Origin of the sequence: Nocardia sp. SYP-A9097, assembly GCF_009649815.1 — a bacterium.
Classification (GTDB): Bacteria; Actinomycetota; Actinomycetes; order Mycobacteriales; family Mycobacteriaceae; genus Nocardia.
The window spans coordinates 1-56511 of record NZ_WJIC01000029.1 but is presented as its reverse complement, the minus strand read 5'-3'; the positions used below and the strand labels follow the sequence as shown (position 1 = coordinate 56511).

Sequence of the window (56511 nt, the reverse complement as noted above, 5' to 3'; positions counted from 1 at the left end):
CCAGCGTTCGAGCAGCCCTCTCGAGGGCAAGCGCTTGCCAATCGCTTGCTGCGGTGAGGAATTGGACCTGCGATGTGGCGTGTCGACACGCCGATGGGTGCGCTAGTGCGGGCCGTGGTGGCGTCCTCCGGCTGGTCGTATGGGTGTGCCGCGTTCGCGGAGGGCGTCGCGGATGGTGCTGGCGGGGAAGCCGGTGAGGCGGCTGCAGCTGGCGAGTGAGTGGCCGGCGAGGTAGAGCAGTTCGGTGTGGTCGATGTCGGTGGTGGTCATCGACTGGTAGCGGCGGGGGACCGCGTGGTTGGTCAATAGCGCGGGGACGGCGGTTTTGGAGATCCCCTAGCGCGTCGCGAGTTGCGCGGTCGACGCTCCGTCGCGGTAGGCGCGGAGGAGCTCGTCGACCGTCGTGGCGGTGAGTCTCCGCTCGATCTTGCGCGGTACACGCGGCTGGGTGGCAGGTGGCTTTTTGCGTCGGCGGGGAAGTGCCGGGGGTGGTCCGGCGTCGATTCTTGCCCGAGTGTTGTCGAGTTTCTGCAGGTCAGCCCTGTTGGAATAACGTCCAGCTAGGTCCACTATAAGGGGCTTATTCCAACCAGCGTTCGCTCGCTGTCCGGGATAAGCCCTTTCGGCTTTCCTCAGCCTCGGTGGTTGTTGCGGGCCTGCTAAGGGGCCGAAATGGCGGCTGCCGCAAGGTCTTTGATGAGGTCGGTTTCCCCGGATCGGCGCCAGATCAGGGCCCACCGGGCGGGCGGGACGTCGGGCATGGGGATGTAGGTGACATCGGGCCTGGAGTAGTAGCGGGCGGCGTGCGCGTGTACCGGAGTGATGGCCTTGCCTGCGGCCACGAGCAATATCAGGTCTTGGAAGTTGGCTGCCTGGGCGATGCGGGAGATGCGACGGCCACTGGGGGTGAAGAACGGAACGGCGGCGGCGGTCCAGTAGTCAGGGGGTAGGTTGACCGGGTCGTCCGATGGCACTCCGAAGACGCCGTAGTCGCCGAGATCCTCGTAGGAGGCCGATTCCCGTTGTGCCAGTGGGTGATCCGCACCGACGAGCAGCATGAACGGTTCCTCGTACAGCGTCGGGCCGACCACCAGGTCGGGCTCTTCGATAGGAAGCCAGCTCACCAGCGCGTCGATATCGTCGCCGCGCAACGCACCGAAGGGGTTGCCGAAGTGGACGTGTTCGATGTGCACGGTGCAGTCGGGATGCCGGGATTGGAAGGCGTTCAGTAGTGGGCGGACGTTGTCGAGGTTGCTGCTGGTGATTCCCAGCCGCAGTATGCCGGCATCGCCGTAGCGGGCTGCGCGGGTCGCCCGGCCCAGGCTGGCCCGGAGGTCATGGTAGTTGGCTTGTAGGTCGTCCCGCAGCCGTCGCCCGATCGGTGTCAAAGTCACTGTGCGACTGGTTCGTTCGAAGAGTTTGCCGCCGATGCGCCGTTCCAGTTTCCCGATCACCTGACTGACCCGGGCTGGTGAGAGGTGCAATCGTTCGGCGGTCCGGCCGAAGTGCAACTCCGCGGACAACATCAGAAAGATCTCGATGTCGCGCAAGTCCAGGTCGCGCAGGTCCATGCGGTCGTCCTATCAATCACGGCGGCTTAACGCATCATACGCAGTTCGCCGTTGATCAATTCCCGCCGCGAACCGACGCTGAGAACATGCCAACGCTTCCGTGGATGACAGTCCGCACCCCCACCACCTCCGAGGTGCAATGCATGGCCTCACGCCTCGAGGTCAAGTCGTTGCGCCGAGCGCCCGGTTTCCTGATCGCTTCCCTTGCGCTGTGGTGGCAGGCTCGCCGCTCGCCGGGAGTGCTCGGGCTGGCCTTGAAGGCAGAGATGTTGAAAGGCGTTTTCTGGACCTACTCGGCATGGGACGACAAGGCGGCAATCTACGCCTACGCGGGCTCCGAGCCGCACAGGTCGACTGTTGCCCGCAAGCGAAAGGTCATGCGGGACGCGACCTTCGTGTTCTTCACCGCACCGGCGGATGAATTGCGCCTGTCCTGGGACGAGATCAGCCGCCGAATCGCCGAGCAACGCGACTCGGCAGCACCCGAAGCCCAAATTCGTTGAGCACTGAATTCGGGGTTGTTGATGGTGTGGGTAGATGAGGAGGGGCTGGCGGTACGAAGCACAGCCCTACCCCGGCGCCGGAAAGCAGCAGCGGCCCGGCCAGATTCGCCAGGTAGATGGCATCGGCGTCGAGGTACGACAGCCAGAACAATCCGGCCGCGACCGAGAGCGCGCCGATACCCAGTAGCGGACGCGGTCCCGTTCGCTCGATCAGCCGCCCGCCGGCGCCGGCGGTGATTCCGGCGCCGATCGCGAAGGCCAGGAATCCGAAACCCGTTCGGAGCGCGCTGTATCCGAGCACCAACTGCATGAACAGGGTCAGCAAGTAGAACACCGCGATGGTCGCCGCGCCGATCACCAGCATGACCGCGTACGCGCCGGCTCGGTTGCGGTCGGCCCAGACCCGCAACGGCATGAGGGGAGACCGCCGCCGAGCCTCGACTATTACGAAGGCCAGTAGGGCGAGCGCGCCGCCGAGCAGTGGACCGTACGTGCTCGCGGCACTCCACGAATCGGAGGCAGCGTGCATCAGGCCGTAGACGAGCGGGGATACACCCGCCGTGGCGGTGAGCGCACCGGCCAGATCTATGCGCCCGCCCGGTGCGCCTACCTTGCCGAATGCTCTGAGCGCGAGCAGTGCCGCGACCATGCCGATCGGGACGTTGACGAAAAGCACCCAGCGCCAACTCAATCCGCCGCCGAGCACATAGCCCAGCGCACCGCCCGCCCCGGACATCGCCGCGTACACACCCATCGCCCGATTGCGTTCGGCGCCTTCGGAAAAGGTCGAGGCGATGAGTGTCAGCGCGGATGGTGCGATCAGCGCTCCGGCGATCCCCTGTGCCACCCGCGCGCCGATCAACCAGCCCGCGCCCGGAGCCACTCCGCCCGCGATCGATGCGATCACCAGCAGCACCAGTCCGGTGATCAAGGTGCCGCGGCTGCCGCGGACGTCGGCGATTCGCCCGCCCAGCAGGAGCAGACCGCCGAAAGCCAATGCGTAGGCGTTGACCACCCATTCCAGGCCGGTCGCGGAGAAGCCCAGATTCTCCTGGATGGCCGGTAATGCGACATTCACGATTGATACGTCGAGCACCACGGTCAATTGGGCGGCGGCGATGACGGCCAGCGCCAAGGCTTTTCGGTGCGCTTGCCCGGGTGGTGTGGCGGAAATCGTCACTTCAGTGGTCATCGCCTGGCCCCCAGGGCTTTGCGATCCATCCTTTATTTTCGGAACAGATTGTTCTAAAGATATGGAGCAGTATGTACCACAAAAGTTTATGGTGCAAGATGTTCCAGAACGGTCCGAGATGGCGAAGGAGTCGCAGGTGGACGATGTCCGGCAGTCGGCCGGGGCGCCGGCTCGGGGTCCCGACCCGCGAGTGGTGCGCAGTCGGCAGGCGGCGCTGACCGCGGCGCAAGATCTGCTCGTCGAGCAGGGCTGGCCCGGCGTGACCCATGTGGCGGTGGCGGCACGCAGCGGCGTCGGGCGGACCACGCTGTACCGGCACTGGCCGGACGTGGCGGCGTTGATCCACGACGCGATCGTGCAGCGGATCGACCGGATCCGGCCCGTGCCGACCGGCGATCTGCGCACCGATCTCCGCAATGAGCTGAACGGTTTGCGGCAGTTGCTGCACGACCCGGTGGGCGAGCGCGGTATGCGCGCGGTATTGGACCGTTCCCCATTCGATCCAGCGTTCGGAACGCTCAAGAAAATGCTCTACCAGACCGGATCGGCAGGCTTTCGAAGAATTCTGAAAGCCGCCGAGGCCCGCGGGGAGCTGTCGCCGGGCGCCGACATCTCACTGATCATCGACCAGCTCGCGGGACCGCTGATCTTCCGCCGACTGCTCGCCGACCGCGACATTTCCGCAGCGTATGTGGAGTCCGTCGTCGACAGCGTCCTGACGCTGAATCGCCGCTGATCGGTATCGTCCGCAGGCCGCACAATCCCGGATATAGCGTCCTCGCCCCTTTCCGGATGCCGGACAATAGTGAGATCGCGATCGGTGAGGTCACCGATCCGGAGATGCTGAGGAAGGTCCTCAACTCGCTGGAGAGGCGGATTCCATGCCAACCTCGGCGACATCGCAACCGCGGCGAGTTTCGCCGGTGGGCTCGCATGTCGCGGTGGCGGGCGGACTGATCAAGACGGGGCTCGGTGAAGCCACCGAGATCGGGGCCGAAGTCATCCAGGTCTTCGCGGGCAACCCGCGGGGATGGCGGCCTACCCCATTCGATCGAGGTGAGGACGACGAATTCCGAACGGCCTGTGCTGAATTGGGTATCGCGGTATTCGTCCACGCACCGTATCTGCTCAACTTCGGGTCTCCGACGCCCGCGACCGTCGAGAACTCGGCTGCGGCATTGGCATACGTCATGGGGCGGGCCGAATCGTTGGGGGTATCCGGAGTGGTCGTGCATACCGGCTCGTCGGTGCAGCAGGGCGCCCGCGCCCGAGCCTTCGCACAGGTGCACGAGGTCATACCGCCGATTTTGGATGCGGCCCCGGACGGTGTGCGGCTGCTCGTCGAACCCACTGCCGGGGGTGGCGCCGCCTTGGCATCAACCATCGACAGCACCCTCGAGTATTTGGATGCCCTCGCGGATGAGCGGGTCGGGGTCTGCCTCGACACCTGCCATTTGCACGCGGCGGGGGAGGACGTCACCGGTCCGGACGAGCTGGCAGCTGTCCTGACCAGGCTGACAGGTGCGATCGGCGTCGACCGTCTCGGCTTGATTCATGTCAACGACAGCCGTGATGCCGCCGGGTCCCATCGCGATCGCCATGAATCACTCGGGGCAGGCCTGATCGGCGAACGCGCCTTCACCGCGCTGTTCTCGACGCCGGAGCTCCGGGGTGTTCCGCTGCTGGTCGAAACCGCAACGCCCGCAGCGGATGTGGCGCTGCTCGCGAAGATGCGCGCCACCGCACTCGGAGCGCTTCCGCTCAGCTGAGTACGAAGCCGCCGCTGGGGTTCGTGTAGTGGGTGTTTTCGACGCTGTGCAACATGGCCGCCATGGCTTGCAGCACGTGGCTGAGGGCGGTGATGGCGGCATTCTCCGCCGGATCGGTGGACCAGGTCTCGGTCATGACAGGCCTTTCGGAGTGGTGGGAGTGCGGAGGTGGTGGTCGGTCAGACGCTGATAGGCATCACCGGCGCGCAGCACGGTGGATTCGTCGAAAGGCTTGCCGCTGAGGGATATCGAGAGCGGGGTGCCTTCGCTGGACAGGCCGATCGGGATGGCGAGTGTCGGATTGCCGAGCGGATTCCAGTACGGGGTGTGCAGGGAGGCAAGGACATTCAGCGGTTGCAGCTGATCGATGGCGGCCAGTGGCGGCGCGCCCAGGTGGCCGGTGGGGGTGAGGACGATGTGGACCTCGGTGAACAGTTCGGCCATCCGCTGCTGTGCGATACGCCGGACTCATTGTGCCTGAATGTAATCCGTGGCGTCGAGCGCGCCCCCGGCGGCGAGGATGATGCGGGTGCCGCGACCGTAGTCGGTCCACCGGGTGCGCAGATCGTGCCGATGGTAGGTGTGCGCCTCGGCGAGCATGACCATCACGTCGATCGCGGTCACCTCCGGGTACATCGGCACCTCGACCGGAACGATGGTGGCTCCGGCTTCGCGCAGTGCGGCCAGTGCGTCCGAAAACAGTTGCGGCTGGCCCGGATCGATGCCCGCGCTCGCGTAGCGGTCGAGATCGTCCACGCCGATGGTGATTCCGCGCAGATCCCCGGTGAGCGCGGCGGGATAGTCGTCGAGCGGGGCGGGTGAGCTGTACGGGTCGGCCGCATCGTGCCCGGCCATGACCGACAGCAGTAGTGCGCAGTCGGCGGCCGAACGAGCCATCGGCCCGACATGGTCGAGGGTGTAGCCCAGCGGTACGACACCGGATTTCGGCACCCGCCCGAAGGTCGGCTTCAAACCGGTGATTCCGTTGAACGCGGCCGGGATTCGAATACTGCCCGCGGTATCGGTGCCGACGGCGCCGAGGAACATGCCCGCCGCCACGCCGCTGCCGGATCCGGAGCTGGAACCTCCGGCCCAGCGCTGCGGGTCCCAGGCATTGCGCGGCACCGGGAACGGCTTGTCGGGATCGGGGACGCCGATGGCGAATTCCATGGTGGTGGTCTTGCCGGTGACGATGGCCCCGGCGTGCTCCAGCCGGGAGACCACGGTGCAGTCGCCCGTGGCGCTGCCCCATGCCGGATCCAGCACGAGAGATTGCGCGGTGGTGGGAGCGTGCGAGTGCGACAGAATGTCCTTGACGCCCACCGGAATTCCGTCCAGCGGCGCCAATTCCTCGCCCGCTGCGATCTTGGCGTCGACGCGGTCGGCCTGGGCTCGGGCGCGGTCGGTGAATCGGGCCAGGAAGACCCCGAGCGTGCCATCGGCGGCATCGGCATTGTCCAGGGCGTGGCCCACCAGCCCGGTCGCGCTCACCGCACCCGATCGCAGCGCGGCGGCCGCATCGGTGAGCGTCGAAAAGGCAACGGGCACTGCAGTTGTCATATGTTTCTCCTCGGTCAGCGGGGGAGCGCACCGGTCAGATCGATGCGGGGAATCGCACCGATGCGCAGTTGCATTTCGCTGCGGCAGGTACCCAGCGCGTAGTCGATCGCCTGCCCGTCGCGGTTGCGAATGGTCTGTTCCAGCAGCAGCACCGGTTCACCCGGCAGCACGTGCAGCAGTGCGGCCGCGTGATCGTCGGCCCGCGCCGCCTGCAGGCCGATATCGAAGGCGGTGAAATTGATGCCGCCGGCACGCAGCAGCGAATAGAAGTCGTCCCGGAACGTGGTCAGGTCGACGCGAGCGGCCTCGGGTGCGCGTAAGTAATTGGTGAACAGCGCGATCGGCCGCCGGTCGAGCAGCAGCACGTACTCGATGCACAGACAGTCGTCGCCGAGGCTGATGCCGTCGAGATGTTCGGCGATCACCTCTGGCGCGGGAACCCACGCCCAGTGCAGTAGTCGCGGCGATATGCGCCCGAGCGCGAGGTGCTCCTCGAGCGAACGGCCTTCCGGCGGAAGCGCTCCCGAGACCAGGTATTCGGTGCGCACCGGCACCGTGCCCACGCCGCGGCGGCGCTCGATCAGCCCATCGTGGCGCAGCAGGTCCAGCGCCTCACGCACCACATCGCGTGAGGCCTGGTACTGCGTCATCAGTTCGGCTTCGCTGGGCAGTTTGCCGGACCCGAACGCGCCGTCGCGCAGGGCAGTACGCAGTAGATCGTGCAATCGCCGAGCGAGCAGATGCGAGGACCCGGGCAGGCAGTCCTGCACCTGCGCGCGGAACCGGATGCGTTCCTGTGCGAGGTCATTCGCACCGGCGCTGCTGAGGGACTGCTCGCTGGGTGGCATATCTGCACTGTGCCCACGGGCAGGTTACGCGGCAAGGAGTTGGCGTAAAGGTCCAGTTACGCGGCCGACACGGCGAGCTCAGCCGCTCTGACCTGCGAAATTATCGGTCGCCGTGAGGGTTTCGCGGCGCCGATCGGTCAGTGACGGGGGAGTGGCGGGTGCGGGCCCAGATGTTCGCGGAGGGTCGTGCCCGTACGGCCGACCAGCTGAACGCCTCCCCGATTGCCCCGCGGACCTGCTCACCGCGTCGAATCCGGCCACCTACCTCAGCGCCGACGCACAGCTGTACCTGGTCGGGGGCAACTCCCACGATCCCCGCTACCTGCGCGGTACCCCGACCGGCCCGACCATCAAGCAGACCACCAAGAGCTGCATGACAACCGAAACCACGCCGCACACCCCACCGACCTTCGACGACCTCACCACCTTCTTCCAGGCGCACCTGCAGAATCACTGACCTGCCTCCAGGAGTCACCGAATCACGCGACGAAGTCGAAATTCAGCTTCCCCAGCAGCCGTGGCGGCGGCCTCCAAACAAGCAACGCCCGGCTGGACCACCAAATCCGGCAGGGTCACTGAGGTATTCCCGCTACGGTCGCCTCGTCCCAGTAGGCCGGGTTGCGGCCGTAGTTTGGGGTGGTGAAGGCGCGATCCCATTGCGCGCCTTCGGGAATGAGTTCACGCCAGGGCGCGACCTCCACGTACAGCACGCGCATCGAATTGAGGGCACCGTGGTGCAGGTCCGGCCCGTCGGTGGAGACGGCGTCCTCGGCGACGGCCACCTCATAGTTGCGTTCCAAGGCCGCACGGACCGTGGCTTCCACGCACACGTTGGTTTGCAGCCCGGCGACGAGAAGGCGTTGAACGCCAAGGCTTCTCAGGATCGGATCGAGTTCGGTATAGGCGAAGAAACTGTGCCGGGTCTTCTCGAGCACCAGATCCCCGGATGCCGGCGCGACCGCGTCGATGATCTGACTACGCCATTCTCGCTGCACGGCGGACACCCCCGGCAGGCGGGACGCGCGTGATCGCTGATGTCGCGCAGCGCGGGGATTGGCCGCCAGAACACCGGCCGGGCTGGTCACCTGCCGCGAGTACACAACCGGAATGCCGTCCGACCGCGCCGCGGCCAACAAGTCCGCGCACTCGCCGACAACTTCGCTCAACCGCCAAATAGGCGGCCAACCCAAACTGTCCCGCACCCCATCGTCCGCCACGTAACCGTTCTGCACATCGATCATCAACACTGCCAGATCCGCCACCGCGCACCCTCTCCTCACCCAGAAGTCCCCACCGTCAGGGCCGATGTACCGATCATCCGCCGCGCGAAGAGCCCGCGTGCCGAATCCGCACTCTCCCAACCGATATCGCCAACACATTGGATATTCGAGGAAGGCGACAGGTTGAGTGGTTGTTCGCCTGATGCCCTGAGCATGGGCCGGGTTATGCCTCAAGAAGTCTGGCAGAATGGACAGAGGCCGGGATCATGCTCCCCGCGAGGCTTCGCCCGCGGTGGACTCGGACCCCGCATCGGGGCCGGATGCGCGAGCGCCGACGTCAGGCTTTGCCGACGTTGGAAACGGGGATCGGTTCTGCCGCTTCCCGCCCTGTCGATATCCGAGCGCACCCTGTTGACGGTGCGTCAGCTGGGTGCGCGTCAATCATGAAGGAGCACATCATGAGTAAGAGCACTCCGATGGATCGCGAGTCGGCCGATCGGATCGATGCAGCCGCCGAACGAGATCCGCAATCGGACACTGCGACAAGCGGGTTCGCTGATCGCGCGGATGCGGCGGCCAGCCGCTGAGCAGGACGACGGCGAGTAGCCGACCCCGGGGTGGGTGGGGGATCCTCCACCCCGCACCTGGTCGACCCTGTCGCTGTAACGCTCGGATGCTGGATCCGCGGTGGAGAGACCACACAGGATTTCGTTCACTGCCTGGAACTGCTCAGCCAGAGCCCGGTAACTCGCGGTCCTCTGGTCACGTTGCCAGCGTCCGGATTCCGTCTGCTATCCCAGAAACGTCCGATCACCACGCCCAGGAGAGCGGCAAGTGCAGCCGATGTCGCGTCCCCACGAACCCTATTCTGCAGGGCCGCAACGTGATCCACACCTTGAATGGCCAGTCTCGAACGGATACAGGCGGCCTTCGAAGCGTCCGAAGTTGCGATTGGCCGAACTTCGCCAACCCAGCGGCTGCCACCGATACCATCGCCTGGAAATCGGCAAGACCGAATTCTTCACGGTGTCAACATCATTCGACAGGAGGGTCTGATTCAGATGTATTTGGGTGGTTGCCTGTGCGGGAAGATCCGATTCCAGGCAGACGCGGACGCGGACTGGCCGCATCTGTGCTCCTGCCCGCACTGCCAGAAGCTGGCCGGTGGCCCGGTCGCGGCGTGGGTTGGGTTCCCGGCCTCGAAGTTCGAGTGGACTTCCGGAGAACCACGCTGGTACAACACTTTCCCGACCACGCAACGCGGTTTCTGCCCCGACTGCGGAAGTCTGCTGGCCGCCCGCGACAGTGTGGGCGAGTTCAAGGATCAGATGGGGGTGACGATGATGGCACTCGACGACCACGCCGGCCTGGTGCCTGTACATCAGTCCTGTAAGGAGAACGCGGTGTCGTGGCTTGCGGTGATCGACACCGTCACCCCGCAAACAACCTGACAATTCGAACCGCACCGGGCGGCTTCCCGAGAGTACGGCGACGGCCCGACTCCATATTGGCAGTCGGGCCGTATTGGCAGACAGTACGTTTGGGTGACTACCGGGCGTTCGGTGTGCAACCTGACCGTACGACCTGACCGCTCTCCATCATGCCGCCGAGCGACCCGATCGGGTCATCGGGGCCGAGCGAGCTGAATGCGTTCTTTTCGGCTGTGACCTGGTCCGGCCCGATTGCCCAGCCGGCCGGGGTGCCTTGGCGCTTGACCAGGGCCGCGCAGGTGTTCTGGAATGTCAGGACTACAACGCATTTGGACTGGCCGCACGCGTCCAACGCGGCGGCTTCCGCAGCCGCCGCGTCAGGGTAGTTCGACGCCCAGCCGTGTTTGTCGAGCTGACCGACCGCGTTCTTGGATATTGCGATTGCGCCGTAGACATCCCCCTCGGCGTTCGCGGTGCCCGCGCCAACCATTGTGAGCGCGGCAATCACCGACAACGCACCCGCAAAGGCAGTTTGGCGTGACAATGACATCTGATTACTCCCCATTTTCGAGATCCTGAGCTTCGCGATCATCGCGGAGCCCATGCCTTTTGTGCAAATCGCCAATTCGTCTGTGCGGCAACCATATTTGTGGTATCGACGGCATGGTCGAGCGGTTTTCGCGACGGGCGCGGATCCGGTCGGCGAGGTCATAGTCATGCCATTTCGAAGCGCGCGTCGGGGCCGTGTTCAGGCGGTCAGCGTGCTCCGAGGACAGCGAGGATGCTGTTTGCCTGGTGGTTGGCGCCGAGTTGGTTCGGGTGGAATGGTGCGGCGGGGCCGACGGGGGTGCTGCTGAAGGGGATCAGGCCTTCGCCCCAGCGCACACCCGGTGCCTGGCAGACATCGTGGCCGTCGCTGGTGGCGTAGGTGTCGACCAGGTCGATATCGGTCGTGTTCGCCACTCGGGCGAGCATGGAGTTCAGTTCGATCAGTTTGTGCCCCAGCCAGATTGCGTCGGGGTCGGAGATCGGGATGGTCGGGAAGCATCCGCCCTCGGTGGTGATGAGCTTCAGGTAGTTCAGCAGCAGGATCCGCGCGTGGGGGAGCGGGCCCGGATGCCGTTGATCACGGCGACCAGCTTCGGCTCGGCGGCCGCGATATTCGCCGACATCCGGTCGCCGCCGCCGGTGACGAAGGAATCCAGGCACGGTGTGGCAGCGGCACTCACCGTCAGGCAGGCCATGACCGTGTCGGCGAGTCCGGCGTCGTTGCCGCCGATCGCCAGCGTCACCAGGTCTGTCTAGGGGGTCAGGTGGTCGAACTGAGCTGGAATCGCCCCGGCGAGTGATTGCGGACCCTCTTGCGGGTGGGTCATATCGGCGGTGACCGCACCGCCACAGGACGCGTCGAAGAACGTCGTGACCGCCAGGGCGGCGGCCACCTGCTTCGCGAAATTGTGCCGGCTCTGAGTGCATCCCACCGGAATGTACTGGGTTGTCATCAGGTCGGGGTTGGACACGACGTCCGCCGCCCAGAATCACCCAGTGCCACATACTCGTTCACGGACCCGGGGGCTGGTGAGTCCTTCGCGGTCTCCCGTGCGTCGGCGAAAGCTGTTGCGGTGGCCAGCGTCGTCAGGACGGTGACGGCCAGGGATATCCGCAGACAGCGCTGTCTGAGGGTCATATATCGAGGTCCTTCCAGGGGAAATCGGCAGGAAGCTATAACTGGTTCCAGTTGAGAGACCACGTTAATATTAGGACAGGCTATAGCGCGCCCTTATCTCGGTGAACAACTGGCCAACCCGGCCTGTTGACCTATTTGTTTCTCTGCACTGTGGCGGTACCAACATTGCCAAAAGAAGAACAAGACGTGCGACTCGCCGCTAACTTATGCGGATTGGAGGATTGGCGGTCAGCACCTCGGCTGTTGCGGCACCCGCGCGTGCGTGTCCTCGCAGGGCAACCAACTCCGGCTAAGGGTAGGAAGCTACGGTTCAAGCTGTCTTGCCCCGCCACAACAGACCTTGGTGCGGTGACAGTGATCCCGCCACAATCGCCAGTTCTTATGAATCGTCGCGGTGATAGCGGTGGTATGGCTATCACTGTCAGGACCGGGTGGCCCCAGTCCTCGGGGTGCGAGGATCTGAGGCCGTCCGCGTCACTCCGACGGTGGTTCCAGCACCGGTAGCGCACCGGATTCGGCTGCGGTCCAGAGGGATTCGCGCAGCTGGGAACAGTGTGGCAACGGGTGAGCGGAGAACACGCTTGCGGTGCTGCGTTCCACGCAGGCCGCCATGGCCGCCGCGTTCCACTGCACGCTCGTCTGTGCCCAACTGCTCTTGCGGGCAAGGACTTCCGCGCCACACTGGCGGCATCGTACCGGCAGCATGGGGCCGTCGAGCAGCCGTTCGTCGGCATGGACGGTCATGACGATGCCTTCTCCGCGTCGGCCTGCCGGGCTATGTTCTCCCGGACCTGCTCGTGCCAGGCTTCGGTCGGCCGAGTGGTGTCCAGTTCGAATTCGAAGCGATCCACCATCTCCGGTTGCACGTCGGCGGCGTCGACGTAGAACTGCTCGTACCAGCGGCGGAGCTGGTAGACCGGCCCGTCCTCCGTACACAGCAGCGGGTTGTCGATGCGCGTCTTGGACCGCCAGATCGCGACATCCTGTTCGAAACCGATCTTCACCCAATCACCGAGTGCGACGGCGGTTTTCATTGCATCCTCGGTGGGCAGCGCCGCCGATTTCTTGACGATGATTCCGTACATCAGGACGAAGGAGTTCTCGTCGATCGGGTAATGGCAGTTGATGAGGACGGTTTGCTGCTCACCACCTCCGTGGTGGTGATAGACGAGGTCGTCGATCATGAAGGAAGGACCGTAATATGAAGCGACGGAAGTGGTTCCGAGCACAGTCGAGTCTTCCCCGGCACCCGGCAGATCCGTGCGAGCGACGCCGTCGAAGTACTGCGTTGCGATGTGTCCCTCGAACACGTTCTTGAAATACGTCGGCAGCGAACCGTGGATGTAGAAGAAGTGCGCCATGTCGACGACGTTGTCGATGATTTCGCGGCAGTTGGTCTGCACCACGGTGGTGTACCAATGCCAGTCGGTCCACTCGTCGCTGCCGGCGCCTTCGATGCTCGGAATCGTGATGTCCGCGGGTGGCTGCTTACCCTCCGGGTCGTTCCAGACGAACAGCATCCCGTCCTGTTCCAGCGTGGTCCACGCCCGCGTGCGGGCCAGGGGCGGCACCCGCTTCGCATAGGGAATCTGCTTGCAGCGTCCGTCACCGCCCCACCGCCAGTCGTGGAATGGGCAGGCGATCTCGTTGTCCTTGACCTCTCCGTCGGAAAGATCACCGCCCATATGCCGGCAGTAGGCGTCGAGTACGTTGAGTCGTCCGTCGCCGCCCCGAAATGTGACGAGTTTGGTTCCGAACGCCGTGATCGAATGCGGCTTGCCGTCGGAGAAATCACGGATCAGGCCCAGACAGTGCCAGCCGCGGGCGAAGCGGGTCGGCACCGCGTCGGCCTCGATCCGGCGAACCTCATCTTGCGCCATTGTCATGTTCACCCTCCTCGGAGTGATCGCATGCGGTGAACTCCGCACTACTTCGGTTCTAACACCGCCGACTACGTTGACAGGCAAGCGATTTCACTGACTGAAGTAGCGCTGACGCCGGTGCGAAACCTGCCACGAACAGGCCCGTCCGAGCGGTGGCTAGTAGGTACGGCCGGGTAGGAGTGACGACGCCGCGACACGTAGTTGTCGCTCGGATATATCCTGCGAGACCCGTTGGCTGAGGCTGGACACCAGGATCCCCCACCAGCTGTAGATCAGCAGTTGGATGCTGTCGTGCACGCCGTCTCGCTCGTCGGCGGGCAGGCCGAGCGTCGCCGAAATGGCTTTGTGCAGCGCGACTTGTGAACCGAGCCAAGGCCGTTCGTTCGGCACGTCCTTCATATAGCCCGCGGTAATGGATCGAACCATTGCCGCGCACAGGTTCGGCGTCTTCAACAGTGACCGATTCATCTCGACCATATTGGTTCCGATATCGGCAATCGGGTCGACGCCCGCGCACAACCAGCGCTCGTCGACGAACCGCAGCACCCGCTCCTCGAATAGCGCGCCGAAAAGGTGTGTCTTGGAAGGGAAGTAGCGATACAGGGTGCCGATGGCAACGTCAGCGGATCTCGCGACATCGGTCATCTGGACGCGGTCCAGATCGGTCGTCGCGCCCAAATCCGCTGCGGCCGTCAGCATTCGGTTCCAGGCTGCCAGCTGTCGTGGCGAAACCGGCGACGCGGGACGCCGCTCCTCGGCTATACGGGCCATGGGCCGGGATTCTCCAACAGTGCGTCGGCGATGGCCCTTGCCGACCTGACTATCAGCGGGGCCACCCGCTCCAGCGTGATATCGACGCCGCCCGCCAGCGAGATCGCTCCGACGGCACCGTGTGGAATGCGCAGTGCCACACCGACGCAGGCGATCCGGCTGTCGTACTCACCTCGTTCGAATGCCAGCCCGCGGCTCGCGCGAACACGTCCGAGCTCGCGGTGTAACCGCTCGACCTCGCCGATGCTCTGCGAGGTGCGCTGCTCGACTCCATTCGGATACTCCGAGTCGATGTACTCGGGGGCTTGCCATGCGAGCAGCGCCTTGCCCAGGGCTGTGCAGTGCGCGGGCGCTCGCCCTCCTACCCGCGACGGTATGTCTTCGGCCGGTCGCCCGCCTACCTTGTCGAGGTAGTACACCTCCGGTCCGTCCAGAACAGCCAGGTGCACAACAAGATTCGAGCGGAGCGCGAGCTCATGCAGTACCGGCGCCGCCGCTGTGCGCAGTGCGCCATGGCCGTTCTCCCGCCCGCCCAGCGCAAGTGAGCGGCAACCCAACCGGTACCCGGTCGAAGTCCGGTCGATCCACTGAAGTCGGATGAGCTGCTCCAGGATTCGATACGTCGTCGAGCGGGGCAGCCGCGTTCGCTGGGTGACTTGGTCCAGCGTGCGGATTGTATGCGGCCGATCGAATTGATCCATGATCGCCGTGATCCGCTCGGCCATCGAGTGCGGCACCAGGTGTTCGCCGCCGGCAGCTGAGCTCAGCATCGAGGTCATGCCACCCCATTTCCCGGAAATGAAATCAATTCTAATTCTACCGGGGCGTGGCGAGGCCGGCGCAAGCATCTCGGAATAGTTCCGCTCAGCGGGAACAGGGCGTCAGCGCACGGGACGGGGCGGAGACACCCGCGCGGTGCCGCGCACCAGTGCGCCCCAGGCGATTTCGACGCAGATCATGGTGGAGATGCCGGGTTCTCTGGTTTTCGGTAGCCCGTCGGCAATGACCGGGAGCGCTGGGTGTCAGGGGGCGCTCGTGGTCTACCGACGTCGCCGTTCACCTGGGGGTTCGCAGTGCCGATGGTGACACGCCTGGAACACGTTTCGCCGAATGGACGGTCGGTGAACCATGATCAATTGAGGCGGCATGGTCCGATGGGAACAGGTTAGGGCTCGAACTTGATAGCGATAGCTAATTACCCGCGGGCGCACCGCATCTCGAACGACGGCCGGAGAGCGGTGTGAGACCCCCGTTCTCGCGCAGCCTGTTTCTGCGCGGTGCGCTCGGAATCGGGGTCGCCGGTGTGGGTTTCGCCGGGGCCACTCGACTGTCTGCCTCCAATGCGGCGCCCGCCCCGGGATCCTTCGGCGGTGACACGGGTGCCTCGGGGAGCGCTTCGGGTTCCGGCTCCGGCAGCGCCGACCCGAAATGGCGTGCGTTGCAAGGCAAGCTGCGTGGGCGGGTGATGTTGCCGGGTGATCTGGAATACCCGGTGGCGAAAGAGGTTTTCAACACTCGTTTCGACAATGAGACGCCGACGGCTGTCGTGCAGGTCGCCGATGCCGGAGATGTGGCCACGGCCTTCGGTTTCGCGGCCGAGAACGATCTCGAGGTGGCGGCGCGGGCGGGTGGTCATTCCTATGCGGGGGTTTCCACGGCAGCCGGATCGCTGATCATCGACGTGCGGCGGTTGCGCGGCGTACGCACCGAAGGCGGGCGGGCTGTCGTATCACCGGGGCACACCCTCTATGAGGTGTATGGCGAACTCGATCGGTCCGGGCGGAGCCTGCCTGCCGGCTCGTGTCCCGGCGTCGGTGTCGCGGGTCTCACCCTGGGCGGCGGATTCGGCCCGGAATCCCGCGCCCACGGCCTCACCTGTGATCGGCTCACCGCCGCCACGCTGGTCCTGCCCGACGGCACCATCACCGATGTGTCCGCCACCGCCAACCCGGACCTGTTCTGGGCGCTGCGCGGCGGCGGCCCGCTGTTCGGCATTGTCACCTCGCTGACCTTCGAAACCATCGAGGCGACCGCGAAAGATGTGGTGCGCCTGACCTTTCCGGGTGAGAACGCGGACCGTGTCATCAGCGGCTGGCAGGAGTGGCTGCGGGCCGCGGACCGCGAGCAATGGGCCAATATCAGCGTGGACGCCGACGGCGCGGGCGGCCTACGCTGCTGGATGCAGCTGGTATGCCCCGAAGGCGAGGGCGAGACCGTCGCAGCCGCGCTCACCGAGGCGATCGGCGTCGCCCCCACCGACACCGACACTCGCACCCTCGGCCACATGGACACCGTCCTGTATCTGGCGGGCGGCACCGCCGATCAGCCGCGCGCCGCCTTCACCAACGGCTCCGACATCGTCTCCGTCCTCACCCCCGACATCATCGGCCGGGTGCTCGAGTCCGTCACCCGGTTCTCCAGCGTCGGCGGCACCGGCTGGGTGCAGATCAATACCCTCGACGGCGCGATCCGCGACCTGTCTCCCACCGCCACGGCTTTCCCCTGGCGCGACCACGCCGCCATCGTGGAATGGGGTGCCTACGAACCGATTCCGCACGCCGCCGCCCTGACATGGCTCGCCGACTCCCACGCCACCCTCGCACCCGATTCGGTCGGAGCGTACGTCAACTACCTCGAGCCCGGCGACCCATTGTCCCGCTACTACGGCCCCAATCACACCCGCCTGGCCCAACTCCGCACCCGAGTGGACCCGAACAATCGAATCCGCTCCGTGCTGACTTCATGACGGTCTGGTGTTCATTTCCTCGAATCGTGCTCGGCGCGAAAGGCTTCGATCACCGGGGCCAGTTCGCCCGCATCGGTGATCAGATCGACATGACCGCCCATGTGCAGGTGCATCGTCGAATGCGGTAGCAGCCGGTTCATGATGCGCGCGTTGCCGATCGGGATGATCGGATCGTCGGTGCCCGCCAGAATCAGGGTCCGCTGGCGGATGAGTGGGAGCGCGAACAGGCTCGTCCACACCGAACCCGCCAGTAATTGATGCAGGTAGCCGACCCGCGATCCGGCCATCAGTTGCCGGTCGAACAGCCGCTCGACAATCGCGGGATCGTGGCGGGCGGTGCCGCCGTACAGCTCGCCGGCGATACGCGCGGCGTAGTGATGATCCAGGAAGCGGCGCGGGGTCAGCATTTCCAGCAGCACCCGCGGCCGTCCCGGAATCATGACCACCCCGGTGCCGGTGGAGACCAGGATCAATCGCCGGCACCGGCGCGGGTACTGGAACGCGTACTGCTGGGCCAGCGCGCCGCCCCAGGAGAGGCCGAGCACATCGACCGGTTCATCGATTCCGAGTTTGTGCAGTGCTCCTCGCAACACCGCAGCGAGATACGGAAACCCGTACGGCAGTGGCGAATTCGGTGATCCGCCGACACCGGGCACATCGAACCGCACCACGGTGGTCCGCGGATCCAGCGCCGCGACGAGCGGATCGAGTACCTCGAGCGCGGCCCCGATCCCGTTGCAAAGCACCAGCGGCACTCCGGAACCCCATCGCACGTGCACTCGGATCTGTTGTCCCAGTACGGCGATGAGCCGTTGCTCGACGGCGTCGGCGGGCAACGGCGTATTCACGGGTAGAGCACTACGACATCGGCGACACAGGCCGGGCGGGTACCGCCGTCGATCTCATAGGTGAGACCGAATACCGCCTCCACCCCGGAGGGCTTCTGTTGTGCGGCAACGAGTGTCACCATCGCCCGCACCTTCGAACCCACCGGCACCGGCGCCGGGAACCGCACTTTGTTCAAACCGTAGTTCAGGGCGGCGGTCAGCCCGCGGATCTCCAGGACTTCGGCGATCACGACGGGCGCGAGGGATAGCGTGAGATAGCCGTGCGCGATGGTGCCACCGAACGGCCCGGCGGCCGCACGCCGCGGATCGGTGTGAATCCACTGATGATCACCGGTCGCCTCCGCGAACAGATCGACCTGCGGCTGGATGATCTCGATCCAGTCGCTGGCGCCGAGCAGCTGTCCGGCGCGGCCGAGCAGATCGGCCGGGGTATCGAGTTGTGTTGTCATGACAGACCTTTCAGTGCGTGAGTACGTATTTGCCGGGAGCCGCGTCCAAGGGCGGCAGTTCGGGAGACCCGAGCGTGGCGGGCGCGTCCCGGTCCGGTCCGCTGCGATCGGCGAGCCAGGCCGTGAAGTCCGGCCACCACGAACCCGATTGCGGCGCTGCGGAATCCACCCATGCGTCCGGATCGGCCTGGTCGGCGGGCCCGATTCGATAGGCGGCCTTGGGATTTCCGGGCGGATTCACCAGTGCGGCGATATGGCCGCTGGTGGAGAGCACGAACCGCAGATCCTTACTGCCCAGCAGTCGCGCACTGCGATAGCACGCCTGCCACGGCGAAATATGGTCGGCGAGCCCGGCGACCACATAGCTGTCGACGGTCACCCGCGACAGATCCACGGGTGTGCCGAGCATGCGCACCGCATCCGGCTCGGTGAGCGAATTGTGCACGCCGAGCATGACCATGTCCCGGTGCAGCGCCGCGGTCATGCGGGTGGTGTCGGCATTCCAGAACAGCACGTCGAACGGTGCGGGTGCGCGGCCCTGTAGATAGTTGTTGACCCAGTACCGCCACACCAGATCGGTGGGCCGCAGCCAGGCGAACACCTCCGCCAGCGCGCGACCGTCCAGATAGCCCTTGCGCGCCGAGACCGCGATCGCCATCTTGGCGGTCTCCTCATCGATGGCGGCCGCGGCGAATCCGGCCCGGGCCTGATCCAGCACGGTGACCATGAGCGTCAGGCTCGCCAGTCGATCGTCCTGCCCGATCTCGGTGAGATGCGCGGCGGTCATAGCCGCGAGAATCCCGCCGGAGCAGGACGCCTGCAAATGCGTGCGTTCGGAGCCGGTGATGCGTTCGACCGCGTCCAGTGCGTCGACGATCGCCTGACCGTAGGTATCGAAATCCCAATCACGCTGGGCGGCAGTGGGATTGCGCCACGAAATGGCGAACACCTGCTGCCCCTGGGACAGGAAGTATTCGATCATGCTGCGGCCGGGCGCGATATCCATGATGTAGTACTTGTTGATCACCGGCGGCACCATGAGCAGTGGAATAGTTCGCACCTGCGCGGTCTGCGGCGTGTACTGGATCAGCTCGAACACCTCGGTGCGCAACACCACAGCACCCGGTGTGACGGCGACATTCTCTCCGAGGGTGAACGCATCCGATTCCACCATGGCGGGAACCCTTGGCGCACCGGCCATATCGGTGGCGAAGCGTCGCAGCCCGCGCACCGCGCTGAGCCCGCCGGTATCTATCAAAGCCTTCCAGCCCAGCGGATTGAGCAGCGGATTATTGCTCGGCGACAGCCCCTCGAGCGCATTGTCGATGACAAAACGCATCCACTGATCGTCCCGCCAGTCCAGATGCGCGTCGGAGAGCAGGCTCTCGGCCGTGTCGGTGGCCGCCAGATACGCCTGCATACTGCGTTTGAGCAGCGGATTACCCTGCCAGGCCGGATCGGTGAACCGCTTGTCCGCCTTGACCGGAGCGCGCTGCGAGCGGCCGCGCACGATATCCACCAGTTCGTGGCCCAGCTCGGAGGCGTGTGCGCCGAGCACTCCGGGGCGGCGTGCCAGTTCTATGGCCAGCCGGTTCCACGAAGTGTTCGGCAGCATGCGCCTGCCGATACCGATGGCCGAACTGGTCAGTAGTAAATCGAGTGGGGCGGCCAGCTCGTCGGCATGGTCGGAATTCGTCACCATGTGCTCACTTCTCCTGATACTCGGGATCTTCGGAGCGCCGATTCATCGCCGGGACGCGAGGTATGTCGTTCTCATCCCGGGTGAGCTCACGGCCGCGCTGCCGAATATCGAGCTGTCGCAGATCGATAGGAGGGGACCCGGTTCCGCGGTCCCCTTACGGGATTGCGTCGATGAGATCGGTGTCCGTGGCGATAAAGGTAGGCCGCTCGTGAGCGGCTGCCATTGTCTCGAGGGGACGAAGAACGCGCCGGTCATTGTCGGTGCGAGGGTGACCGGTGTCTCCGGAAACGACGCCGGACAGCCGGATTCGAAAGGGTGCGGTCAGGACGGCCGGGTGCGCAGCACGGCGCGCCCGTACCAGTGGCAGACCAGCAGCGCGAGTTCGACATCGAGGCGGTCCTGCGTGATCGGCCGGCCCCGGCGGGCGATGGCGCGGCCGATCCGGTACTTCACCGAATTGAAGTGCAGGTCCAGTTCACCCGCCGCGGCTTTGAAACTCGCACCGGTGCGCAGGAATACGCGCAAGGTCTCCCGCAGGCGCTCATCGTTCTCGGTATCCAGGGCCAGATCACCGAGTACCTCGCCCACCCAGTCGCGGGTTTCGGTGAGATCGCCACCCAGTAGCGCCGCCGTGGACAGGCCCGGGTCGGAGGCGGCGACAATCGGATTCGCCAGCCCGCGTACCAGGGCAACCGCCTGGGCGCGCTCGGCATGCCGATGCGAGAGGCGGAACCCCTCGAATCCCGTCCCCGGCGGGCCGATGGCGATTCCGGGCGTTTCGGTTCCGGCTCGTGCGACGTCACGAATGCGTGCGGACAGGTCATGCGGGTCCGCGCGGTACGGCAACCACGCCCAGCCACAGGCGGGTTCGGTGGCGACGAACAGCGCGGGCGCGTCCGCTTCCAGGGTCTGCGCGAGCTCGCGCGCGAACTGCTGGAGCCGTGGAATCCGGTCCTCGTCGGACTCCGGGAACCACAGCACCAGGGCGACGTGATGCCAGCTCAGCGGATACCGGATATCGGTCGAGGCCGCATCGGCGTCCACCGGTTTGCGGGAAGTCAGCAATTCGCGAATGCGCAAGGCGCGCAGGCTGTTCCGATTCTCCAGCCAGTGTTCGCGCTCATCGTCGTAGATGACCACGACCTGTTCGGTGATCCGGTCGATGTAGTCGAACATGATGCCGGTGATCCGTTCGATGGCGGTGACCCGGTCCTCCGCGGGAATCGCCATCTCATGCAATTCGGCGAAGACCAGTTCACTCAGCCGGCGCTGCCCGAGCCGGTAGGCCCGCACCAGCGCATTGGCCGGAACACCCTGGTGCGCAAGGCGTCTGGCGTATTCGACGGCCGCACCCGGAGCCTGGATATGATCGACCGGAATATTGTGGCGCAGCGCGTGCAACAGGGTGTCCACATTGGCCTCGACGCTCGCGCCGAGCAGGTCCACCGTGCGCGGATCACCACGTAGGTCGGCGATGTCCTCCTCGAGTACGGCGCGAATGGCCGCACTCAACTGCGCCACCCGGGCGTTCATTCGGGCGGCGATCGCCTCGACATAGCGGTCCACCGCGACCTCGCTGTCGCGCCGCGCAATCGTCACACCTCCACGGTAGGCCGGTCCGGCGACGGTGGCGGGTGATTCGCGGGGCCGGGTTGTCTTCCCGCGACAACTGCGGGTGCGAACTTCGTTCACGGACGACGGTGGCAGACGGGCCGGTGATTCCTACCGTTGTCGGCATCGTTCCCGCTTCGCAAGGAATCGCTCATGAATCTCCCCGGTCTTCCCGCCCTACCCGATCACCGAGCCGCGGTCCGCCCTCGGGGACCTGCCCTCGCCGATGACGGCAGCGCACTGGACAACACCGGATTTCTCCGGGCGGTGCGGCGGGCCGCCGCGACGCTGCGCGGTTATGACGTCGGTCCCGGTGACGTGGTCGCGGTCCTGTTGCCCAATACCGCCGATCTGGTGGTGACGCTCTTCGCCGCTTGGCGACTGGGCGCGGCCCTCACACCGGTGAATCCCGCGTTGGTCGCCGGTGAGGTGGCCTATCAGGTGACCGACGCCGGGGCGAAGATACTGGTCACCGATCGGGCGTTCGACGGTCCGGTGCGCGCGGTGGTGTCGGTGGACGAGCTGCGCGCCGGTGCACTCGAACCGGACGCCGATCCGATCGACGTGGATGTGAACGCACTGGCATTGCTCATCTACACCAGCGGAACCACCGGCCGGCCCAAGGGCGTCATGCTCGATCACGCCAATCTGCGATCCATGTGCGACATGGTGATCGGTGCGCTCGCACTGACCGCGGCCGATCACAGTCTGCTCATTCTGCCGCTGTTCCATGTCAATGGGATCGTCGTCAGCGTGCTGTCGCCGCTGCTGGCGGGCGGGCAGACCACCGTCGCGGGACGGTTCGATGTGAAGACATTCTTCAGCAGAGTCGAAAGCTCGCGTGCCACCTACTTTTCCGCGGTGCCGACCATCTACACCATGCTGGTCGAACTGCCCGCCCAGGTGCGCCCGGATACCTCCTCGCTGCGTTTCGGTATCTGCGGCGCGGCACCGGTGAGCGTCGAGCTGCTGGCCAAATTCGAAGCCCGATACGGTATTCCGATCATCGAGGGCTACGGGCTCTCCGAGGGAAGCTGCGCCAGTACTCTCAATCCCGTTGCCGGACAGCGGAAACCGGGCACCGTCGGCCTGCCGTTGCCGGGCCAGCGCATCCGGATCGTCGCGGCGGACGGCACCGAAGCGCCACGGGGAGAGACCGGCGAGGTGCTCATCTCCGGCCCGAATGTCATGCGCGGCTATCTCAATCGGCCCGAGGCCACCGCGACCACCATTGTGGACGGCTGGCTGCACACCGGCGATATCGGCCGAATCGACCAGGACGGCTACCTCATCCTGGTGGACCGAGCCAAGGACATGATCATTCGCGGCGGCGAGAACATCTACCCCAAGGAAATCGAGACCGTCGTCTATCAGCTGCCCGAGATCGCCGAAGCCGCGGTGGTGGGCAGACCCGATCCGGTCTACGGCGAGCAGCCGGTCCTCTTCGTGTCCCTCACCGGCGGAGCGGAGCTGGATACGGACGCGATTCGCGACCACGCCCGCACCGGATTGGCGAAATACAAACTGCCCGTGTCGATCCGGATTCTCGGGGAGCTGCCCAAGAACGCCGTCGGCAAGATCGACAAACCCGCGCTGCGTCGGCTCGACGCCCGAACACGCTGAACCACAGCATTTCTCACCGGCAAGGAGTGAAACATCATGGGATTCACCACACCCGATCTGCCCGCCGTCGAACCGGAGTCGTTCCTGCGGCTGCCGCTCATGGAGCGCATGCGAATTCTCGCGGTGAACTGGGCCGAACACGGCTTCGGCTCACCGCGCATGGTGCACACGATCTACATCGCGAAACTGATCGTGCTGTACGCGTTGGGTGGCATCATCATCGCCACCGCGACCTCGCAATTGCCCGCGTTCTGGCATGTGAGCCAATGGTGGAATCAGCCCATCGTCTATCAGAAGGCGATTCTGTGGACCGTACTGCTGGAGAGCATCGGGATCGCCGGATCGTGGGGGCCGTTGGCGGGCAAGGTGAAACCGATGACCGGTGGCATCCTGTTCTGGGCGCGGCCGCGGACGATTCGGCTGCGGCCCTGGAAATGGGTGCCGTTCACCGCGGGGGATCGACGCGGCTGGTTCGATATCGGACTGTATGCGGCGCTGCTGATTTCGGTCGCCGTGGCCCTGTTCTCGCCTGGCGTGCACAGTGATTCGCTCTCGGCGGCGGTCCCGGGCAATACCTCCGGCCTGGTGAATCCGGCGCTGCTGATCGCACCGATCGTGCTGCTCATTCTGAATGGGCTGCGGGATAAGACGATATTCCTGGCCGCGCGCGGTGAACAGTATCTTCCCGCGCTGTTCTTCTTCGCGGTGCTGCCGTTCGTGGACATGATCATCGCGTTGAAACTGCTGATCGTCGTGGTCTGGGTGGGTGCGGGCGTATCGAAATTCGGTAAGCACTTCTCGCTGGTGGTGCCGCCCATGGTGAGCAACAGTCCCTTGGTGCCGTTCGGATGGGTCAAACGCGCGCATTATCGCGACTTCCCGCGTGATCTGCGGCCGTCCCGGATCGCGGATCTGATGGCGCATATCGGCGGGACCACCGTCGAGGTGATCGTGCCGCTGGTGCTGCTGTTCTCCCATAACCATTGGCTCAGCGTGGCGGCGGTCGCGGTAATGGTGATCTTCCACCTGTTCATCGTCTCGACCTTCCCGCTCGCGGTGCCCCTCGAATGGAATGTGCTCTTCGCCTACGCGTCGATATTCCTGTTCCTCGGCTTCCCGAACCAGAATGGCTACGGCCTGTTCGATATCTCCTCGCCCTGGCTGGCCGCCGCGCTCCTCGCGGGACTGCTGTTCTTCCCGATCCTGGGCAATTTCCGGCCCGACAAAGTGTCGTTCCTGCCCTCCATGCGGCAGTACGCGGGCAACTGGGCCTCGGCCGTATGGGCGTTCGCGCCGGGCGTGGAGGGCAAACTGGATCGGGTGACGCGCACCGCCAAGAACCAGGTCGACCAATTCATCGAATTCGGTTACGAACCGCAGTGGGCCGAGGTCACCATGCAGCAGGTGATCGCATGGCGCACCATGCACAGCCAAGGCCGCGGACTCTTCTCCGTACTTTTGCGCACCCTGCCCGATATCGACACCCGCACCGTGCGCGAGGGCGAATTCCTCTGCAATTCGTTGATCGGCTTCAATTTCGGCGACGGACACCTGCACAATGCGGACTTCGTGGCCGCCGTCCAGCGCGAGGCCCGCTTCGAGCCCGGTGAGGCGGTCATCGTCTGGGTCGAATCGCAGGGCTGGGGGAGCAAGGTGCAGCACTATCAGGTCATCGACGCGGCCCTCGGGGTGATCGAACGCGGCACCTGGGTCGTGGCCGATGCCGTCGCCGAACAGCCCTGGCTGCCGAACGGACCCATCCCGCTGACGGTCACCTGGACCGCGTCCGACCCGAAACCGGTCCGCCACATCGAGATTCGCGACGAGCAGAACCATGAACGCGGAGCGCTGGCATGACCACCGCGACCGTCGTCGGCGGCGGGCCCAATGGACTCGCCGCCGCGGTGACCCTGGCCCGCGCGGGCGTGCGGGTCACTCTCCTAGAGGCCGATGATGAGATCGGCGGCGGCACCCGCACCGTCGAGGGGATCGTGCCGGGACTGCTGCACGATCAATGCTCGGCGGTGCACCCCATGGCGGTGGGGTCGCCGTTCCTCGCGGAGCTGGGCCTGGAGAACTACGGGTTGTCCTGGCGCACACCGGAAATCGACTGTGTGCATCCCCTCGAGGACGGGCGCGCCGGAGTGCTGTATCGATCGGTCGAACGCACCACCGAGGGTCTGGGGCGAGACGGCCGACAGTGGAAACTGCTGTTCGACAAGCCATCTCAGCGCTACGACGCACTCGCGCAGGACATCCTGCAACCACTGCTGCGCGTACCACGCCATCCGCTCACCCTGGCCCGGTTCGGTGCCCCGACCCCGCTGCCCGCGTCCGCGCTGGCCCGGATCTTCCGGACCGAGGAGGCCCGCGCACTGTTCGGTGGCGTTGCCGCACATGCCTTCCGGCCGCTGCACCTGCCGATGACCTCCGCCATCGGAATGGGCATCCTGACCGCGGGCCATCGCTACGGCTGGCCCGTCGCCGCCGGTGGATCGCAGGCCATCACCCGGGCGCTGGCGGCGCTGCTGGCCGATCTCGGCGGCAAGATCGAAACCGGGGTGCGGATCGAAACCGTCACCCAGTTGCCACCCGCCGATATCACCATGTTCGACCTGGCCCCCGAAGCGGTCGCCGCCATCCTCGGCGACCGGCTGCCCGCGCGAATCGCACACGCCTACCAGAACTTTCGCCGAGGACCCGGCGCGTTCAAAGTCGATTTCGCGGTCGCGGACGGCATCCCCTGGACCAACCCGGCGGCCCGCCGCGCCGGAACGGTGCACCTCGCCGGACCCTACCGGGAACTCGCCGCCGCCGAACGTGACATTCACGCCGGGCGGCTGCCCGAACGCCCCTTCGTGCTGGTCGGACAGCAATACCTGGCCGATCCGCAACGCTCCGCCGGAGACATCCACCCGATCTGGGCCTACGCCCACGTACCGAACGGTTTCACCGGCGACGCCACCGAGGCGATCACCAGCCGAATCGAACAATTCGCCCCCGGCTTCCGCGACCACATCATCGGCCGAATGGTCCGCAGCACCACCGAATTGGCCACCCACAACCCCAATTTCACCGGCGGCGACATCATGACGGGCTCGAAGGACATCCCCCAACTCGTTTTCGGCCCGCGAATCACCCTGTCCCCCTACACGATCGGCATCCCCGGCATGTACCTCTGCTCCGCCGCCACCCCGCCCGGCCCCGGTGCCCACGGCATGTGCGGGGCCAACGCCGCACAGCTGGCGCTGAACCACCAGCGGCACTAGGTCATTTGACCAAGGGTGTTCAGTAATGGTTGCCCACCCCATGTCGTCCATATGTCGCTGCGGTCGTCCACCACCCACCAACCCGAAAGCTGGTGGCGGCCACGGCAATAACGCTCAGCATCCACAGACCGATGTCCATGATTCACCTCCCGTATTCTGCAGTGCGCATGCACTGTATGAGCGCGGCGAAGACCGCTGTGTCCCAAGGGGTTGCGTCGGCGCCCGTGAGGATCGCATCCAACAGCGGTGCGTGGACCAGACTTCCGGGTCCGTAGTGTCCGGTTGCCCGCGCGCTCGCGATTACGGCGTAGACGATGATCGCGTAAGCCTGCGGACGAGGCGTGACGAGTGCGCTGTCGGAAGCTTCGAGCTGCCGCAGCCGATTTTCGACCGCCTCGATCACGTCGACCAGAACGCGGATCTCGTTCTCGCGCAGCGGATCCCTGTCCTGTGTGGACGCCGGGTGGGGAAGATCGAACATTGCTGAAACCTCCCGTGATTCCAGGGCGCGGGGGAGGGGAGAGGTGCTCCGCCTGTACCCGCTGCCGTCGTACTCACAACGACAGGCACTGCCGCCGAACGTCCGCAATGCGATTGCGGATTTCCATCGGAGATTTCATGTTTTCCCAGCAGCGTTTCCGCAAACGGTGCCAAACTGATTCCACTCCTGCCGTCGAATCATTCCGTCTACCAGGGGGTAACAACGATGGCCGACGAAGACAGCACCCTGCCCCGGCGGCAACTCGGGCGATTTCTCCGTCAGTACCGGGACGAGATCGGCCTGACGATGGCTCAGGCGGCCAAACTCGTCGAGATCGGCACGACCACTCTGCATCGGCTCGAGAAGGGTACGGCCGATAAGGTGCGCATCCGCATCATCGGGCACCTGTGTGAGATCTACGAGCGGTCCGCTGAGGAGACCTCAGCGCTGAAGAGCCTGGCAGAACAGGCGGCGGTCAAGACGTGGTACCAGGAATACAACGACCTGCTGCCCGGCAACTTCGATGATTACGTCGAACTGGAAGCCGCAGCGCAGCAGCTGATTTCGTATCAGGAACTCGTTCCCGGACTGATGCAGACGGCTGACTACGCCCGGACGATGATCCGGAACTACTTTCCCGATGAGTCAGACCGAGATATCGACCGCCGGGTGGAATTGCGGACGCGGCGGCAAACGATCATCAAACGAAAGACCGAACCGGTCGGGCTCGACGTCGTGCTCCACGAAAGTGCGCTACGGCGCGCCGTCGGCGACACGAATGTCATGGCAAACCAACTGTGGCACTTGGCAGATGCGAGCAGCTGGCCCAATGTCGAGGTGCGGATACTGCCGTTCACCGCAGGCATACCGATGGGTCTGCTGCCAGGTCCGTTCGTCATCCTCGACTTCCGGCGCGATGGCAGAGGGCGCGCGGTGGAACCCACCGTCGTCTACATCGAGAGCGTCATCACCGCGAACATCTACTTGCAGAAACCGGCCAACGTGGAGCGCTATCGTGCGGTATCCACCGCATTGCACGATGCTTCGCTGAACCAGGTGGACAGCCGAGCATTGTTGCGGCACATAGCAAAGGAGTACCAATCGTGAACGTGAACGCTGACGACGTCGTGTGGTTCAAGAGCACCCACAGCCAGGGGGGCTCGGAATGTGTGGAAGTCGCCTGGCTTGAGGGTGGCAGGGTCGGCGTCCGTGACTCGAAGAACCCCACCGGCCCAGCACTGACCTTCGCCCCTGCCGAATGGTCTGCCTTCACGACCGGGCTCATCGACGGTGAATTCCTCCGCCCGCCGCGCGCCTGCTGAAGTCCGCCTAGGCGGCGCGCAACTGCGCGAAGGCCGTCGCCCAATTCTCGTATTGGTGAACGGATTTCCCGGCTCAGGCAAGACCACCCTGGGCACCGCGGTGGCCCGAACCATGAACGCCTGGTTCCTGTCCAAAGACACCATCAAGGAGGCGTTGGCCGGCTGCCTCGAAAACGCCGCCGGGATACCGGAACTCGGCGGGATCGCCATGGACACGATATGGAGCCTGGCTCAGACATCACCGGTCGACTTGGTCATCGATTCCTGGTGGTTCAAGCCACGTGATCTCGCCTTCGCACAGGCGGGCATCGAGCGGACAGGCACTCGCCGTGTCGTCGAGATCTGGTGCGAGGTCCCCGCCGAAATTGCGAAAGCACGCTACGCGTCCCGTCAGCGGCCTGCCCTTTACCAGGACGAGCAACGCTTGGCCCAACACTGGAACAACTGGGCAACCCACGCCACTCCGCTCGGGGTGGCACCCACCCTCATCGTCGACACCACACGCCCCGTCAATCCCACTCACGTCGCTGCACAGATCAGGGCTGTATCCAGCTGACAGACACCGCAATTGCGGCATCGACCCTCCCGCCCGCGTACAGGTCCTTGCACGCACTATGCGGCTGCTGAGTGCGTTGTTCTGTCCACCTCGCGCCTTGTGCTGCCCGCGACCGTGTCGGGCAGCTATGGTTCGCCTCGCTGTTGATCACGATGGGCGGGAATGGAGTTCGGCGTGGGCTGGAAAATGAACGGGTTGATTGTCGAAGGATCGGTGGATCCGGCTCGACTTCCAGGTCGGCCACGCGACGCGAGCGAGACCGTCGACGTAGACACTGTGTATGAGCGTCCCTGCGACTACGGGATGGCCGTAGTCGGCGGGTGGACCTTCATCGCTGACCCTCAATTCCGGGTGAGCTTCAACGATGATGCGGTGCAGGAGATTTCAGATAGGGGTCGAGCTCTGGCATGGGTGACCAACAGCGCTTCCACGGTGCACGGATTCGCCTGGTACGTCGACGGAGCGCCTCTGCGTCGAATCGTCTTTGCGGAGGGGGAGGTCGTCGATGAGAGCGGGGAACGGATTCCCGAGGAAGACTCGGCGCCGGAACCTCTGAGTGAGGACTATGTCTTCGAGATGATGGTGCGATTGACCGGACAGGGCTGGAGCGACGGTGGCGAGGCTCTGTACCGCGTCTGGACTTGCGCTGAATAGTGCGGTGCTGACGGACCGGGTCTCTGACGGCTGTTGACACACTCATCGGCAAGAGCGTGCGTCGCCAAGGCCGAAATGATCTCGGCACGTTGATCTTCGAGTCCGCCGAGTGGCCGCTTCGAACCGCGCGACTCGCGGCATGAGAGTGCGAATTTTGCGAAATTCAGGTATGGCCGCGGCTACTCGGCCGGGTCGAGATCATCGCAGTCATTCTCGTCTTCCCCGTTGTTCGCCCAGACGTAATAGCGCGGATTCACGAGGGACACGCTCACAGCGGCCGGAAGGCGCGTGCGGTAGTGGAATCGGTTGCGGTGTCGATGATCTCGCCGAGCACCGCCCGCACGGCGGCGATCTGATCCGCGCCCACCCGTGCGGTCAATCTCCGCTCGTAGTCCGCGTGGAAGGTCCGGACGGTGTCGAGCATGTCGCGCCCGCGCTCGGACAGATGCAGCAGTTTGGCACGCTTGTCATTCGGGTCGGCGCGGCGCTCGATATAACCCTGCCGGACCATCTCATCCACCACCTTGGCCGCACCCTGCGCGGTAATCCCCAGGTGCTCGCCCAATTGGCTCGCGGTGAGCGCGTTGTCCGCGAGTGTGCGCAGCACGTACCCGTACGACGCGCCCAGCACCTGATGTCCGTGCCCGGCCAGGTGTGCGTGCAACTCCTGCACGAACCCCTGGTAGGCCTGCCCGAGCAGTACGCCGAAATCCATACTTGACTCCCTTCGCTCCAATATGTTCAACTCAAGTTGTACACCACAGTTGAACACCTTGGTTGAATATCAGGAGTAGAGCATGCCACTCATCAAATCCGCCGACGCACCCACCTTCCGGGCCCCCCTCATGACCGCCGTCGGATTGGCCGCTCCCAGCCGGGGCTCCAGCGAGAACAGCGTGTGGCGATTCACCCTCGAAGCGGGCAATCCCGGTCACGCACACGCGGTGTCGCGTGAGGAGATCTTCATCGCGCTTTCCGGGCGGGCGCAGGTGATCATCGACGGCGAGACCGGCGAGCTTTGCGCCGGGGACGCCCTGGTCATCCCCGCGCACACCGTCTTTCACCTGAGCGTCCCGGGCGATGAGCCGTTCGAGGCGGTGGCGGTGCTGCCGGTCGGCGCGTACGCCCAGGCCCCCGGCGGCGATCGCGTCAGCCCGCCCTGGGCTCAGTAGTCCACGTACACAACCTCATTCACACCGCACAGGAGAGACCCATGCCGCTCATCACCGCCGCCCAGGCCCCGCGATTCGAGAACGACCACGCCGACTTCGTCGGCCTGGCCGCCCCCAGTCGCGGTTCCACCGAGAACTGTGCCTGGCGGCTCAGCATCAAACCCGGCGTCGACGCCCCGCCGCATGCCCTGGACCGCGAGGAGATCTTCATCGCGCTCTCGGGATCGATGATCGTCACTATGGGCGACGAAACCCTCACCGTCGCAGCGGGAGACGCCCTTATCCTGCCCGCGTACCAGCAGTTCGCCATGGCCAACCCGAACGCCGAACCGTTCGAGGCGATCGTGGTGCTGCCCGTCGGCGGGCAGGGACTGATCCCCGGTCAGCCGCCGGTCACCGCACCCTGGGCGCGGTGACACCCGGCGCACCTACTGGTAGGCGAAAACCGCTCGTGCGAACTCATCGTGCTCAACCGCGCGGACGAAGGCCGAGTACTCGAGCTCGTCGAAGAACAGCACCACCATGCCCGCCGATCGCGCCCACTCCGGTGCCTCACCGAATTCGTACAGCCCAGGGTACTCCTCGGCGAGAATCGAGTTTTGTTGCGCGGCAATGGTATCGGTGCGGTAGTCCCGGAAAGGGCAGATCAGATCGCGAACCGCAAGCCGCGAGGATACTTCCCACACCCGAGCGTCCTCGGCAGATGATCCAGGTAGGCACGAGCTCACCCAGTTCTGGCCCTGTAATCGGCATGAGCGCGCACTGCCGGCGGCCGGGAGGGCGCTCTGGCCGTTGATCTTTCGCAGGCCCGCGCTGGCCGCTTCGGACCGCGGCAATACAGTGTGTTCGCCAAACACGCCCAGGAAGACAACTGCCATCGCCGATGGCCTCGACTCACCCGGCATCGCCCGCGTAACCTCGTCCGGCGATGGTCATTGCGCTGGAATACCTCGCAGCACTAATCGACTGATAGAGCCTGTCGACTCGGAACCGTTCGTGGTGAGCGTGCGTCGAATCTGGTTATAGGAGACGTGATTGCGATGGGGGCCTCGCACCGGAGATGGTCAGCAAACGATGGAACATCGCCCTTGTCCCCGGCGCGGTCACCTCTATGTTGCCGAGTTGGATACGGGCACAGGGGTTGTCGACGTGCCGACGTCCACCCAAGAATCAGGCGACATTTCTAACGGCCATCGCCCGGCTCCAGGGGGCGAGGTGACCGGCGTGAGGCAATGGCGACTGTTTCGCGACACCGCGGCCACCCAAAGCGCACTCCGGCCCTGTGAGCTGCTCTCTCGACTATGAGCACCTGCGTGTCCTGTCGGCGTGTGCTGCTCGGTTACAGCGATCGCCGGTTCGCCGCGGTAGTGGGCTCGTAGGGTTGGTCGGATACCTTCATTTCGATCTGATTAGGGCACCTATGACCATTACCGAGTCTCAGTTGTCGAAGGGCCAGAACGCGCCGATAGCCGTCACCGAGGTGACGATCGCGCTACGGACCCCTGCCGCCGCGGATTTGTCGGCGTTGCTGGTCACCGCGAACGGCAAGGTCCGCTCCGACGCTGATTTCATATTCTTCAATCAGCCTGTGGGGCCCGGTGTACAGCTTGCCTCGGGAACTCCTGGCGCACTGCATATCTCGCTCGGGCAGATCCCGCACGATATCGATCAGGTCCGCGCGGTTCTCACCCTCGAGGATCCGGAGGCTACGTTCGGTGGATATCAGGCACCCATCGCGACACTCAGTGACCGCACAGGGAAACTGTTGTGCGAGTATCGAATCGACGGACTCGGCCCCGAATCGTTAGTAATCGCAGTCGAACTGTATCGGCGTGGCGCCGGTTGGAAGGTGCGCGCGGTCGGGCAGGGGTATGCCGGCGGATTCGCCGCACTGGTCACCGATCACGGCGTGACGGTCGATGACGATCCCGCCTCCTCCCCGCCCCCGACATCTGATGCCGTAGCCATTGATCGCGGGGGAGTGCGCACCGTTGCGGGGGAGCAGAAGCTCTCCCTCGACAAGCGCCAGAAGCTGGACCTTCGCAAACGCGAGGTGGCGAAGGTCTTACTTGCCAAAGGCGCCGACGGGGTACGTGCTCGAGTGCTGTTGGTCATCGATAAGACCGGGAGTATGTCCGAACTGTATAAGAAGAAAGTCGTCCATCGAGTCGTGGAGCGGATGATCCCCGTCGCGATCCAACTCGATGACGATGGCGAGCTCGAGCCCTACCTGTATGGATCCCGATTTGCGAAGCTGCCCAACGTTCGTGTCGACACGGCGGACTCCTGGTGTGCGGAGTTCATTCATCTCGGTGGAGTGCACGGCGGCATCGACTACAGCTCGATCGGTGGATACAACGACGAAATACCGGTCATGACAGAGATTTTGAATGTACTGCGCCCCGGTGGTGATCCGACGCTCGTCCTGTTCTTCACCGATGGCGGCTTTCACAAACGGGGACCCATCACCACGTTGATGCGCGCTGCGGCAGAGTACCCGGCGTTCTGGCAGTTCATCGGGTTGGGGCGCAATGACTTCGGTGTCCTCCGCAAGCTCGACACACTCACCGGTCGCAAGGTTGACAATGCGGGATTCTTCGCGATCGCCGACATCGACCGCATGAGCGACGAGGATCTTTACTCGAAACTGTTGAGTGAGTTCCCCGATTGGCTGCGAGCCGCGCGTGCCGCGCATGTTTTGCGTTGACATGGTCCCCGATCCCAATGCGGTGGAATTGTCACAAAATCGGGCCGTTGCCGTACGCATCCCGCGTCAAGTCGGCGATGGTCAGGAACAGTTCAGTCTTCCGTCGAAGGCGCCGATATCGACATCGCATCCATGGATACCATCAGCCGACTAGCAGTCGTGCGGCTACCCGAGATGGCCTCTGCCCGTGGATCTTCCGAGGTGCCGCGCTGAGCGGTTCGGTCAATGCGGGGTGATATCGGTCGACCGTTCGCAGTCGGCGGCCGAGGTTCACGGTCAGCCGGTCGTCCGCGGAACGAGAACCTCCACCCGGACGTCGAAGAGAAAGGGTATGCCGGCGCGGCTGGTCGTCCACCACGGGCTGACTGTAGCGATGTCGCCGTTGATCTCTTCGATCGAGCATTGAATGTAGGTCGGGCGTGGGTAGGTCGATGTCGGCAGCAGGTCGGCGCCGAAGATGGCGCTCTTGTCGACCAGACAGTGGGGTCGACCGTTGGCATCGACAAATTCGACCAGGACCAACCCCGGCTGTGGTTCATCGCAAAGCCAGTGGTTCGCAGTGGCCGGTAGCTCGCATTTGTCGCCCGTGGCCCAATTCGCTGTCATGGCAGGACGATATCGGCGCAACCCCGTGAACGCGATCCCGTTCACCATCCGCTCGGATTCACCGGTCGTCGCGTCGCCCTATCTGCAAGGCTCGCGCCCGCTGGCCGTGGCCCTCTGGATGAATCCGTTCGGCCAGACACCTCCGATGAACAACCACCGTGTAGGCTTCGGGACCATCAGTGGTCATCACCGCCAAGGTCAGGCCGTCGCCTCCAGCGCTGAGCGTTGTTGAGGCTCCGCAAAAGTCGCACGATCTCTTGAGTGACTCGAGATCGCGGGGACGCAGACTGCGCCTGATTCGACCCGGCCGGACACCCGCTCCGTGCGGAGACCAGGAACCGACCTGTTCGACCATCGCGTCGATCTCAGACCCGACCGGCGGGAACATCGTACAGACCTCATCCCCGGGATGAGCTCGGCCGAACAGCTAGATCATGTCCACCGACGCGAAGACACCCTCGTGACCGATGATGTCAACGAACAGGTCCCAGGGCTCATGGCCAGCGATTCTCACCCGAACCTGTTGGCCTGGAAGGATTGCCCTGCTATCGGCCGCCCCGGTTCGCCGATCGATGACTTCGGAATTCATGAGTACAGCCATTCGCTCCGCGCGATCCGGAGGCGGCTCGGTGGGTACCTGCCAGGCATAGAGCCAGCCTTGGTCACTCCGGTCCAGCTCGGATCCAGCATCGATGACTTCCTGTGGACTCGCACACAAATCGTCTGTGTGGTGGCCCCGGCGGGATTGCTGTACCTCTGGGCGATCTGGGTGGGATCGATTCTCGCCCTGGCGATCTGGATGGTGAGCACGCTTGTCAGCACCGTGCGCATGCACCTTCGTGGCTGGAAATCCGGAAATATTCGATTCCTCGCCGGGTTTGCAATTATCCCCTGCTACTTCGGCATAGACACGATCCTTGTCCTGTCCATTTATGGGCGGGGCAATCCGATCATCGGCTGACCTGAGGTGGCCGTGATTCACGCTGCGTCGGCAGCTCCAGACGTTCCGCGCGGACGCCAACGGCCCGAGTAGCCTCGGGCCGTTGATGTTCGGACTGTCGCATCTGGCCGTTGTGCACGGGTATCGACAGCATCATCGATTACGTAATCCAGCTGGGGGGCTTCGATTGCGCCGCTACTTGACCGAGCCGGCCAACTGATCGGCATACGGGGCAACGAATTTTCCGATGATGGGTAGCTCGGCGCGGACACCGCCGGTGTTGTTCGCCTGGATCATGGCCATGATCCAGATGACGACCGCGAAGACCGCGACTGCGAGTCCGGCGAGGCTGAAGATGATCCCCAAGGCTCCCAGGAGCGAGCCGATGATGCTCAGCACGGTATTGACCACCGAGACGGCCCCGAAGAGGACGATCGATTGTGCGGCATGGAATTTCACATCGGGGTCGTTCTTTCCCATGAATAGGAAGATGATTCCGGTGAGCCATCCCAGCGCGTACGACAGGATCGCGCTGGTCTTTTTGTCCAAGCCGGTGGACTGTGGCTGGTTCGCGGGGGGTTGTGAAGATGTCATGGGGTAAGTAGATGCCGTAGGCGCCCCCTCCCGATCCCAACTTTCCGCTCGAGCCCACAGGTCGCGGGCCAACCGACGCCGGGGATCCCGGACGTGGTTCTCGCGACGAGGTGACTGCCGACGAGCTCGAAACGGGGTCGCCGCAGTTTCACCTGCGTCCTCGCCGACTCCCGAATTCGGCTCACCGCCTTCGCGGAATCCCTGTGCCCGGCAACGGAAACCCCGCCCCCGGATGCTCTCGCTCGGAACCGCTATTTCCTGTCGGGCCGCTAATGTCAAGCGGATAGACGCGGTGCAGGTGCAGAAGAAGCTCGAGCTCTCGCCCGATGAGGACTTCATCTTCACGGTGTGGCAATACCGGATGATGCAGCGCGACATCGCCGCATCGAAGGGCAAGTACCTTCCGTCCAAGCGCGAAATTCGTAATTCCTTCCGCGACAAGGTGGTTGAGGCCATCATGCAGCGTAACCAGGAAGACTGGTCCCCCGCTGTCGCTGAGGTTGTCAGCCAGATCTTGGTGGAGGGTGAGTCTCCGAATCTCGAGGCGCTCGAATCTGCTGGGCCAGAGATCTTCTCGGTCGTGACGAGACGGTCACGGGCTCTGCTTCTGCTCATCGACCTGTATGGCTTCGAGCCGTGGGTAGAGGGCAAGTGGGAGAAAGCCGTCCGCGCCGAGGCTCTCATCGCAGCTCATAGGTCGATGGATCGACTGCATCCGGAAGACCTCCATGCTGTGGAGACCGCATACAAGGACGCGATCAAGAAGCTGTCGAAGGCGGGTAACTGGAGCAAGTACGCGCTCCTCGCCGGGGCCGGCCTCGGACTCGGAGTCCTGACCGGCGGTCTCGCCGCACCAGCAATCGCGGGAGCGTATGGAGCGCTTGTTCTCGGCTATTCGGGCGCGGTGGCAACTTCTGCGGGCCTGGCCGCGATCGGCGGCGGTTCCATTGCTGCCGGTGGTCTCGGCATGGCCGGTGGTGCCGCCGTCATCACCGGCTTGAGCGGCGCCGTAGGAGCCGGGGCAGTCACGGTGGCGGGCAGGGCCTCCGGGTTCACAGCAGCTCGCATCGCAGCCGACGCCATCCGACTCCACGTCGTGACCCAACTTGTACTGCGCGATGTCGACGGCAACGAAGAGGCAGCAAAGGCTGTCATTGTCAGTCTCCGTGAGCGAGTCACAAATCTCGGCAAGACCGTCGTGACACTTGCCGAGCGAATCGAAATCCTTCGTGCGCAGCTCGAGACCAAGCAGGCGGAGTTGGACGCGGAGAGGGGTCAACGCCTGGCTGCTGAAGATCGCGTCGCCCGCTTCCGGGTCGTCGCCGACCGGCTCAAGGAGCGTGTCACCGGACCCGAGAACGATGAACTTCAGGCATTGCTTGCCGAACTCGAGGACCTCGAGGGCGAGAAGAAGACCGTTGAGAGCCTTGCTCAGGGGGTCTGCATCCTCGCAGACGACCTCGAGGATGCGGCGTGAGCACCGCCGGCGGCGACTCCGGCGACCGGATCTCGCCGATCGATGACGACTACATCGGCAACTTGGACGCACTCACGCGCGACCTCGACGACATCGAAATGATCGCCGCATCAGCGCTTTCGGACAAGCCGGCCGACCACGCGGCGAGAGAGCGCATCGCGAGCACTCCGACAGACCTCACCTATTCCGAACTCACAGCCCGTAATCAGGATCGTCGCGCAGTCGAGGGATGGGGCGAGCCCGAAATAGCCGACATCCTCGACCCGATCGCGCTGGAACAGCTCGATGGATGGCGTGCAGCCCAACGGATTCCGTGGGAACGAAGCGACCTGGTGGTCGTCGGCATCTCCGGGCTCATCGGCGCACTCGGCAACCTCTACGACAACCACGTGGACACCGCAGTCCTCAACGGCCTGTCCTTGTTGAAGAAGAGCGACCTGCTGCGCCGGTGGGAGAAAGAGTCCGCCCGACTCCCCATCGATTACACCGGTCCGAGATTCGGCGGTCCGGCACATCGTGTCCGGTCCGCCGGCCACGACATCGGCCGGTTCTTCACCGCCCTTAATCAAATCCGCACCGGGATCTTCGAAGGTACATGGTGGGACGACGGACAACGGATGGTCGCACACGTTACGGCAACTCGCTCCGGTCTGCCGTTCGCGCAAGCGCCCGAGCCGCATCTCGCAGTCGCGCTTTTGCTGAAGCACTGGGCCGCAGACTTTGTCACCCCGATGAACCTTCCGCTGCCGGGCTGGACAATTCTCTGCGAGATGCCCAACCCCGACTTGCGGAATTTTGCCATTGACGCTTACGCCGGAACGAATTCCGGCGACGGGCTGAATCTTCGCTCCGGCATGTTGACGCCCGGCCTAGGGATGCTCGCGACCGAGGTCGTCGTCCGAACCCATACGCACCTTCGGGCCTACCGTTCCACCGGCACTTCACGCCTGGCGACCTCCGCGGCGGCCAACCACACAGAGATGCTGCTCGCCGCGCACGCCGCGGCCGGAGCGATCAGCCTATCGAAGACCGCCGCGGCAACAATCGCCGGGGAAACCGTATTTGCCGCTCGACATCTCAATATTCCTGTTCTGATGCGGATCGGCATGCTCGCGCTGAAAGTCCGCTCCGATGCTGCGGCCCGTGCGGAAACCGGAGCACCGTCGTGGGAACAGTTGCTCGCTGCGGAAGCGGCGACTTGGACCCTGCCCGAGGCGGTCACCATCGCGGACCTATTGACGGACTCGCGTACCGGCTCGATCCCGCGTGCTGGCAAGTCAGTAGGGGCCGACGCCGCCTTCGGTGCTATTCACCTCTGGTAGCCGGGTGGCCTGTTCGCGGTGAACGGCCACCCGGCTACCAGGGGTGACGAGGTCAGGCGGTGCCGGCCGCGCTGCGGATGATGTTCGCGACGACCTCGGGGCGGGAGACGTAAATGGCATGGCTGCCAGGGGTTTCCATGACGGTCGCACCGATCCGTTCGGCCATCGAGGCTTGCGCTACGGGCGGGATCATCTTGTCCTCGGTGACGTGCAGGTACCAGCTGGGCTTCACTCGCCAGGCGGCTTCGCTGATGGGTCCGCCGAGGGCGTCCAGGCCCCACGGGACCTGCGAATCGGCCAGGAACTTGCCGTCGGCCGCGCTGAGGTCTCCGGCGAAGGACTCGTGGAACTTGGCTCGGTCCAGGAACAGGTAGCCGTCCTGCGGGGGCAGGATCGGGGGCTGGGGGCCGTCCTGGGGGAAGGTGCCGAGCAGGGCGTTCACCGATTCGCCTTTGTCGGGGGCGAAGGCGGTGATGTAGACGAGGGCGGTGACCTTCTCGTGGGTGCCCGCTTCGGTGATGACCGCGCCGCCGTACGAATGGCCGACGAGTACGACATCGCCCTCGATATCGTCGAGGACCTGCCGGGTGGTCGCGGCATCATCGGCGAGCGACTTGGTCGCGTTCTGGACCACGCGCACACTGAATCCGTCTGCGGCGAGCTCGTCGTAGACCGCGCGCCACCCGGATCCGTCGACGAAACCGCCGTGCACCAGGACGACGGTCTTGCTCTGTGTACTCATGTTCGGAGTCTCCTCTGTGCTGAATCGTTGTTCGGCACAACCAAATCTAGGCGCGCGGCCGGAGCGCAGAATCCGTCAATTGACGTACATCAGCCGGAGTGTTTGCTCATCGCGTCGCGCAGCGCACCGCGGGTGGCGATACCGAGTTTCGGGAACACCCGATGCAGATGGGTGGATACCGTGCGCGCGGACAGGAACAAACGCTCGGCGATCTCCTTGTTCGTCAAACCGGACGCCGCGAGTTCGGCGACCGCCCGCTCCTGCGGTGTCAGCACCGATCGCACCTCGACCGGTTCACCGGCCGCACGCAGTTCCGATCGAGCGCGGTCCAGCCACGGAATCGCTCGCAGGCGTTCGAATGCCTGGGCCGCGAGGGCCAAATGTGCTCGGGCAGAAGCCGGTTCGCGCTCTCGCCGCAGTCGCTCGCCGTAGAGCAGTTCGACGCGGGCACGTTCGAACACCCAGCGCTGAGAGTCGTGTGTGGCCAAGGCGTCGTCGAACAGTTCACGCCAATCCTGTTCGGCCGTAAGGGCCAGCGCGGCCGTGCTCACCATCCGAAGCTTGGACGACAGCTCGGGTACACCCGCGGCGACGGCCGCTTCGGCGTGGGCTCTTGCCTCGGCAACGCGGCCGCTGCGGGCGGCTGCCTCGGTGAGTTCGAGCACCAGCCAGAGTGCGAGCGGCGTGTAGTGCGGAAACCGGCCCGGCGGATTGACCGCCGCGGCATGGCGATACGCCTCGTCGAACGCCGACTGTCCGAGTGCGATGAGGCATCGAATATGCGAGGAGTAGGCGGCGAAGGTCGTGAGACGGCGCGGCGCGGCCCACAGCAGTAGTTCCTCGGCGGCGAGGTCGGCGGCATCGGTATTGCCGCGCGCCGCGTCGACGAGCGCGCGCAGTAGGTTCCCGGGTCCCGCCAGCAGCGTGTATCCGTACTCGGCACACAGTTGCAGGCCCTCGGCGGTGACCTCGATCAGCTCGTCCCAGTTGCCTTCGAACCAGTCGTCCTGGGCGATGAGGAACAGGGCTTCGATGGCCTTGGCGATCGCCCCGCCGCGCCGCCCGTCGGCGATCACGCGCCAGAGTGCTTCGCGCGCTTCGCCGATGTGATCGATACAGGCCCCGGCGGTCACGACCCGGACGATCCGCAGCGGATCGGAGGTGAAACGCAGTCCGTCCAGCGCGTGTTCGAGATGCCGCAGATCTTCGGGCGTGGCCGCGATCGGGTCGGCAAAGATGTTGTGCAGCAACGACAATGTGTCGGTCGGCTGCGGCTTCGCGCGCTCGAGGACCTTGTCGATGTCGTGCCAGAGTTCGGGGCGGCCGCTGAAGAACCCGACATACAGCAGCGTGTGCAACGCCTCGACCATTGTGTCCCGGCCCGAATCGATGTCCCGCTCATGCACTTCGATGGTCGCCAGCAGCAGTCTACCCGCGGTGGTGGCGTCACCTTCATCGTTGAGTAGCTGGGCCGCGGCGGCGACGGCCGCTTCCAACGACGGGGTGTCGCGGGCATCTGTGCGATTGGCCTGCGACAGCAGCCGTGCGGTGTCGGCGAGGTCGCCGGTGATCGAGGCTCCCAGATAGGCCGCACGGGCGATACGCCGTGCCCGGTCGGAATCCGCGGGACTCAGCTCGGCCGCACGCAGCATTGCCGCCGCCGCGCGCCTGCTGTCGCCGTGCCGAATCATATTCTGCGACAACGTCTCCAGCGATGCGGCAATCTCCTCATCGGGTCCGATCGCGGCCTGCCCGAGGTGCCAGGCGCGCCGTTGCGGTTGGTCCGCGAACGCCTCGGCGAGGATGCGATGAACGTGCCGGCGTTCCTCGCTGGACGACTGCTCGATCACCGCCGAACGGATCAGCGGATGCCGGAATTCCATTCGGCCGGTATGCGGATTCACCCGGACGATCCCGGCCCGCTCGGCAGGAGGCAGATCGGCCTGCCCGTTCGGTGTCGGGGCGCAGTCTTCCAAAGCCAGGCTGTTCTCCGTACCGGCGAGAATCACGAACAGCAGCATCCTTCGCGTCCCCGCCGGGAGCCCGGCGAGCCGGTCGGCGAACAATCGCTGCAACCGATCGGTCAGCGGCAGCACCGCGGGCAGATCGGCCGGAGCCTTATCTTCGGCGAACGCGGCGGGCAGTTCGAGCAGCGCGAGCGGATTGCCCTGCGCATCATCGCGAAGCCGCCGGCGCACGCGCGCCGACAAGGCCGGAAATGTGCTGCGCAACAACCGGTCCGAATCGCCGTCGTCCAGCGGCGCCAGGTCATGGACCCGGAAGCCACTGCGCGTGAACCCGTCATCGGCGTCCGCCCGCACCGCCACCAGCATCCGAATATCGGTCCCCGTCCAACGCCGAGCCGCGTAACTCAAAGCCATCGTGCTCGACAGATCCAGCCACTGCACATCATCCACCAGCAGCAGCAGCGAACTACCCTGCACAACAGCAGCTTTCAGCAAAGCCAGCGTCGCCGCCCCGGCAATGAGCTGAGACGGCATAGCCCCCGGCTCCAACCCCATGATCACGTTCAATGCCTGCCGATGTGCCGGGCTCAACTCGCCCACACCATCCAATAGTGGATGCAACAACTGATTGAGCGCCCCGAACTTCAACTCGGCCTCATACTCGAGCCCCGCCGCCCGCAACACCCGAACCCCCTGCGCCACAGCAATTTCCGCAGTCATATCCAGCACTGCGGTCTTACCCACCCCCGGCTCCCCGCGAACAACCAACACCGCTTCGCCGCCCCCGAGCACGAACTCGGAAATCAGCTCCCGCTCGACCTCACGACCAACCAACACGGCAACCCTCACCCCGCTCGACAGCACAGTCCACCGAGTTAACGCCACCCCGGAACAGAAAGACAACCATCCACTTCATGACCGCGGGCGCGGACCGCGCGGTGTCTTCCGGGGTGCTGGTTTGTGTCGTCGAGGAGCTCAGGGAGTGACAGGTTTGCCGGGGCACAGCTCCTGGTAGGGGATGTCGGGTGAGATCCAGTCCGTCCACTGCTGGTGGCTGGGATTCGTGACCAGCTTGTCGCACAACACGTCTGCCCATGCGGCGGGTGCTGGGAGCTGCCAGATGCCGCCACCGATGAAAGGCGGATTTCCGTTGAGGGATACTTCGGTGGCGGTGAGGAAGATGCGGCGTCCGTCGTGGCTGAAATTGACCTTGGCGGTCATGCCCGCTGCCGCGATGTCGACGGGTTCGCCGATCTGGCGTCCCGAGGTGGTATCCCAGATCCGCAACGTATAGTCCGTGCACGCCGAGTGACGCTCCGCGCAGGTCGAGGCCAGATAGTGACCGTCGGGACTGTAGGCGATGGCCACACGCTGATCGTCGGGGACGCCTATGGGCGGGCCGACGGCGTCGCCGGTCTCGGCGTCCCACTGCTGAATTCCGTTCCAGTTGGCCGTGGCGATGAGCCGGTCATCGGGACTGATCTTCATATCGGTGAACCAGTTGCCGGTGTCAGGGCCGCGGAGCGGCTTGCCGATCGCCGGGCTTTCGGTGATGTCCCAGATCCGGATCACATCCCCGCTGCGTGAATACAGGCGGCGGCCGTCCCCGCTGAAGGCGACCGATTGGATGGAATATTCATGCCCGGTCATCGGCTCGCCGATCTGCCGGCCGTTTCGCCAGTCCCAGAGCCGGACTGTCTTGTCGGCGCTTCCGGTGGCAAGTGTCTGCCCATCCGGGCTGAAGTCCACGCTGGTCACGTCGTCGCTATGCCCTTTGATCGGGTCGCCGTGCGGCTGCCCATTCGAGGTGTCCAGGACGCGTATGTCTTTGCCGGTCGTGATTGCGAGCCAGTGATCGTCCGGGCTGAAGGCGAACGCGCTGTTGATCTCTCGAAGTGCCTCGGAAACGATGGCATGGCCGACCGGTTCGCCGGTATCGGCGTCGAACCGTTGATATGTGTTGTCTCCGAAGGCGTGGATTCGCGGGCCATCCTCCGTGCTGACCAGGGCATAGTGTGTTTGAGTCCGTACGCTGCCAGCCATCTTCGTGGCAAATGCGGAATCGGGATCGGCGTTCACTATCTGAACGGTGTCGCCGGACACCGAAACGATCCGATTTCCTTCCCGGGTGAAAGCGACGGCCTCCACCGGTTCCTGAAACCTGAGCGGATGGCCGATCGGCTGTCCGGTGTACGTGTCCCACAGCCGCACGGTCTTGTCGCTGCCACCGGTGGCGATCCGGCCCATGTCCAGGCTGAATGCCACTGAACGGATTGCTCCGTAGTTTCCGAAGACCGGCGTGCCGATCGCCGCGCCGGTATCGGCGTTCCACAGCCGCAGCGGCGTCCCTGCGCTTAAGAATGTACCCACACCCAGGGTACTTCCTCCCGCAGCGACGGTGTGGCCGTCGGGGCTGAATGCAACGCTGAGATTACCGTCCGCGTTGCCCATGCGTGGGTCGCCGCCTCTCAGCGGTTCACCAAGGCGCGCACCGTTACTCGCGTCCCAGAGCCTGACAGTGTTGTCCATACCCGCTGAAGCCAGGCGGCGTCCGTCCGGACTGAAAGCCAGAGCGGACACCGGCCCCTCGTGTCCCGCGAGCGGACTGCCGATCTGTAGCCCGGTCGCAGAGTCCCACAACCGCAAGGTGTAGTTCTCCGTGTCTACTGAAGCAACTCGGTGCCCGTCCGAACTCACCGCCGCCTCATTGCGGATCCAGCCCACAATGCCTGTCATCGGCTGCCCGACGGGCTGGCGGGTGCCGGAGTCCCAGACCCTGATCGAGTGGTCAGTGTTGACTATCGCGACAAATCGCCCGTCGATGCTCAGACCTGCGGCGGCGGACATGGGATCCGCAAACGGCTCTCCGATCGGTTGCCCGTTGGCAGCGTCGACCAGCTGGGTTCCCGACGGGGTGTGTATTGCGATTCGTCGACCGTCAGCACTGAGGTGACTGCCTTGTGGCCGGTCGAATATCTTCTGCAGGTTCGCCTTGTTGCTCAACACCGCACCCAGCGCGCCGATGTTCGGATTCGCCGAGATGTGCTGTGCCGCAAGCAGTTTGTCGATTGCCTGCAGTTCGCTGCCGGGCTGGCCGCCGGCGAGCATGGCCTGCCCTTGCGAGGTCAATCGTTCGGCGAGGGCATCACGGCTACGAGCGTCGGCTTCATCGCGTTTCACATTCGCGTCGTTGCGGGCCGCGACCGCCAATACGAAGCCGGTCACCGCGACCAAGGCCACCACCAGTGTCAAGGTGAGTACCGCGCGCAGGACCCGCGTGCGCGTTTGCAGCACAGCCGCATGAGCTTGAGCCTCGTCTCGACGTTGCTGCGCATTGAGCAGTTCGGCTTCTTGGCGTTGCCGCTCGGCATCGGCTTCGGCATCCTCGCGGGTTCGTGACGCGCGTAGAAATTCCGTCGCGTTGCGTACTCGATTCCCAAACACCGGCGAGTCCGCCAGCTGCTGCGCCGCGAACAGTCGCACACCCTCGATCAGCCACTCCGGGTTGCGCTCGTTGCGCTCCCAGTCCGCGGCGGCGCGGTCGAGGTTATCCGCTTCCTTGAGATCCTCGGCATGTTCACGAAGCCAGCGGGCCAGCGGATCCCATTGCCGGAAAAGGCTTTCCAGTGCTACCTCGATCACCGTCTCGCCGCCACGTTCATCCTTGACGAGCAGTCGCCGATCGACCATGGCGTTGATCAGATCGTGGCTCGCCGGCGGCAGCTCGCTCCAATGCGCGACTCGCCGTGATGGCTGGTCGGTATTCGGATCGACGGTGGCGAGCCAAGGAATGAACGCCGTATGCAGTGTTTCCAATTGCCCTGCGCGCTTGTCGGGATCCGTGGCGAGCAGGGTATCGATTTCGGCCTGGACTATGTGCTGCATACCGCCCATGGCTTGATAGTTGGCGAGGGTGAGTTTCCCGGTGCCGGCGTAGTCGAGGTAGAGGCGCGAGAGTGTGAGCGCGAGCAATGGCAGACTGTCCGCCCCGCCGGTGGCTTCGGTCAGCAACTGGGTGACGAGCGCGGGCTCGAGGCTCAGGCGCAAGCCCGCGGCGGTTGCGCGCGCGGCCGGGCCGGTAATCACCTCTTTGAATTCGGTGACCGGCATCGGCTTCAAGTCACCGAATTCGCGGGCACGCACGCCGAGCAATTCCGGCGCGGTCTGTAGCGCTTCGTAGCGGTCGGCTCGAATGGTCAGTACCGCGATTATCGGCAATTCGGCCATCGCGGCGGATTGCAGTAGACCGCCGAGCAGCGAAAGGCATTGGGCCGCTTCCGGACCGGCGTCGGCGGCGAACAGTTCCTCGGCCTGGTCTATCGGCAATATCAGGGTCGGCGCAACGCCGTGGTCGGCACCGGCATGCTGCGCCTCGCGCAACCAATCCGTCAGCTTGCCGATGTCGCCCGCCAGGCATGCGGCCTTGATATCGCCGAGCGCCGGGGTGGTCAGCCCGGCCCGAATTCTGAACAGGTACACGGCGTGTGCCAGTCCGCGTTCGGCGGTGACCGGGGCGCGTTCGGGCCGCACGATATCCCCGACGATGAAGTTCGCCCGGTCCCGGCGCAGTCTGGGCAGCAGGCCGGCGCGCAGGAATGACGATTTTCCGACACCGGATGGGCCGAGCACGACGAAGAGGCTTTCGACGCCGGTCGTGCGCATACCTCGAATCGCGTCCAGGCCGCGCAGGATTTGCGGGTCGCGGCCGAAGAAGACGGCCGCGTCGACATCCTCCATCGATTGCCAGCCCCGGTACGGGGCGCGCCCACAATCGTCCGGAGGTGGCCACAGAAAATGTTCGGCTCCGATTCCGGTCTCACGTAGACCGCGGAGCAATCTCTGTAATCCGTTGTCCGCGAAGATGATCGGTGCTTCACCGTTTTCGGACGCGACCGTGATGACCGGGCTGTGCCCGTCGGAGAACAGGTCACAGAACTGCCACTCGCGTGCTTTCTCACCGCGCACCCGCGGGTCGATACGAGCGCAGAAGATTCGTTTGTTGAGAGATTCCGCGTGCCGGAATTCGGCGAGGCACTCCGCCGAATGTTCCCATTCCGAAGAGATCAGGCAGATGACCGCTTCGCAACGATCAACTGCGCGAACGAGTTCGGATTTCCAGCGGGTTCCGGGCGCGATACCCGTTTCGGGGTCGACATCGAGAAAGACTTCCCCGCTCAGGCTCGGCTCATTCTCGGTCAGCCACCGAGTGAGAGCTACCGCGGACGTTCTGTCCCGACTGGAGTGGCTCACAAACACCCGATACATAAGGAAATAATGCACCCACGCGGCAACAAGTATCGCGAGTAATGGACTACTCGTTCAGCGCGTGCGAGCGCGTTTGTCGGATCGGCGGGTTTCGCATCATTCACCCAGACGTGTCACCTGTCGGGTGAATTCTCGGCCCACTTTGCCACCCACGTCCGGTTCTCGGCGGCGATCACTTTCTCGCAGGCGTCGACGAAGGTCGTCCAATGCTGTTCGTCGGAGGGTGAGCCCGCTGCTCGCCATTCCTGGAGCAGCTGTTGTAGCCGCCGTGCTGTCGCGGAATAGCTCATCACCAGGAATTCGTACCGGCGGCCGGTCAGATGGCCCGCGCCCGCTGCGCCGAGTGTGGTCAACACCGCTACCCACGGCGTCAAAGCGGATGCCGGAGACAGGGGAGTCGACGCATTGGTCGCGGTGCCGGCCAGGACCGCGGCGACGACGGAGACGATGGTGGCGGCCAGACCGAGCATGAGGGTCCACATCCGCAGGCGCCGCGCTCGATCGGCGTATTCACGCGCCCTGCGCTCGTAATAGTGAGTAATTTGGTACTGCACCCGGAGTCGCACGTAATCGTCCGGGTTCATCGCGGGTGGGACTGCGGTATCCGAACGTCGAGTGCCTCTCGATGCGTGGCTGACGTCGATCTCGGTCACGTAGGGCAGCAGATCGTCGGCGGTTTCCTCGATCTCGGCAATCGCCTTGTGCAGCCTTGCCGCCGCGGCGTCTCCGCTGAAGGGGAGCGCTCGTGCCCGGAACCGGTAGATGACCTCCTTCATGCTCTCCGCGACCGCGCGGGCGCGGGTCCATCGGCGAAACTCGGCGGGTGTGAGGAATTGAGCCGCGAGGAATGTCGCCACCGCGAGACAGACGGCACCGACCGTGGTGACCACGAGCTGCAGCAGTCCCGGCGTCCGGAACACGGTGGCAGTCGACGCCGCGGCGATCGCCCCCGCACCGCCGAGGTACAGCACAGCGGTGCGCGCGCGGTCCACCCGCCTCTTCCCCGCATCCGCGGCACGGGCCCAACGAGCTCGCCGCGCCCACAGTGACGTGACCACCTCGTCTTCTTCGTTCACGCCGCGCCTCCTCCGCTCCGCACCTTCGCATTGTCGTCCCCTCGAACGGTGCCGTCCGGGAAATCGGCACTGCCGAAGACGGAAGAAAAGGGCCGCGCCGACAAGCGCGACCCTGTTCCTTTTGTCCGGTTCAACTCGGCCCGCCGTGCCGCGTGAAGCGGATGGAAGGCGGTTACCTATTCGACCATTGATTCCAGTCGCCAGAGCTGAGAAGGAAGATACTGCGGGGGAATGGATTTCGTGGATATCAGCGGCTTCACCGTGACTATGGATTCAGCGGAGTCGCTGCTCTCCACTGTCCAGCAGAGGGAGGGGTCGGAACTCGACGTGATGGTGTAGGCATCCTGGGCCTCTTGATACTGGATCAGCCAGTCCTGGTCCTGCTCCTGCTCCTGCTGGATAGTGGCAATGAGGTTCCCGTCCACCACCCCGGTGTATGGGTAACCGCCGATATCAAGGCTGTACACCTTGCTATCGACCCTCCGGACGGCCCAGCCGATCACGGGCCCACCCAGAAAGACCTGCTGCCATGCCGGCCGCGTATAGCTGATGCCGACTGGTGGCGTGCCGTCATTCAAGATCCGGTACATCCCCGAGCTGGAGGTCATGATTCCACCGATCCTCTCTCGAGAGCGAATTACCATGTGCCACTTAGAGATAGATGCGCCGAATCAACCATAGAGCCCGCAGTCGAGGCATGGTAGGGGATTCACCGCAAACGAACCGACAGGCCGGTTCGAACTCCCAGACGTGCGAGCAGCGTCATCACCGCGTGCGACACTTCCGGGTTCAACGATCAAGACGAGCTTATCCCGACTCCTTTGCATTACAAAGGATATGAGGGTAGTGACGCGAAAGCCGCACTGAATCATGCGGTTTCATCACTTCGGAAATCGGGAATTCATGGTGAACCCCCGCATTTGTTGACTTGCAACGAATTCGGCGATCTGTTGCGGCGGCTCGATCAATATGAATACGAATTCGAGACGTACCGAATGTTCTCGGGCGAGTAACATGGAATGCTGCAGACAGGGGGAGGGTGTCCGTGAACGGGAGTCCGACGCCGCGTACCACGTGGAAATCGGTGGTGGTGTACCCGGTCAGGTAGTGGTCGGGTACCACAATGTCGTTATCAATGTTCAGGGTTCGTATACCGCTGTGCGCGAGGGTCTTCCGCCGATCGTGACCCGGCGAGTGCGGCCGGTCGGTATGCGTTTGCCTCGGGTTGGAGTCGAATTAGTCGGTAGGACAACGGCAATGGCGCTGCCGCGGCAGTGGGCCGGGCAAGGAATAGCGGCGCATGTCCATGGTCCGCCGGGGGTGGGGAAGTCCGCGTTGCTGCGCCGGTTCGCGGCCGATCGCGCCGGAGCGGGGCACGATGTGATCTTTCTGCAGGGGGCCGGACTGGCGGTGGCCGACCTGACCCAGGAACTTTTCCAATCCTGTTACGACGCACCAGGATACCTGCCCGATCCGGTGCGGCTGCGCCGTCTAATGGGGTCCATTCGGGCGCTGATCGTGGTGGACGATTTCGAGGGCTCAGCTGAGGAATTGACGGCGCTGTCCGATGCGGTTCCATCGAGCGAACTGATTGTGTCGACCGCGCGGAGAATCGCATGGACCGGAGGCCACTCGCTGGAATTGCTGGGTCTGGATGAGCAATCGGCGCTCGCGCTGATTACCCGGGAACTTGGCCGCGATCTCGGCGCCGACGAAGCGGTGGCGCGGCAGTTGTGCAGGGCCGCACGCGGTTATCCGCGTGCTCTCGTGCAGGCCGCGGCGTGGCTGCGCAACGGTGGCCCGGCGAATGCGGTGGTCGATCCCGCTGTGCTGCAACGGACAATGGTGGCTGGGTTGGGTGGGCGGCCGCGCCATGTCCTGGCGGTGATGTATGCCCTGGCCGGTGTTCCATTGTCAATTGCCGTGTGCCAGGCCATGACTCGCGATGCCGCGATCGGAGGGGCACTGGGGGAGTTGGTGGGGTTGGGGTTGGCCGACCGCTCGGAGGCAGACTACCGGCTGGCCGTCGATCCGAGTGTGGTGGCGGCGGGGTTGCCTGGGACAACGCCCGACGCGGCCGACTATGTCGAGACGTTACTCGAATGGGTCTCTCGCACAGCGGCGCCGAGCGATATCGTGGCCGCCGCCGCGGTGCTGGTCCGGGTATTGGACGCCGCGGTCATGCATAGCCGTAGCGCGCCCGCATGCGCGCTGGCGCGGAAAGTCTCGCCCGTGTTCGCGATCACCTTGCGCTGGAGCGCGTGGCGCAGTGTGCTGAAGCTCGGGGAACATGCCGCGATCGCAATCGGTTCCGCGGGTGATCGGGCCTACTTCGAGCACGAGGACCGGATCCGGCGTCGAGCACTGACGGCGGTCGCTGGGGTAGCCATAGGTGGTGTGGGAGTTGGCGGCGGACTGGCCGTCGGTATCGCGGGTGCCGCCATCGCAACCAACGATCCCACACCGGCCGGTTCGCAGGCGCTGCTCACCACGACCTTCGCTCAGCAGCCGACCGCCGGAATCATTACGACTGTCGACCTGACGACACCGAGCACCACCGATAAGCCGGTGACTCCGACAGCAGCACCACGGCAGGAGCCGTCGGATACGGGTGGCTTCTGCCCTCCGGTGGGCGACAGCGCGGATTTCGGGACGGTGGCCGTAGGTGAGACGGTCGTGCGGGAGGTGTCCTTCACACAGCTCGCCTGCGACAACGTGACAGCGAGTTCTGTCCAGGGTGACTCCGTGTTTACCGCCGTGCGCACGTCATGTCCGCCGAACACCAACGGGCAGTGCGTGTTCCGGGTGACTTTCCGTCCGAAGGCACCCGGCTCGTACCAGGCGGCGCTGTTCGTTCCGGACACCTACGGCAATCAGCAGGACGTTGCCATCACCCTCACCGGCAGTGCCACGGCCACTTCTTCGACGACGGTGCCCCTGGCATCCGGCCAATCCTTGAGCAACCCGGCAACCAGCAACCATTCGACGGCAGCGGGTTCGCCGACAGCCCCCCAACCTCCGACAACGACGAGCTCAACGGCAGCCACTGCGCCGACAACCTCATGAGGAGAACCACAATGACTGAATCACCCGCCGATCGTTACGACATTCGCGTGGGCGGTGGCGTGGCCGGGCAGTTCGCGGTGGGCCGCGACAACACCGTGAGTCGAATCGACGCCGGACGCGACGCAAATCAGGTAACCGCATCCGAAATCGCCTCGCTCCGAGTCGAATTCGAGCGCGTGCGCGCCATGCTGCCCGCCGACGACACGGTCGCCGATCATGCCCGCGAACACCTCGACGAGCTCGAGGAAGCTGTCACGAACTCCGAACCGGATCTCACCACCATGGACTACGTTCGCAAATGGTTCGTACGAAAACTCCCGCAACTCGCCGGTGCGGTAACAGGTCTCATCGTCCACCCGATCGTGGGACGCCTCGTTCAAGCGGCGGGCGACACCCTGGCCACCGAATTCCGGCACCGCTTCGGCCCTGATGAATGACTCGCCTGATTGGCGGCGGGGATGGCGGTTCCGTCGACACACTCGTCGAATGAGGCGTGACCACTCCGCCATTCGGCCCTGACCGAATCGCACCTGTCGAATACCGCTGTCTCACTGGTCGAGATTGCCGATACATTGCCAGGCCTGTCGGGCGCAGTATCGAAAGTGGATAAATACAGACGGTGTGGGCCGGCGATGTATCGAGGCGGGAATGTTGCGGCGTTCTCGCCGTCAGGGCAACGGCGCCCGTGGTGGTGACAATGGGGTCTCCTCGACTACTGCTCGACTACTCCGCGCCGCGGTGTCCGTGGCCTCTGCCGCCGCAGGGATCCCCGCACCCGTCAGGGTCCAGCGGTGGGTCGGTGGCCGCCGGTTTTTGCGTCGGAGCCATACCTGAACTACTGAAATGGCCGGTCCATTATTTGATGGACCGGCCATTTTCATATCGGCACCCGGCTAGTGGTGCCGCAGCTTCTGCTTCATTTCATTGCTCATGTCCTGCTCGGCCTCGTCGGCCAGGTGGTCCATGCCGCGTTCCATCCGCTGGCCCTGGTCCTTGCTGTTCTTCTTGGCCTTGTTTGACATCTGGCCGGGTTTTCGGCCCTTATTGCGATCAGACATGCCAACCTCCGTGTCGGTAGGTTTTCGTCCGAGCTACAAGATGGGACGTCGGATTACACCGCGTCCGCCGAGTCTCCGAGCGCTGCCTGCGGCGCATTGTGCGGGCCGCTGACAACCGGATCTTCGCGGCAATTGCCGAGAGAACAATTGCGCCTCGTAGAGCCTGCCGAATATTGCTCATCGTTGTCAACCCTTTGGTGACACCGTTCGGAATGCGGTGAAGAGCCGCAGGCAGCGGTCGGTCATGTCCTGTGGTGTCTGGCCCGGATGCTCACCCCACCAGGAGATGGTGGTGGAGACGATGCTGTACCAGACGGCGAGTAGCAGCGAATGATCGTCGGCTTCGGATATTCCGGCCTCGTTCAGTACCTCCGCTACGCCCTGTGCTCCCAGCGCGTTGAGTGCGTCCTGGTATTCGCGGGCGATGGTGAAGGCCGCGCCGGGCCGGGGGAGGGTGGCGTCGTAGATGATCTTCCAGTTTCGGGTTTGGCCGTCGAGTGCGCCGAAGATGCCGGTCAGGGTGGCCAGGGCCTTATCGTGGGCGCCGTGCGCGGTCTGTGCGGTGGTCACCGCGTCGACCAGTCGCCGGCCCGCGCGGTGTACGCAGGCTTCGTGCAGGCCGTCGCGGGAACCGAAGTAGGCGTAGATGAGGGGTTTGGAAACTCCTGCGGCCGAGGCGATTTCGACTATGGAGGCGTTCGCGTAGCCGCGGTCGCCGAAGGTGGCGGTGGCGAGGTCGAGGATTTGCTCCTCACGCTGCCCGCGCGGAACTCCCTTGGTGCCGGGCCGGCTCATCGCGTTCGGGCCGGATCGATCAGGACGCCGGGGTTGAGAATGGCGGCCGGATCGAGCGCGGCTTTCGCGGCGATCAGTGCGGCCGCGAAAGGCTCGGGCCGCTGCCGGTCGTACCACGGGCGATGGTCGCGGCCGACGGCATGATGGTGGGTGATGGTGCCGCCGGAGTTCACCAGCGCCTGCGACACCGCCGCCTTGATCTCGTCCCACTGCTCGACGGTGCGCCCCCATTGTCCCGCGGCATAGATCCCGAAATACGGTGCGGGACCGTCCGGATACACGTGGGTGAAGCGGCAGGTCAGCACGCCGGTGACGCCGGTGGCGGCGAACGCGGCGTTCACCGCGTCGAGCACGGCGGCGCGCAATGCGTCGAAACGCTCCCAGGTACAAGCGGTTTCGAAGGTCTCCACGATCATCGACCGCGCCGCCAGCGCATCACGCTGATACGGCATTCGCAGGAACGAGGACCGCCAGGCGTCGGCGGCACCCGGTCGCGCGACGGCGTCGGCCGAGTCGGTGACGTTGATCCCGTCGGGCACCCGCCCGCCGTGCTCGCGGCAGATCTCCACCGCACGCGCGATGGGCACGTCGACCGGATGGTCGGCCGACTCGAAGCCCAGCACGAGAACCCCACCCGCAGTACTGGTTCCGGCATTGATGAAGGCCTCCACCGGGTCCAGCAGCCTGCAATTGGCCGGGAACAACCCGGACTGCGCGATGGCCCGTGTCGCGGCGACGGCGTGGCCGTAGTCGTCGAACAGCACCGACGCCCCGGCCCGCCACCGTGGCCGTTCCTGCAGCCGCATCCAGGCTTCGGTGATCACACCGAGAATCCCCTCCGAACCCAGGAACATGCGATCCGGCGATGGCCCGGCCCCCGACCCCGGTAACCGCCGCGACTCACCGACCCCGCGCGGTGTCACCACCCGCAGGGACTCGACCATATCGTCGATGTGGGTATAGACGGTCGCGTAGTGCCCGCCCGCCCGAGTCGCCAACCACCCTCCGAGTGAGGAGAATTCGAAGGACTGCGGAAAATGTCGCAGCGTCAGTTCATGTGGACGCAGCGCGGATTCCAGTGCGGGACCGAGGATTCCGGCCTGGATACGGGCAGCCCGGCTGGTGTGGTCGATCTCCAGCACCTGATCCAGCCCGCCCATGTCCAACGCGATGGTCCCGGCATAGTCTGCGCCACAACGTGGTTCGACCCCACCGACCACCGAGGTGCCGCCGCCGAACGGCACCGCGGCGACGCCCGCATCGGTGCACCAATCCAGCACATCGGCCACATCCTGTTCGGTGCGCGGCCGCACAACCTGATCGGGCACATGATCGATCTGTCCGCGCAACGCGCGCACCACATCCCGAAACGCCTGCCCGTGCCCGTGTGCAACGCGATCGGTGCGATCCTCGGACGCGAGATGCGCCAGAGCCGCGGGCATCCGCATTCGCACCGCCGGCACCGCCAGCCCGGCAAGATCGGGCGGGGTGTGCGCCGTCAGATCCGCACCGGGCAACAGTGCCGCCACCCGCTTGGTGAGCGCATCCAACTCCGTACCGCTGACCGCGTCCTCTTGATTGCCCCAACCCCACCACGACCTCGTCATCACAGGTGCTCTCCTCGACTGCCGATTGAATTGACTCGATGGTAAATTACTAACCGGTCAATTGATGACGGTTTGCGCGGTCAGCGGCGTTTCGAGACCGCTCCGGCATCGACCTTCGGTTACGCGCCAGTTGCCCCGGATCCGGCGCTGCGGCTGCTCGACGGCGTCCGAACCGGCTGGCCGTGGTGGGCGATAACGCCGCTGTGTGGTGTGGCGATTCAGCAGTTACCAATCACATCTGATGCTGGCTCGCGTAGCCACTTTGGCGCGATTTCGTCGAGCAGCCCAAGGCATTCCAGAAGTCCGGGTACTTCCCGACGCGCTACGGCGTGCACTCCGACTCCGACACCTACACAGTCGAGTTGACCGGTCTGGTCCAGCACGCGGCGAGCTGAAGAGCTTCGTAGAGGAGGTGCGGTGGGGGACACCGGAGTTTCTGCCGAAAATTACCGGAGATAAACAAAGCCAATCGGTCGCTATTTTTAGCGGACGATATTCCCGTATTGTTCAATTCGCTTTGGCACGACGGTTCGGCCCTGAATTGCACAGTGGCAGTGGAAGTTTTATTGCCGTGCGTTCGAGGGTGGTCCATGGGACCCTTGGAGGAGTTATCGGTTGGACCGAATCTGGGGGAACAGGTGGTCATCGCGCACCGCGTCCGTCCCTTCGTCGTGCTGTTCGTCGCGGGAATGCTCGCTATCGCCGGTATCGCCTCGGTGATAGCGAGTCCGAGTTCCACCACCTCGGGCACACCTCCTTCCACGTCGCCGTCCAGGTCAATTTGTTGTTCCGGGTCGACCGAACCTCCCTACCACGAACCGACGCTGCGGGTACCGAGTTCCGCGCAGCAGGGCACGAGTTTCACTGTGCACGGCCAATATTGGTCATGCCCGGTCGTGGTCATCGTTCCGGGGTGGTCCGACGAGACGGTCACCACGACGCGCTCGGCCGGTAATACGACGCTGACGGCAGACGTCGACGGGCAAGGTTCGTTCGATGCCACCGTCACCATTTCCCAGCATGCCCAGACCGGTCGGCAGACTCTTACGGTGACCTGTCTGGACGGGAGTGCCGCGGCGGTCTTGAGGTTGGTCGGCATCACCATCGCGCGAGTGGCTCCGCCCCCGGAGACTACGACCACCACCGGTAAAAGTGTTCCCGTGCGAACCACCGATCCGGTGGTGACGACGACATCGGACGGCCCAGCGGTCGCGGAGCCACCGGCGAGTTCGGGTGGGAAGGGCATCGGCACGGCCGGGGCGGGAATCGTCATCGCGCTGCTGTTGGTGGCCGCTACGGGGGCCTTCTACGGTATTCGCGGACGGCTCACTCGTACCCGACGTCAGGATGGTCGCGCACCGGTTGTCCAGGTGAACGCGTACCCGGATACGAATCCCGCGATCGAACTGCGCCACTTGCCATCCGGCCCGACCATTGAGGTCCGGGCGAGTATCGGGGCGCCACAGACATTCCTTCAGGAGTTCCACTGATGACCACCGCACGAGCCATCCTCTACGACAACGAATCTCGTGAACTCGCCGTCGCCCAGCTGGCGGCCAGTCTGCACGAGGCCCACCTCGATGAAGCGGCGCTGCCGGCCGGGCCGATGGTCAGCGACGCCATCCGGCGGCTCGCCCTTCCGAAACTGGCCGACGCCATCCACGGGCTGCTCGACATCGATCTCGGCGACGCCACGATCGCGGGCTGGCGACGCTACGCCAAGATCCACGAGGCGGCGGTCCGCACCCGGACCGGACCCCAGGAGAGCGTGGAGTTGATCACCCACGAACTCACCCAGACCTATCACCCCCACCTCGAAATCCTCGCCGACGGAACAGAAGTCGGCGCGATCACTCTCGATCTGGTTCTCGCACTGCGCTTTCAGCCATTAACCGTAACCATCAACCGCGGCAACCTGGTAGGGCTCGGCCCGGGCGAATGCACCGCGAGCGTCGAGGTCGCCGCCGAGCGGATCGGCACGATCGTTCAGCGTGAGCGGCGGATTCGTACAGGAGTCATGATTAATCTGCATCGGCCGATTCAGCTTGCCTGAACGGTTGAGTGGTGCGGCGTCGTGGGGGGTGGCCGAACCAATGGCGTGGTGCGATCTTGGTGGTGTTCGGTTGTGGCGTGCATGCGAGAAAGAAGAGGTGTGGGAACCCTGGGTGCCGTACCCGGCTTTCGCTCCCCCCCTTGGGTGCCGTCATCTCTCGTTCCAGCCTGGCTGGCAGGTTGTGGTTACGTTCACAGACAAAACATGAAAAAACAAGAATAAGAGACCGGAAAGCTCGCAGGGACAAAGGGATCGAACCGAACGGCCCGATATTCTGAATCACTTTATATCACAACACATTTGGGGTTCTTCGGGGGCTGTTTCGGCGGTAGAATTAGGCTATGAATCAGGGGAGGGAAACCGTAATCG

The 56511-nt window shown here is 64.6% G+C and carries 58 protein-coding genes; 25 read left to right on the top strand and 33 right to left on the bottom strand.

What is annotated here, in order from left to right; translation table 11 throughout:
- Positions 1–102 precede the first annotated feature (102 nt).
- Both GFY24_RS34330 and GFY24_RS34325 read right to left on the bottom strand, forming a co-directional pair.
- Positions 103–270: a hypothetical protein gene (locus tag GFY24_RS34330; protein WP_153809275.1), complete on the bottom strand. Its 168-nt coding sequence runs from the start codon at positions 268–270 to the stop codon at positions 103–105.
- A gap of 389 nt (positions 271–659) precedes the next feature.
- On the bottom strand, positions 660–1571 hold the full coding sequence (locus GFY24_RS34325) for a LysR family transcriptional regulator (protein ID WP_228566930.1): 912 nt from the start codon (positions 1569–1571) through the stop codon (positions 660–662).
- Between the two features lie 86 nt (positions 1572–1657).
- Here GFY24_RS34325 and GFY24_RS34320 point away from each other — a divergent pair, with 86 nt between their 5' ends.
- Positions 1658–2074, top strand: coding sequence for a DUF3291 domain-containing protein (locus tag GFY24_RS34320; RefSeq protein WP_153809274.1), 417 nt, complete (start codon positions 1658–1660; stop codon positions 2072–2074).
- Here GFY24_RS34320 and GFY24_RS34315 read toward each other — a convergent pair.
- On the bottom strand, positions 2016–3266 hold the full coding sequence (locus tag GFY24_RS34315) for an MFS transporter (RefSeq protein ID WP_153809273.1): 1251 nt from the start codon (positions 3264–3266) through the stop codon (positions 2016–2018). The two genes, GFY24_RS34320 and GFY24_RS34315, sit on opposite strands and share 59 nt — an antisense overlap.
- Between GFY24_RS34315 and GFY24_RS34310 the strand changes: the two genes are divergently transcribed.
- Both GFY24_RS34310 and GFY24_RS34305 read left to right on the top strand, forming a co-directional pair.
- Positions 3238–4002: a TetR/AcrR family transcriptional regulator gene (locus tag GFY24_RS34310; protein WP_309231663.1), complete on the top strand. Its 765-nt coding sequence runs from the start codon at positions 3238–3240 to the stop codon at positions 4000–4002. The genes GFY24_RS34315 and GFY24_RS34310 overlap by 29 nt on opposite strands.
- 145 nt (positions 4003–4147) lie before the next feature.
- Positions 4148–5035 carry a deoxyribonuclease IV gene (locus GFY24_RS34305; protein WP_153809272.1) on the top strand — a complete coding sequence of 296 codons (888 nt, stop codon included), beginning with the start codon at positions 4148–4150 and terminating at the stop codon, positions 5033–5035.
- Here GFY24_RS34305 and GFY24_RS34300 read toward each other — a convergent pair.
- The 4 genes from GFY24_RS34300 to GFY24_RS34290 are packed head-to-tail and all read right to left on the bottom strand — an operon-like array spanning position 5028 to position 7443.
- The gene (locus GFY24_RS34300; protein WP_153809271.1) at positions 5028–5171 is read right to left on the bottom strand and encodes a hypothetical protein; all 144 of its coding nucleotides are present in this window, start codon (positions 5169–5171) and stop codon (positions 5028–5030) included. The two genes, GFY24_RS34305 and GFY24_RS34300, sit on opposite strands and share 8 nt — an antisense overlap.
- Entirely contained in the window at positions 5168–5494 is a 327-nt protein-coding gene (locus GFY24_RS42530; protein WP_309231670.1) for an amidase family protein, read from the bottom strand. The genes GFY24_RS34300 and GFY24_RS42530 overlap by 4 nt, the downstream gene beginning before the upstream one ends.
- A gap of 9 nt (positions 5495–5503) precedes the next feature.
- A complete protein-coding gene (locus GFY24_RS34295) occupies positions 5504–6595 on the bottom strand; it encodes an amidase (RefSeq protein WP_228566928.1) in 1092 nt (363 codons plus the stop codon).
- 14 nt (positions 6596–6609) lie between these two features.
- Positions 6610–7443: a GntR family transcriptional regulator gene (locus GFY24_RS34290; RefSeq protein WP_153809270.1), complete on the bottom strand. Its 834-nt coding sequence runs from the start codon at positions 7441–7443 to the stop codon at positions 6610–6612.
- A 112-nt stretch (positions 7444–7555) separates the two neighbouring features.
- Here GFY24_RS34290 and GFY24_RS34285 point away from each other — a divergent pair, with 112 nt between their 5' ends.
- Positions 7556–7900, top strand: coding sequence for a hypothetical protein (locus GFY24_RS34285; RefSeq protein ID WP_153809269.1), 345 nt, complete (start codon positions 7556–7558; stop codon positions 7898–7900).
- Between the two features lie 115 nt (positions 7901–8015).
- Here GFY24_RS34285 and GFY24_RS34280 read toward each other — a convergent pair whose 3' ends face one another.
- A complete protein-coding gene (locus tag GFY24_RS34280) occupies positions 8016–8705 on the bottom strand; it encodes an isochorismatase family cysteine hydrolase (protein WP_309231662.1) in 690 nt (229 codons plus the stop codon).
- A 416-nt stretch (positions 8706–9121) separates the two neighbouring features.
- Here GFY24_RS34280 and GFY24_RS43130 point away from each other — a divergent pair, with 416 nt between their 5' ends.
- Together GFY24_RS43130 and GFY24_RS34275 are read left to right on the top strand one after the other, a co-directional pair.
- On the top strand, positions 9122–9250 hold the full coding sequence (locus GFY24_RS43130) for a hypothetical protein (protein ID WP_255458810.1): 129 nt from the start codon (positions 9122–9124) through the stop codon (positions 9248–9250).
- A gap of 474 nt (positions 9251–9724) precedes the next feature.
- On the top strand, positions 9725–10114 hold the full coding sequence (locus GFY24_RS34275) for a GFA family protein (protein WP_153809268.1): 390 nt from the start codon (positions 9725–9727) through the stop codon (positions 10112–10114).
- Positions 10115–10211: 97 nt separating this feature from the next.
- Here GFY24_RS34275 and GFY24_RS34270 read toward each other — a convergent pair whose 3' ends face one another.
- The 8 genes from GFY24_RS34270 to GFY24_RS34235 form a co-directional block, all read right to left on the bottom strand.
- Positions 10212–10685, bottom strand: a complete 474-nt coding sequence (locus GFY24_RS34270) for a DUF4189 domain-containing protein (RefSeq protein WP_194853131.1) — start codon at positions 10683–10685, stop codon at positions 10212–10214.
- 164 nt (positions 10686–10849) lie between these two features.
- Complete coding sequence (locus GFY24_RS34265; RefSeq protein ID WP_153809266.1) at positions 10850–11056, bottom strand: hypothetical protein; 207 nt, start codon at positions 11054–11056, stop codon at positions 10850–10852.
- Positions 11057–11172: 116 nt separating this feature from the next.
- Complete coding sequence (locus tag GFY24_RS34260; protein ID WP_153809265.1) at positions 11173–11385, bottom strand: hypothetical protein; 213 nt, start codon at positions 11383–11385, stop codon at positions 11173–11175.
- Positions 11386–11394: 9 nt separating this feature from the next.
- Positions 11395–11613, bottom strand: coding sequence for a hypothetical protein (locus GFY24_RS34255; protein WP_153809264.1), 219 nt, complete (start codon positions 11611–11613; stop codon positions 11395–11397).
- Positions 11614–12254: 641 nt separating this feature from the next.
- Positions 12255–12524, bottom strand: coding sequence for a ferredoxin (locus GFY24_RS34250; RefSeq protein WP_153809263.1), 270 nt, complete (start codon positions 12522–12524; stop codon positions 12255–12257).
- On the bottom strand, positions 12521–13666 hold the full coding sequence (locus tag GFY24_RS34245; RefSeq protein WP_153809262.1) for a Rieske 2Fe-2S domain-containing protein: 1146 nt from the start codon (positions 13664–13666) through the stop codon (positions 12521–12523). The genes GFY24_RS34250 and GFY24_RS34245 overlap by 4 nt, the downstream gene beginning before the upstream one ends.
- 153 nt (positions 13667–13819) lie before the next feature.
- Positions 13820–14434 (bottom strand): TetR/AcrR family transcriptional regulator, encoded by a 615-nt coding sequence (locus GFY24_RS34240; protein WP_153809261.1) that lies wholly within the window; start codon positions 14432–14434, stop codon positions 13820–13822.
- Positions 14422–15204, bottom strand: coding sequence for an IclR family transcriptional regulator (locus GFY24_RS34235; RefSeq protein WP_228566927.1), 783 nt, complete (start codon positions 15202–15204; stop codon positions 14422–14424). Before GFY24_RS34235 ends, GFY24_RS34240 begins: the two co-directional genes overlap by 13 nt.
- A gap of 470 nt (positions 15205–15674) precedes the next feature.
- On the opposite strand from GFY24_RS34235, the gene GFY24_RS34230 reads away from it, so the two are divergent.
- A complete protein-coding gene (locus GFY24_RS34230; RefSeq protein ID WP_153809260.1) occupies positions 15675–17180 on the top strand; it encodes an FAD-binding oxidoreductase in 1506 nt (501 codons plus the stop codon).
- Between the two features lie 11 nt (positions 17181–17191).
- Here the strand turns inward: GFY24_RS34230 and GFY24_RS34225 are convergent, their stop codons facing one another.
- The 4 genes from GFY24_RS34225 to GFY24_RS34210 all read right to left on the bottom strand — a co-directional run bounded on the left by GFY24_RS34225 (position 17192) and on the right by GFY24_RS34210 (position 21778).
- A complete protein-coding gene (locus tag GFY24_RS34225; protein WP_309231661.1) occupies positions 17192–18028 on the bottom strand; it encodes an alpha/beta fold hydrolase in 837 nt (278 codons plus the stop codon).
- A complete protein-coding gene (locus tag GFY24_RS34220) occupies positions 18025–18477 on the bottom strand; it encodes a MaoC family dehydratase (RefSeq protein WP_153809259.1) in 453 nt (150 codons plus the stop codon). Before GFY24_RS34220 ends, GFY24_RS34225 begins: the two co-directional genes overlap by 4 nt.
- 10 nt (positions 18478–18487) lie before the next feature.
- Entirely contained in the window at positions 18488–20179 is a 1692-nt protein-coding gene (locus GFY24_RS34215) for an alpha/beta hydrolase (protein WP_153809258.1), read from the bottom strand.
- A gap of 321 nt (positions 20180–20500) precedes the next feature.
- A complete protein-coding gene (locus GFY24_RS34210; RefSeq protein WP_309231660.1) occupies positions 20501–21778 on the bottom strand; it encodes a helix-turn-helix domain-containing protein in 1278 nt (425 codons plus the stop codon).
- Between the two features lie 165 nt (positions 21779–21943).
- On the opposite strand from GFY24_RS34210, the gene GFY24_RS34205 reads away from it, so the two are divergent.
- From GFY24_RS34205 to GFY24_RS34195, 3 genes are read left to right on the top strand one after another with little or no spacing between them, the layout of a single operon-like run.
- Positions 21944–23413, top strand: a complete 1470-nt coding sequence (locus tag GFY24_RS34205; RefSeq protein WP_153809257.1) for a class I adenylate-forming enzyme family protein — start codon at positions 21944–21946, stop codon at positions 23411–23413.
- 36 nt (positions 23414–23449) lie between these two features.
- The gene (locus tag GFY24_RS34200; protein ID WP_153809256.1) at positions 23450–25270 is read left to right on the top strand and encodes a DUF3556 domain-containing protein; all 1821 of its coding nucleotides are present in this window, start codon (positions 23450–23452) and stop codon (positions 25268–25270) included.
- Positions 25267–26682, top strand: coding sequence for an NAD(P)/FAD-dependent oxidoreductase (locus GFY24_RS34195; protein WP_153809255.1), 1416 nt, complete (start codon positions 25267–25269; stop codon positions 26680–26682). Before GFY24_RS34200 ends, GFY24_RS34195 begins: the two co-directional genes overlap by 4 nt.
- 142 nt (positions 26683–26824) lie before the next feature.
- Here the strand turns inward: GFY24_RS34195 and GFY24_RS34190 are convergent, their stop codons facing one another.
- Positions 26825–27163, bottom strand: a complete 339-nt coding sequence (locus tag GFY24_RS34190; protein WP_153809254.1) for a hypothetical protein — start codon at positions 27161–27163, stop codon at positions 26825–26827.
- Positions 27164–27388: 225 nt separating this feature from the next.
- On the opposite strand from GFY24_RS34190, the gene GFY24_RS34185 reads away from it, so the two are divergent.
- The 4 genes from GFY24_RS34185 to GFY24_RS34170 all read left to right on the top strand — a co-directional run bounded on the left by GFY24_RS34185 (position 27389) and on the right by GFY24_RS34170 (position 29695).
- The gene (locus GFY24_RS34185) at positions 27389–28270 is read left to right on the top strand and encodes a helix-turn-helix transcriptional regulator (RefSeq protein ID WP_153809253.1); all 882 of its coding nucleotides are present in this window, start codon (positions 27389–27391) and stop codon (positions 28268–28270) included.
- A complete protein-coding gene (locus tag GFY24_RS34180; RefSeq protein WP_309231659.1) occupies positions 28267–28485 on the top strand; it encodes a DUF397 domain-containing protein in 219 nt (72 codons plus the stop codon). Before GFY24_RS34185 ends, GFY24_RS34180 begins: the two co-directional genes overlap by 4 nt.
- 55 nt (positions 28486–28540) lie before the next feature.
- Positions 28541–29041: an AAA family ATPase gene (locus GFY24_RS34175; protein WP_309231669.1), complete on the top strand. Its 501-nt coding sequence runs from the start codon at positions 28541–28543 to the stop codon at positions 29039–29041.
- A gap of 162 nt (positions 29042–29203) precedes the next feature.
- Positions 29204–29695 carry a DUF6461 domain-containing protein gene (locus tag GFY24_RS34170; RefSeq protein WP_153809251.1) on the top strand — a complete coding sequence of 164 codons (492 nt, stop codon included), beginning with the start codon at positions 29204–29206 and terminating at the stop codon, positions 29693–29695.
- A gap of 268 nt (positions 29696–29963) precedes the next feature.
- On the opposite strand, the gene GFY24_RS34165 is transcribed toward GFY24_RS34170, so the two are convergent.
- Positions 29964–30410 (bottom strand): MarR family winged helix-turn-helix transcriptional regulator, encoded by a 447-nt coding sequence (locus GFY24_RS34165; RefSeq protein ID WP_153809250.1) that lies wholly within the window; start codon positions 30408–30410, stop codon positions 29964–29966.
- An 82-nt stretch (positions 30411–30492) separates the two neighbouring features.
- Here GFY24_RS34165 and GFY24_RS34160 point away from each other — a divergent pair, with 82 nt between their 5' ends.
- Positions 30493–30867, top strand: a complete 375-nt coding sequence (locus GFY24_RS34160) for a cupin domain-containing protein (RefSeq protein WP_153809249.1) — start codon at positions 30493–30495, stop codon at positions 30865–30867.
- Between the two features lie 41 nt (positions 30868–30908).
- Positions 30909–31283, top strand: a complete 375-nt coding sequence (locus GFY24_RS34155; protein ID WP_153809248.1) for a cupin domain-containing protein — start codon at positions 30909–30911, stop codon at positions 31281–31283.
- Between the two features lie 12 nt (positions 31284–31295).
- Here the strand turns inward: GFY24_RS34155 and GFY24_RS34150 are convergent, their stop codons facing one another.
- Positions 31296–31553, bottom strand: a complete 258-nt coding sequence (locus tag GFY24_RS34150) for a hypothetical protein (protein ID WP_153809247.1) — start codon at positions 31551–31553, stop codon at positions 31296–31298.
- Between the two features lie 734 nt (positions 31554–32287).
- Between GFY24_RS34150 and GFY24_RS34145 the strand changes: the two genes are divergently transcribed.
- Positions 32288–33574 carry a VWA domain-containing protein gene (locus GFY24_RS34145; RefSeq protein ID WP_153809246.1) on the top strand — a complete coding sequence of 429 codons (1287 nt, stop codon included), beginning with the start codon at positions 32288–32290 and terminating at the stop codon, positions 33572–33574.
- A 276-nt stretch (positions 33575–33850) separates the two neighbouring features.
- Here the strand turns inward: GFY24_RS34145 and GFY24_RS34140 are convergent, their stop codons facing one another.
- Positions 33851–34180, bottom strand: a complete 330-nt coding sequence (locus GFY24_RS34140; RefSeq protein WP_153809245.1) for a hypothetical protein — start codon at positions 34178–34180, stop codon at positions 33851–33853.
- 25 nt (positions 34181–34205) lie between these two features.
- On the opposite strand from GFY24_RS34140, the gene GFY24_RS34135 reads away from it, so the two are divergent.
- A complete protein-coding gene (locus GFY24_RS34135) occupies positions 34206–34412 on the top strand; it encodes a hypothetical protein (RefSeq protein WP_153809244.1) in 207 nt (68 codons plus the stop codon).
- A 228-nt stretch (positions 34413–34640) separates the two neighbouring features.
- Positions 34641–35141, top strand: a complete 501-nt coding sequence (locus GFY24_RS34130; protein ID WP_153809243.1) for a hypothetical protein — start codon at positions 34641–34643, stop codon at positions 35139–35141.
- Positions 35142–35315: 174 nt separating this feature from the next.
- Here GFY24_RS34130 and GFY24_RS34125 read toward each other — a convergent pair whose 3' ends face one another.
- The gene (locus tag GFY24_RS34125) at positions 35316–35669 is read right to left on the bottom strand and encodes a DUF4870 domain-containing protein (protein WP_228566926.1); all 354 of its coding nucleotides are present in this window, start codon (positions 35667–35669) and stop codon (positions 35316–35318) included.
- Positions 35670–36006: 337 nt separating this feature from the next.
- On the opposite strand from GFY24_RS34125, the gene GFY24_RS34120 reads away from it, so the two are divergent.
- Entirely contained in the window at positions 36007–37191 is a 1185-nt protein-coding gene (locus GFY24_RS34120) for a hypothetical protein (protein ID WP_153809241.1), read from the top strand.
- Positions 37188–38513 carry a hypothetical protein gene (locus GFY24_RS34115; RefSeq protein WP_153809240.1) on the top strand — a complete coding sequence of 442 codons (1326 nt, stop codon included), beginning with the start codon at positions 37188–37190 and terminating at the stop codon, positions 38511–38513. Before GFY24_RS34120 ends, GFY24_RS34115 begins: the two co-directional genes overlap by 4 nt.
- Positions 38514–38565: 52 nt before the next feature.
- On the opposite strand, the gene GFY24_RS34110 is transcribed toward GFY24_RS34115, so the two are convergent.
- The 5 genes from GFY24_RS34110 to GFY24_RS34090 form a co-directional block, all read right to left on the bottom strand.
- Positions 38566–39255, bottom strand: coding sequence for an alpha/beta fold hydrolase (locus GFY24_RS34110; RefSeq protein ID WP_153809239.1), 690 nt, complete (start codon positions 39253–39255; stop codon positions 38566–38568).
- 89 nt (positions 39256–39344) lie between these two features.
- Entirely contained in the window at positions 39345–42125 is a 2781-nt protein-coding gene (locus GFY24_RS34105) for a LuxR C-terminal-related transcriptional regulator (protein ID WP_153809238.1), read from the bottom strand.
- Between the two features lie 72 nt (positions 42126–42197).
- Positions 42198–46487: a TIR domain-containing protein gene (locus GFY24_RS34100; protein WP_153809237.1), complete on the bottom strand. Its 4290-nt coding sequence runs from the start codon at positions 46485–46487 to the stop codon at positions 42198–42200.
- Between the two features lie 113 nt (positions 46488–46600).
- Positions 46601–47563 (bottom strand): DUF4231 domain-containing protein, encoded by a 963-nt coding sequence (locus GFY24_RS34095; RefSeq protein WP_153809236.1) that lies wholly within the window; start codon positions 47561–47563, stop codon positions 46601–46603.
- 176 nt (positions 47564–47739) lie between these two features.
- Entirely contained in the window at positions 47740–48171 is a 432-nt protein-coding gene (locus GFY24_RS34090) for an I66 family serine proteinase inhibitor (RefSeq protein ID WP_194853128.1), read from the bottom strand.
- 649 nt (positions 48172–48820) lie between these two features.
- Here GFY24_RS34090 and GFY24_RS34085 point away from each other — a divergent pair.
- Positions 48821–50629 (top strand): hypothetical protein, encoded by a 1809-nt coding sequence (locus tag GFY24_RS34085; protein ID WP_153809234.1) that lies wholly within the window; start codon positions 48821–48823, stop codon positions 50627–50629.
- 11 nt (positions 50630–50640) lie between these two features.
- The gene (locus GFY24_RS34080; protein ID WP_153809233.1) at positions 50641–51066 is read left to right on the top strand and encodes a hypothetical protein; all 426 of its coding nucleotides are present in this window, start codon (positions 50641–50643) and stop codon (positions 51064–51066) included.
- 456 nt (positions 51067–51522) lie between these two features.
- Here GFY24_RS34080 and GFY24_RS34075 read toward each other — a convergent pair whose 3' ends face one another.
- The 3 genes from GFY24_RS34075 to GFY24_RS34065 all read right to left on the bottom strand — a co-directional run bounded on the left by GFY24_RS34075 (position 51523) and on the right by GFY24_RS34065 (position 54089).
- Entirely contained in the window at positions 51523–51687 is a 165-nt protein-coding gene (locus GFY24_RS34075) for a hypothetical protein (RefSeq protein ID WP_153809232.1), read from the bottom strand.
- Between the two features lie 186 nt (positions 51688–51873).
- On the bottom strand, positions 51874–52482 hold the full coding sequence (locus GFY24_RS34070) for a TetR/AcrR family transcriptional regulator (protein WP_153809231.1): 609 nt from the start codon (positions 52480–52482) through the stop codon (positions 51874–51876).
- Entirely contained in the window at positions 52479–54089 is a 1611-nt protein-coding gene (locus GFY24_RS34065; protein ID WP_153809230.1) for an FAD-binding oxidoreductase, read from the bottom strand. Before GFY24_RS34065 ends, GFY24_RS34070 begins: the two co-directional genes overlap by 4 nt.
- An 896-nt stretch (positions 54090–54985) precedes the next feature.
- Between GFY24_RS34065 and GFY24_RS34060 the strand changes: the two genes are divergently transcribed.
- Positions 54986–55579 carry a hypothetical protein gene (locus tag GFY24_RS34060; protein ID WP_153809229.1) on the top strand — a complete coding sequence of 198 codons (594 nt, stop codon included), beginning with the start codon at positions 54986–54988 and terminating at the stop codon, positions 55577–55579.
- On the top strand, positions 55579–56142 hold the full coding sequence (locus tag GFY24_RS34055; RefSeq protein WP_153809228.1) for a hypothetical protein: 564 nt from the start codon (positions 55579–55581) through the stop codon (positions 56140–56142). Before GFY24_RS34060 ends, GFY24_RS34055 begins: the two co-directional genes overlap by 1 nt.
- Positions 56143–56511 lie beyond the last annotated feature (369 nt).

Coding starts and splice junctions, on each gene's coding strand:
- GFY24_RS34330 (WP_153809275.1), bottom strand. CDS start 270: ATGACCACCACCGACATCGACCACACCGAACTGCTCTACCTCGCCGGC.
- GFY24_RS34325 (WP_228566930.1), bottom strand. CDS start 1,571: ATGGACCTGCGCGACCTGGACTTGCGCGACATCGAGATCTTTCTGATG.
- GFY24_RS34320 (WP_153809274.1), top strand. CDS start 1,658: ATGCCAACGCTTCCGTGGATGACAGTCCGCACCCCCACCACCTCCGAG.
- GFY24_RS34315 (WP_153809273.1), bottom strand. CDS start 3,266: ATGACCACTGAAGTGACGATTTCCGCCACACCACCCGGGCAAGCGCAC.
- GFY24_RS34305 (WP_153809272.1), top strand. CDS start 4,148: ATGCCAACCTCGGCGACATCGCAACCGCGGCGAGTTTCGCCGGTGGGC.
- GFY24_RS34300 (WP_153809271.1), bottom strand. CDS start 5,171: ATGACCGAGACCTGGTCCACCGATCCGGCGGAGAATGCCGCCATCACC.
- GFY24_RS34295 (WP_228566928.1), bottom strand. CDS start 6,595: ATGACAACTGCAGTGCCCGTTGCCTTTTCGACGCTCACCGATGCGGCC.
- GFY24_RS34290 (WP_153809270.1), bottom strand. CDS start 7,443: ATGCCACCCAGCGAGCAGTCCCTCAGCAGCGCCGGTGCGAATGACCTC.
- GFY24_RS43130 (WP_255458810.1), top strand. CDS start 9,122: ATGAGTAAGAGCACTCCGATGGATCGCGAGTCGGCCGATCGGATCGAT.
- GFY24_RS34275 (WP_153809268.1), top strand. CDS start 9,725: ATGTATTTGGGTGGTTGCCTGTGCGGGAAGATCCGATTCCAGGCAGAC.
- GFY24_RS34270 (WP_194853131.1), bottom strand. CDS start 10,685: ATGATCGCGAAGCTCAGGATCTCGAAAATGGGGAGTAATCAGATGTCA.
- GFY24_RS34250 (WP_153809263.1), bottom strand. CDS start 12,524: ATGACCGTCCATGCCGACGAACGGCTGCTCGACGGCCCCATGCTGCCG.
- GFY24_RS34245 (WP_153809262.1), bottom strand. CDS start 13,666: ATGACAATGGCGCAAGATGAGGTTCGCCGGATCGAGGCCGACGCGGTG.
- GFY24_RS34240 (WP_153809261.1), bottom strand. CDS start 14,434: ATGGCCCGTATAGCCGAGGAGCGGCGTCCCGCGTCGCCGGTTTCGCCA.
- GFY24_RS34235 (WP_228566927.1), bottom strand. CDS start 15,204: ATGCTGAGCTCAGCTGCCGGCGGCGAACACCTGGTGCCGCACTCGATG.
- GFY24_RS34220 (WP_153809259.1), bottom strand. CDS start 18,477: ATGACAACACAACTCGATACCCCGGCCGATCTGCTCGGCCGCGCCGGA.
- GFY24_RS34215 (WP_153809258.1), bottom strand. CDS start 20,179: ATGGTGACGAATTCCGACCATGCCGACGAGCTGGCCGCCCCACTCGAT.
- GFY24_RS34205 (WP_153809257.1), top strand. CDS start 21,944: ATGAATCTCCCCGGTCTTCCCGCCCTACCCGATCACCGAGCCGCGGTC.
- GFY24_RS34200 (WP_153809256.1), top strand. CDS start 23,450: ATGGGATTCACCACACCCGATCTGCCCGCCGTCGAACCGGAGTCGTTC.
- GFY24_RS34195 (WP_153809255.1), top strand. CDS start 25,267: ATGACCACCGCGACCGTCGTCGGCGGCGGGCCCAATGGACTCGCCGCC.
- GFY24_RS34190 (WP_153809254.1), bottom strand. CDS start 27,163: ATGTTCGATCTTCCCCACCCGGCGTCCACACAGGACAGGGATCCGCTG.
- GFY24_RS34185 (WP_153809253.1), top strand. CDS start 27,389: ATGGCCGACGAAGACAGCACCCTGCCCCGGCGGCAACTCGGGCGATTT.
- GFY24_RS34170 (WP_153809251.1), top strand. CDS start 29,204: ATGGAGTTCGGCGTGGGCTGGAAAATGAACGGGTTGATTGTCGAAGGA.
- GFY24_RS34165 (WP_153809250.1), bottom strand. CDS start 30,410: ATGGATTTCGGCGTACTGCTCGGGCAGGCCTACCAGGGGTTCGTGCAG.
- GFY24_RS34160 (WP_153809249.1), top strand. CDS start 30,493: ATGCCACTCATCAAATCCGCCGACGCACCCACCTTCCGGGCCCCCCTC.
- GFY24_RS34155 (WP_153809248.1), top strand. CDS start 30,909: ATGCCGCTCATCACCGCCGCCCAGGCCCCGCGATTCGAGAACGACCAC.
- GFY24_RS34145 (WP_153809246.1), top strand. CDS start 32,288: ATGACCATTACCGAGTCTCAGTTGTCGAAGGGCCAGAACGCGCCGATA.
- GFY24_RS34140 (WP_153809245.1), bottom strand. CDS start 34,180: ATGACAGCGAATTGGGCCACGGGCGACAAATGCGAGCTACCGGCCACT.
- GFY24_RS34110 (WP_153809239.1), bottom strand. CDS start 39,255: ATGAGTACACAGAGCAAGACCGTCGTCCTGGTGCACGGCGGTTTCGTC.
- GFY24_RS34100 (WP_153809237.1), bottom strand. CDS start 46,487: ATGTATCGGGTGTTTGTGAGCCACTCCAGTCGGGACAGAACGTCCGCG.
- GFY24_RS34090 (WP_194853128.1), bottom strand. CDS start 48,171: ATGACCTCCAGCTCGGGGATGTACCGGATCTTGAATGACGGCACGCCA.
- GFY24_RS34085 (WP_153809234.1), top strand. CDS start 48,821: ATGGCGCTGCCGCGGCAGTGGGCCGGGCAAGGAATAGCGGCGCATGTC.
- GFY24_RS34080 (WP_153809233.1), top strand. CDS start 50,641: ATGACTGAATCACCCGCCGATCGTTACGACATTCGCGTGGGCGGTGGC.
- GFY24_RS34075 (WP_153809232.1), bottom strand. CDS start 51,687: ATGTCTGATCGCAATAAGGGCCGAAAACCCGGCCAGATGTCAAACAAG.
- GFY24_RS34070 (WP_153809231.1), bottom strand. CDS start 52,482: ATGAGCCGGCCCGGCACCAAGGGAGTTCCGCGCGGGCAGCGTGAGGAG.
- GFY24_RS34065 (WP_153809230.1), bottom strand. CDS start 54,089: ATGACGAGGTCGTGGTGGGGTTGGGGCAATCAAGAGGACGCGGTCAGC.
- GFY24_RS34055 (WP_153809228.1), top strand. CDS start 55,579: ATGACCACCGCACGAGCCATCCTCTACGACAACGAATCTCGTGAACTC.